Genomic DNA, 57,671 nt, shown 5'->3' on the forward strand with positions numbered 1-57,671 from the left:
TCAACCGAGATTCCCTTAGTAGTGGCGAGCGAACGGGGACTAGCCCTTAAGTGGCTTTGAGATTAGCGGAACGCTCTGGAAAGTGCGGCCATAGTGGGTGATAGCCCTGTACGCGAAAATCTCTTAGTCATGAAATCGAGTAGGACGGAGCACGAGAAACTTTGTCTGAATATGGGGGGACCATCCTCCAAGGCTAAATACTACTGACTGACCGATAGTGAACTAGTACCGTGAGGGAAAGGCGAAAAGAACCCCGGAGAGGGGAGTGAAATAGATCCTGAAACCGTATGCGTACAAGCAGTGGGAGCCCACTTTGTTGGGTGACTGCGTACCTTTTGTATAATGGGTCAGCGACTTATTTTCAGTGGCGAGCTTAACCGAATAGGGGAGGCGTAGCGAAAGCGAGTCTTAATAGGGCGTCTAGTCGCTGGGAATAGACCCGAAACCGGGCGATCTATCCATGGGCAGGTTGAAGGTTGGGTAACACTAACTGGAGGACCGAACCGACTACCGTTGAAAAGTTAGCGGATGACCTGTGGATCGGAGTGAAAGGCTAATCAAGCTCGGAGATAGCTGGTTCTCCTCGAAAGCTATTTAGGTAGCGCCTCATGTATCACTGTAGGGGGTAGAGCACTGTTTCGGCTAGGGGGTCATCCCGACTTACCAAACCGATGCAAACTCCGAATACCTACAAGTGCCGAGCATGGGAGACACACGGCGGGTGCTAACGTCCGTCGTGAAAAGGGAAACAACCCAGACCGTCAGCTAAGGTCCCAAAGTTATGGTTAAGTGGGAAACGATGTGGGAAGGCTTAGACAGCTAGGAGGTTGGCTTAGAAGCAGCCACCCTTTAAAGAAAGCGTAATAGCTCACTAGTCGAGTCGGCCTGCGCGGAAGATGTAACGGGGCTCAAACCATACACCGAAGCTACGGGTATCATCTTCGGATGATGCGGTAGAGGAGCGTTCTGTAAGCCTGTGAAGGTGAGTTGAGAAGCTTGCTGGAGGTATCAGAAGTGCGAATGCTGACATGAGTAACGACAATGGGTGTGAAAAACACCCACGCCGAAAGACCAAGGTTTCCTGCGCAACGTTAATCGACGCAGGGTTAGTCGGTCCCTAAGGCGAGGCTGAAAAGCGTAGTCGATGGAAAACAGGTTAATATTCCTGTACTTCTGGTTATTGCGATGGAGGGACGGAGAAGGCTAGGCCAGCTTGGCGTTGGTTGTCCAAGTTTAAGGTGGTAGGCTGGAATCTTAGGTAAATCCGGGATTCTAAGGCCGAGAGCTGATGACGAGTGTTCCTTTGGAACACGAAGTGGTTGATGCCATGCTTCCAAGAAAAGCTTCTAAGCTTCAGGTAACCAGGAACCGTACCCCAAACCGACACAGGTGGTTGGGTAGAGAATACCAAGGCGCTTGAGAGAACTCGGGTGAAGGAACTAGGCAAAATGGCACCGTAACTTCGGGAGAAGGTGCGCCGGTGAGGGTGAAGCATTTACTGCGTAAGCCCACGCCGGTCGAAGATACCAGGCCGCTGCGACTGTTTATTAAAAACACAGCACTCTGCAAACACGAAAGTGGACGTATAGGGTGTGACGCCTGCCCGGTGCCGGAAGGTTAATTGATGGGGTTAGCTAACGCGAAGCTCTTGATCGAAGCCCCGGTAAACGGCGGCCGTAACTATAACGGTCCTAAGGTAGCGAAATTCCTTGTCGGGTAAGTTCCGACCTGCACGAATGGCGTAACGATGGCGGCGCTGTCTCCACCCGAGACTCAGTGAAATTGAAATCGCTGTGAAGATGCAGTGTATCCGCGGCTAGACGGAAAGACCCCGTGAACCTTTACTATAGCTTTGCACTGGACTTTGAATTTGCTTGTGTAGGATAGGTGGGAGGCTTTGAAGCGTGGACGCCAGTTCGCGTGGAGCCAACCTTGAAATACCACCCTGGCAACTTTGAGGTTCTAACTCAGGTCCGTTATCCGGATCGAGGACAGTGTATGGTGGGTAGTTTGACTGGGGCGGTCTCCTCCTAAAGAGTAACGGAGGAGTACGAAGGTGCGCTCAGACCGGTCGGAAATCGGTCGTAGAGTATAAAGGCAAAAGCGCGCTTGACTGCGAGACAGACACGTCGAGCAGGTACGAAAGTAGGTCTTAGTGATCCGGTGGTTCTGTATGGAAGGGCCATCGCTCAACGGATAAAAGGTACTCCGGGGATAACAGGCTGATACCGCCCAAGAGTTCATATCGACGGCGGTGTTTGGCACCTCGATGTCGGCTCATCACATCCTGGGGCTGAAGCCGGTCCCAAGGGTATGGCTGTTCGCCATTTAAAGTGGTACGCGAGCTGGGTTTAGAACGTCGTGAGACAGTTCGGTCCCTATCTGCCGTGGACGTTTGAGATTTGAGAGGGGCTGCTCCTAGTACGAGAGGACCGGAGTGGACGAACCTCTGGTGTTCCGGTTGTCACGCCAGTGGCATTGCCGGGTAGCTATGTTCGGAATAGATAACCGCTGAAAGCATCTAAGCGGGAAACTAGCCTCAAGATGAGATCTCACTGGGACCTTGAGTCCCCTGAAGGGCCGTCGAAGACTACGACGTTGATAGGTTGGGTGTGTAAGCGCTGTGAGGCGTTGAGCTAACCAATACTAATTGCCCGTGAGGCTTGACCATATAACACCCAAGCAATTTGCTGCTCTTAGTTGAAAAGACGAAAGAGGCCAGATTGCGGTGTGTGAAGACGAAACGAACCGAAAGTTCGAGATACTCACAAAGCACCGAAGCTATCACATACCCAATTTGCTGAAGCGAGGCCAACTGGTCACGACTCAGTACCCGAATTTCTTGACGACCATAGAGCATTGGAACCACCTGATCCCATCCCGAACTCAGCAGTGAAACGATGCATCGCCGATGGTAGTGTGGGGTTTCCCCATGTGAGAGTAGGTCATCGTCAAGATTAAATTCCAAAACCCCTATCTGCGCATGCAGGTAGGGGTTTTGTCTTTAAGTAGAAGCATCAAAAATTCGCTGGCACGTCGTTACGGACGGACCGGCACACAGAATTTCTTGACGACCATAGAGCGTTGGAACCACCTGATCCCATCCCGAACTCAGAAGTGAAACGATGCATCGCCGATGGTAGTGTGGGGTTTCCCCATGTGAGAGTAGGTCATCGTCAAGATTGAATTCCGAAACCCCTGTCTGCTTGCGCAGACAGGGGTTTTGTCGTTTTGGGCCTGCCAAAAGCCGTTGACGTAAAAGAAGCTGTTCAGGCCTGCCGTTCCAGCGTTACCCACCAACGTGTGCGATAGCGCAGTTGCACCGGCAGGGTCTGTGGCAGTATGACCAGCAGCTTGTCGGTGTCCTCCAGGCGGTAAACCCCGGACAGTCGCAAGTCGGCTATGTCGGCTGCGCACTTCAGATACCCGTGGCGATATCGCCCGACTTCCTTGATGAAATCCCCCAGCCGCATGTTGCGGGTCACGATCAATCCATCCGCCCAGGCGCCGACATCCATGTCCAGCGGCGGCGTCGGCCGAGCCTGCTGGTGATCGACCAGGTAACTGTTCCCTGCCTGCACGAGAGTCGGCTGGCCATCGGCACCCATTGGAGAATGAATCACCACCAGGCCATTGGTGACACTTAGCCGCGTGCAGTCACCTTCATGTCGCAGGATGAAACGCGCGCCCACGCCTTCATACACGCCGTGGCGACTTTGAACCCGCAATGGCCGGTCGAATGAAGCACCTTCATCGATGCCGCCGCGGGTGACGATGATTTCACCGCGGGTCAATTTGATCAGGCGCTGTTGTGGCGTGTAATCCAGATCTACCGCGCTGTCGGTGTTGAGCTCAAGCCGGGTGCCATCCGGTAGCTGAAAGAAGCGGCGCTCACCCGTGGTGGTGGCGAAGTCGGCACTCCATTGCTGCCAGCCGATGACATCCTTGCCCAGCCACGCGACCGAGCCCATCAGCAATGCACCTGACAGCCACTTCATCGCCTGGCGTCGACCCAATCCCGGGGCGCTGTTTTGCAATGTATTGAAGGCCAGCTGTGCACCGGGTACCGCCCGCAAGTTGTTGCTCAGCTCAGAGTGCAGCGACAGCACCCGCTGCCAGGCCAGCTCGTGATCAGGCCGGGCAGCGCGCCAGATATCGCATTGCTGTCGGAGTTTGGCGTTGGTGGCGTTGTTGCGCAGGCGCAGCAACCAGTGAATGGCTTGTTTGACCACTTGCTGGTGCGGCTCACCGCGTCGGCTCGGCGGCGACAGGTTGTCCACAGGCACTGCAAACTCAGATAAGGGCATGAACGCAAGAGCGTCACAAATGATAATTGGTCGAATTGTTGTCAAGGGATGGGGAATTTGCAACTGGCGTACAACAATCTGGAAATTTATCCGACTTGCTCGCGATAGCGGTGGACCACTGAAGTCACCCTCAGGCCTGCCGCTACCTTTGCTACGAGGTTTTTCTGTTCCTGGCTTCCGGACTGTCGAGGTACCGGGTGATGACCTCAACCCCACGATTGAGATGGTTGACCAGCAACCTCACCGATCCTTCGACATCCCGCGCGTCGGCGGCCCGCCACATGGCCCGGTGATCTTCCTGGGACAACTTGCCCAGGCCCATGGCTTCGAGGTTGAAGCGCAGGAAGCGCTCCTCTTCGTTCAGCCCGTCCTCTACCAGTTTCAGCAACCGGCGATTGGGTGCCTTGCAATAGAGCGACATATGGAAGAGGCGATTGAGCCGGCCGATTTCGGTGTAGTCCTGTTCCGTCTCCAGCTGGTCGATATAACGCGCGGCCTGTTCGAGATCCGCCGCCTCAAGCAACGGGACCGACAGGCGCAGGGCTTCGGACTCCAGTAGAATCCGCAGGGCATAGGTTTCCACTGCATCGCCCTGGACCAGCGGCGCGACCACAGCGCCTTTATGGGCGATCACGTGGAGCAATGCCTGAGCTTCAAGTTGGCGCAACGCTTCGCGCACAGGCATGCGGCTGACACCGAAGAGATCGGCCAGGTCTTGCTGGCGCAGGGCGAAGCCACACGGCAGGCGACCGTCCAGGATTGCCGCGCGCAAGGTTTCTTCGATAACCCCGCGCGCCAAGTGGGCCGCGATGGGACCGTTGACCTTGATGCTGCTGAGAGGGTTGGGTTTTTGTGTCACTACGACGCACCCTGATTGACTGAGTTATTTTTGGATCCAACTGACACTAGTGACTGCCTGAAATCTTGTCAAACGATCAGCACAGTGCCCTGTTACAAGTTTAGCGCGCCATCGCTGATCTCACTGTGCCATTGTTTTTTGCCGTACTAACCTACACCATCACCCGACTTCCAACTGCCTACCCTGGATGCCTCGCATTGGCGGCACGTTTTTTCCCGATTCCACGGATGCTGCGCTGGCTGTCCTGCGCATTGCTGCTGGCCGGTGTGATGCTGGGCGGGCTGCACGCCGATTGGGATTTTTCCCTGATCAGTCGTCGGGCGCAGGCATTGTACGGACCTTTGGGCGCAGGTCAGCAGCGCATAGATGATTGGCAGCATTTGCTGGCCAGCCAGAAGCAGCTCGGCGAGCTGGAACAGTTGAACGCGGTCAACCGGTTCTTCAACAAGCAGGTGCGCTACGTCGAAGACGTCGATTTGTGGCAGCGGGTCGATTATTGGGAAACCCCAATCGAAGCGCTGTGGAAAGGTGCCGGCGACTGCGAAGATTACGCTATCGCCAAGTATTTCAGCCTGCGCCACCTTGGCGTTTCCAGTGACAAACTACGCATTACCTACGTCAAGGCCCTGCGTCTGAACCGGGCGCACATGGTGTTGACCTACTATTCGAGTCCAGAGGCGATGCCGCTGGTCCTCGACAGCCTGATCGACACCATCCAGCCCGCCAGCCAACGAACGGATTTGCTTCCGGTCTACTCCTTCAATGCAGAAGGTCTGTACTTGCCCGGTGCCAAGGGTAACAAGAAGGTCGGTGATACCAAGCGCCTGTCTCGTTGGCAGGATGTGCTGAAAAAAATGCAGGCCGAAGGTTTTCCGATCGAGACGACTAACTAGGAGCTCACGCTCAGATGTCTTTGTTCAAACAACTGTTGATCGCTATCTGTCTGTTCCTGGTGGTCGCCTTCACCGGCAGCTTCATGGTTAGCCTGGAAAGTTCGCGCACCCAGTATGTCAACCAGTTGCGTTCTCACGCCCAGGATGGCGCGACGGCACTGGCGGTGTCCCTGACGCCGAACATCGACGATCCGGCGATGGTCGAGTTGCTGGTCAGCTCGCTATTCGACAGCGGCTATTACGCGAGCATCCGCGTGGTCGACGTGAGCGACGACAAAGTCATCGTCGAGCGCAGCGGTATTCCTACGGCCAACAATGTACCGGACTGGTTCATCAAGCTGATCGGCCTGGAAGCGGCCGGTGGCGATGCGATCGTCAGCCGTGGTTGGGAACAGGCCGCGCGGGTCGAGGTGATCAGCCACCCGATGTTTGCCTTGGCCAAGCTTTGGCAGAGTGCGCTGGGCAGTCTCGGTTGGCTTCTGCTGTGTGGCGCGGTGAGCGCCGCATTGGGTGCGTTGCTGCTGCGCCGGCAACTGAAGCCGCTGGATTACATGGTCCAGCAGTCCCAAGCCATTGCCCGCCGGGAATTCCTCAGCCTGCCGGATTTGCCGCGTACGCCCGAATTGCGCCGTGTCGTTCAAGCGATGAACCAGATGGTCGAGAAGCTCAAGGCACTGTTTCAGGAACAGGCTGAGCGCAGTGAAAAACTGCGGGTCGAGTCTTATCAGGACAACCTGACAGGGCTGGCGAACCGTCGTTATTTTGAGATGCAGTTGAACGCACGGGTGAGCAACACCGAGCAGGCCAGCTCGGGTTATCTGCTGTTGCTGCGGATCAATGATCTGGCGGGTTTGAACCAGCGCCTGGGTAGTCAACGCACCGATGAGTTGTTGAAGGCGGTCGGGCTGCAGTTATCTCGTGAGTGCGCCAAGTACCCGGAAACGCAAAACCTCGTTACACGGATTCGGGGCGGTGAATTTGCCGTTCTGGCGCCAGGGCTAGTGCGTGAGGAAGCCATGCAACTGGCTCAGCACCTCCACATCGCCCTGGCCAGCCTGCATGCGACCGGCGCCACGGACGTAGCCTCGGTGGCGGCGATCGGGCTGGCGCCGTTCATTCATGGCGATGCCCCGCAAGCGGTGCTCGGATTGGCCGATCAGGCATTGGCGCAGGCCGAAGGGGAGACCGATACGCACTGGGTGTGCCTGGATCGCAGTGCCCTGGCCGATGTCGGCGACGACCATCATGCCTGGCACAAACTGCTGGACCAGGCGCTGAACCAGCGGCGATTCAAACTGTATTTTCAACCGGTGGTGGCCAGTCAGGACATGCAACTGGTACTGCACCACAAGGTGCTTTCCCGCCTGATCGACGACCAGGGCCAGAGCATCCCTGCCGGACGTTTCTTGCCGTGGCTGGAGCGGTTCGGCTGGGCGGCGCGACTGGACCGGCTGATGCTGGAGCTGGTACTGGAGCAGATGGGCGATCACGAGGAGTCACTGGCACTGAACCTGTCATCGGCGACCCTGGAAGACCCGAAAGCGTTGAATGCCCTCCTCGAGACACTGCGTTCGCACTCCAATCTGGGGCCGCGGCTGACCCTGGAAATCGGCGAAGAGCAATTGCCGGAGCAAGCCATGCTCGAAGACCTGACGCGACGTTTGCGCGAGCTCGGGTTCTCGTTGAGCCTGCAGCATTTCGGTGGGCGCTTCAGCATCATCGGTAATCTGGCGAGGCTGGGGTTGGCGTACCTGAAGATCGACGGCAGCTACATCCGCGCGATTGATCAGGAGAGCGACAAACGCCTGTTTATCGAAGCCGTCCAGCGTGCGGCTCATAGTATTGATCTGCCGTTGATTGCTGAGCGGGTCGAGACTGAAGGGGAGTTGGCGGTGATTCGCGAGATGGGGGTGTACGGCATTCAGGGGCGGTTAGTGGGTGAGCCCAAGCCTTGGGAATAGGGTAGTCGCAAGGGTTGCAGCCTTCGCACACCTGTAATTGCCGAAGGCTGGGATTTTTTTGCTATTTCCCGGACTTCAGATAAACCCTTCCTCCTCATCCTCAACCAGACTGCTCAACCCACCCAACGCCTCACGCGCCTGGAAGCGGTCCATGAGTTTGGTCTGCGCGGGCTCTGGCAAGTCAGTGACGAGGATCACGCCTTTGCTGATCAGCACGGCGATCAGGTCGTCGAGTACCCGGATCATTTCCAGGTCACTCTGGCGCAGTTGTTTGAGCTGTTTGATCTGCAGCAGCTGTTTATGGCTGGTGGCCATGACTTCATTGGCGAACCAGGCCTGCAGATCTGGGTGGTTGGCCGGCAGCGTTTCCGTGGATTCGGCGTAGGCATCGGCTTCGACGCGCATCAGTTGGCCGTCTGTACTGCGTTGCACGTAGAACATCAAGCATCCCTCAAAAGTGAACGGCGTCATGCTGTCTGCAGCATAGTCAACATCGCGCCAGTAAAGGGCTTTCGTCACATCTTTGGCGCCAACAGTTGTACTTGCCGTCGTCGAGGGCAGGTCATACCGGCCAGATCATCGACAAGTAAGAAATAAGATATTGATTTAGAACATATATGTTTGAGTTCGAAGCAAACATGCCTGTAACGATAGTCTATGGTCCGTGAATTGCTTTGCTTAGTTGGCAATTAGTTGCAGGTTGCCGTCCATCTACCGGGCTGCCATCTGGCGTAAATCATGTGCGCCACCGGCAGTGCTTGCTGGATAATCGCGCGCCGCCGTTCAAGGGCCCGTATTTAGTTGCTTGCGTTGCAATTCGGCTGTCGGGATTGCGCAGGATGCGCCAAATAAAGAAAGCATTCTTTCGTCAATTTTATGGCGATAAAAAAGGTTTTTTTAATTGCGTTCAACTATTACAATTACGCCGTTCAAAATATTGACGATGTCATTTTAATGGCTGCCTCGATGAACCCTCGAGCTACGTGCTCCCTTATGTGCCAGCGCCTCGGATAGTCTTTTATGAATCGTACAGACGATATATCGAACCTATTCAACAGGTTCGGGGCAAGTGCGGACAGTTATCTCGAGTTCGGCAGCCATTTCGACTACAAGGAAAAGCCTTTGACTTTGGTGCCGGCTGCGCCAGAGCCTGCGTCTGTAGTCGAAGTCGTTCAGCGGGTTGATCAAAGCGTTAGCGCTGCGGCCGATACCACGAATGGCGTCAAGGAGTCGTCGGTGCACGCTGAGGTCCCTGAGCTTGCTGCACCGCTTCGCCATTTGCTGGCCGAAGTCGCGTTGGCACGTCAGGCCGAAGCGCAAGCGCGTAATGAAGAGGCACTGCGCCAGACGCTGCCCCATGGTCGTCCGGCCAAGATCAAGGCGCAAGTCATTGCTGTGGTATCGGCCAAGGGTGGCGTTGGCAAAAGCACGCTCGCCTCTGCGCTGACCACCGCGTTGCGTCTGGAGGGCGGGCAGACACTGGCCATTGACCTCGATCCGCAAAACGCCCTGCAACATCACTTGGGTGCCGAGCCGGATGTGGCAGGAATGGCCTACGCCAGCCTCAAGGGTGAAAATTGGAAGTCACTGCTGTTGGCTGGCTCTGCGGGTTCGTTGATGCTGCCCTACGGCTCGGTGACCGAGGACGAGCGCCGTACGCTGGAGCGCTATCTGGAAAACGATCGTTATTGGCTGGCCAGCCAGTTGGCGAGCATGGACCTGTGCGAAAACGATGTGGTAATTCTCGACACGCCACCGGGTCGCACAGCCTACCTGACGCAGGCCTTGATGGTGGCGGACCAGGTGCTGGTCGTGGCGACCGCCGATGCGGCGTGTTTCGTCACGCTGGACCAGATGGAGCGTTTGCTGGCAGAACGCGGGGCTCGGGACCAGGCGCCGCTCTGTAATTATGTGATCAATCAGTTCGACAGCGATCGCCTGTTCTGCCTGGATATGCACGAAGTGCTCAAGCGCCGCCTCAGCTCGCGGCTACTAGGTGTCGTGGCGCTCGATCATGCCATTGGCGAAGCCTTGGCCTATGGTCAAAACCCGCTGTTGCAGGCCGAGTCGTCCCAGGCTTGCCGCGACATGCTGATGCTGAGTGACAGGCTCAAGACGCAGTTGAAAGCCATGATCGTTGCAGAGTCATACGCCTCGTGATCAACACCTCCGCTCCAGATACGACCGACCCAACCCGTTCGCAGCGCTGGACTCAATCGCTCTCCGAGCTCGTGGACAGCCTGCCAGCGGCGTTGCGTCGGGCGCTGACGGTCAGCGTGACGCTGTTCTGCGGCCTGTTGGCGCTGTTCATCATTACGGTACCGTTCGAATTATATTCGCAGTGCGCTTTCGCCCTCGGCTGCTTTATTGCGGCGATGGTGCTGCGCAAGATTCCCGGGCGCCTGACCGTGCTGATGCTCATCGGGCTGTCGTTGACCGCTTCCCTGCGCTACATGTACTGGCGACTCACCTCCACCCTCGGTTTCGAGGGCTGGGTCGACATGCTGTTCGGCTACGGCTTGGTCCTGGCCGAGTTGTACGCGATGATCGTGCTGGTGTTCGGATACCTGCAAACCGCCTGGCCCTTGCGCCGCAAACCGGTACTGATGAGCGGGCCGCCGAGCGAATGGCCAACGGTCGATGTCTTCATCCCGTCGTACAACGAAACCCTCGACATTGTGAAAGTCACCATTTTCGCGGCCCAAGCCATCGATTGGCCGCAGGATAAACTGCGCGTGCACGTACTGGACGACGGCCGCCGTGAAGACTTCCGCGAGTTCTGCGAACAGATCGGCGTGGGTTACATCGTTCGAGACAACAACCGTCACGCCAAGGCCGGCAACCTGAACGAAGCACTCAAGGTCACCAGTGGCGAGTTCGTGACGATTTTCGACGCTGACCACGTGCCGACCCGTTCATTCCTTCAGGTATGTGTCGGCTGGTTCATCAAGGACCCGAAGTTGGCGATGCTGCAAACGCCGCACTTTTTCTTCTCGCCCGACCCGTTTGAGAAAAACCTCAATACGTTCCGCTCCGTGCCGAACGAAGGCGAGTTGTTCTACGGCCTGGTGCAGGACGGCAACGACCTGTGGAACGCGACGTTTTTCTGCGGCTCCTGTGCCGTGATCCGTCGTGCACCGTTGCTGGAAATCGGTGGCGTTGCCGTCGAGACCGTGACCGAAGACGCCCACACCGCGCTCAAACTGAACCGCGCCGGCTACAACACTGCGTACCTGGCCATTCCCCAAGCGGCGGGCCTGGCGACCGAAAGCCTGTCGCGGCACATCAGCCAGCGGATTCGCTGGGCACGTGGCATGGCGCAGATATTCCGCACGGACAACCCCCTGTTCGGCAAAGGTCTGAACCTGGGTCAGCGCCTGTGCTACCTGAACGCGATGCTGCACTTTTTCTACGGATTGCCGCGCCTGGCCTTTCTCACCGCGCCGCTGGCGTTCCTGTTTTTCGATGCGCAGATTTTCCACGCCTCGGCGCTGATGATCACCGCTTACGTATTGCCGCACATTCTTCACGCCAGCCTGACCAACTCCAGCATCCAGGGGCGGTTCCGCCACTCGTTCTGGAACGAGGTCTACGAGACGGTATTGGCCTGGTACATCATGGGCCCGGTGCTGATGGCGCTGGTCAACCCCAAGTTCGGTGGCTTCAACGTGACCGACAAGGGTGGCGTGATCGACAAGAAATATTTTGAGTGGAAATTGGCACGCCCGTACATCGTGCTGCTGACCTTGAACGCTGCCGGTCTGATCTATGGCGTGGTGCGCCTGATGGAGGGTGCCGAGGGCGCCACCACCACGATCCTGATCAACCTGGCGTGGACCGTCTACAACCTCATCATCACCAGTGCCTCGGTGGCGGTGGCCAGTGAAACCCGCCAGGTGCGTTCCGAACCACGGGTGGCGGCGGCCTTGCCGATGCGCCTGACTCGTGCCGATGGCACCGTGATCGAAGGCGTGACCCAGGACTTCTCGCAAAAAGGCCTGGGGTTCTGTTTGCCGGAAGGCATCGAGATTCCCAAAGGCGAGCGGGTACAGATTTCGCTGTTCCGCAATCAACAGCTGAGTGTGTTCCCGGCCGTCATTGTGTTCAGTCGCGAGGGGTTGTTGGGTGCGCAGTTCGATCAGTTGACCTTGCGTCAGCAAAGCGAGCTGATTCGCCTGACATTCTCCCGCGCCGACACTTGGGCATCGACGTGGGGCAATGGCCAGGTCGATACACCGTTGACCGCCTTGCGTGATGTCAGCGGCATTGGTCTTCGCGGTATCTACGAACTCTTCAAAGCAACGGTCATGGAAGTGCGGAACCTTTTCCGTCGTCGCCACGTCTCCCCGTCCACCCTGGAAAACGTTTTGGACAAGTGATGAACTCGAAGTCTTTCGCTTTCGGTAGCCTGCGCGCGTCGCGCCGCGCCCTGGTACGCATGACGTGCGCCTTGCTGGCAATGGGTGGTGGCGCAGCGGCATTCGCCGAAACCGCGCCGGTGCCAGGCGCCAGCAGCTACAGCGTGACGCTCAAGCAACTGGGCCGCAATTATCCGATGAGCCTGCGCGGCGTGGAGTCCACCGATAGTGTCAACTTCGATGTGCGCGCCGATTCCATCGTGACCGGCGCCAAGCTGAAGTTGCAGTACACCTATTCGCCGGCTTTGCTGGCCGAACTGTCGCAGATCAACGTCATCGTCAACGATGAAGTGGCCGCGAGCTTGCCATTGCCCAAGGAAGACGCCGGGCAATTGCAAAACCGGGAAGTCAGCATTCCGCCGCAGCTGATCACCGAATTCAACCGCTTGAGCCTGCAATTCGTCGGTCACTACACCATGAGTTGCGAAGACCCGACGCACTCCAGCCTGTGGGCGAAGATCAGCAACGCCACCGAGCTGAGCATCGAAGTGTCGCCGCTGGTGCTGCCGAACGATTTGTCGATCATGCCGCTGCCGTTCTTCGATCGCCGCGATGCGCGCACGTTGGGCCTGCCGTTCGTGTTCGCCACCGCGCCTGACAACACCACCCTGGAAGCGGCCGGTGCCCTGTCATCGTGGTTCGGTGCCCAGGCCAGTTATCGCGGTGCCAAGTTCTCTACGCACATCAACCAGATCCCCGCCCAAGGCAACGCCGTGTTGCTGCTCAGCGGTCCCGAAGCGCTGCAAATCGGCGGTTTGAGCCTGCCGGCGGCCAAGGGCCCGACCCTGAGCGTGATGACCAATCCTAACGACGCCACTGGCAAGTTGCTGGTGATCAGCGGTCGCGACGCCGCCGAACTGAAGACGGCCACCACCGCATTGGTGCTGGGCAGTCAAGCCCTGTCGGGCAGCAGCGTGGTGATCGACCGACTCGACACCGTGCAACCGCGCAAGCCTTACGATGCCCCGAACTGGTTGCCGAGCGATCGTCCGGTCAAACTCGGCGAGCTGCTGCCGGCCAAACAATTCAACGTGTCGGGCTACAACCCGGGCGACATCACCGTGCCGCTGAACTTTCCGCCAGACTTGTTCACCTGGCGTGATCAAGGTGCGCCGCTGAATGTGAAATACCGCTACACACCCCAGGAGAAATCGAGCAACTCGTCGTTCATCGTCAGCTTCAACGATGGCCTGATCCAGTCGCAGAACCTGCTGCCTCAGGACAAGCTCGAAAACAGTGTGTTGAAAGCCCTGAAGGTCAACGACGACACACTGAACCGCGAAACCCGCGTGCGCCTGCCGTTGAACTCGGTGGCCCTGCAATCGCGCCTGCAACTGCGCTTCATGTTCGACTACATCAAGCAGGGCGAATGTGGTGACATCATCATCGACAACATGCGCGGCAGCGTCGATCCGGAATCGACCCTGGACCTGACCGGCTACGACCACTTCATGGCCATGCCGAACCTCGGCGTGTTCAAGGACGCGGGCTTCCCCTTCACTCGTCTGGCTGACCTTTCGCAGACCGCCGTGGTGCTGCCGGACAACGCCGGCGCTGCCGAGCTGGATGCGTACCTGACGGTGCTCGGCCGCTTCGGCCAGTCCACCGGATATCCGGCCACTGGTGTGCTGGTGATTCAGGCGGCGCAGGTCCAGACGGCGGCGGATAAAGACTTGCTGGTGTTTGCTGCTGGCAACAACCAGCCATTGCTGACCCAGTGGGCCGATCGCCTGCCGGCTGCCGATATCGGCGACCAGCAAAGCTTCCACCTGTCCGACCTGCCGATGCGCGTTCGTGACTGGTTCAGCCCCGATCCTGAGGCGAACCAGCGCAAGGCTCGCCTGGCCATGGCCTTCTCCGGTGGTGCGCGCAGCACGTACCTGACCGGTTTCGAATCGCCGCTCAAAAGTGGCCGCAGCGTAGTGGTGATCGCCAGCGGCCAGCCGCACGGCCTGGCTGATGCAACCAATGCCTTGATCGGTGGCGAGGATTACACCCAGTCGATCCAGGGCAGTCTGGTGGTGGTGCGCGGCAAAACCATCGAGCCTCTGGTGGCGGATGAGCAGTATTACGTCGGCGAACTCGGCCCGGTCAAACGCCTGGAATGGATGCTGTCGCGCCACGTCGGTCTGACGCTGCTGCTGACCGGCCTGGGTGTGGTGCTGCTCAGCTGCCTGGCCTATTTGTCGCTGCGTTCCCGCGCCAAACAGCGGTTGGGCAACTGAGATCGCCATGAAAAACCACGGGACACGCGGATGCAATTCTGCCCTAGAGCGCCGCTGGCGCCGGGCCGTACTTTGGCTGGCCGGCACACTGGCGACCTTGAGCCTGACACCGGCCATGGCTGACCAGGCGGCGTGCAAAAGCGTCGACTGGCCGCTGTGGCAAACCTACGCCACGCGTTTCGTGCAAAACGACGGTCGCATGCTGGAATCCAGCGTCGAAGCCAATCACAGCACCTCCGAAGGTCAGTCCTACGGCATGCTGTTTGCGCTGATCGGCAACGACCGTGAGCGTTTCGATGCGCTATGGAAATGGACCGCTGCCAACATGGCTGGTGCCGATGTCAGCAATCGTCTGCCGGGCTGGCTGTGGGGACAGGGCAAGGACGGTAAATGGCAATTGCAGGACGCCAACTCGGCGTCCGATTCGGACCTGTGGATCGCCTACTCGCTGCTCGAATCGGCGCGGCTGTGGCAGCGTCCGGACTACCGCGAAGATGCCCTGCGCCTGCTCAAGAACATCGAAACCCGGTTGGTGGTGAGCCTGCCGGGCCTGGGCAAAATGGTCCTGCCAGGGCCCGAAGGCTTCACTCAGCCCGATCACCTGTGGCGCCTGAACCCGAGTTATCTGCCACTGCCGTTGCTGCGTCGGCTGGCCAAGGAAGCGCCTACCGGGCCGTGGAAAGAGATCGCCGAAAACACCGTGAAAATGGTCAGCGCTTCCAGCCCGAAAGGTTATGTGGCGGACTGGATCGGTTATCGTGCGACCGCACCCAAGGCTGGCCTGTTTGTGGTCGATCCGGTCAAGGGTGAGCTGGGCAGTTATGACGCGATTCGCGTCTATCTGTGGGCTGGAATGACGCCCAAATCCGACCCTTTGGCTGCTCCGCTGCTGGCACGCCTGGACGGCATGTCGAACAGCACCGCGTCCACCGGTATTCCACCGGAAAAGGTTCAGGTCATCAGCGGTGCGCTCGAAGGGCAGGGCCCGTTCGGATACTCTGCGGCGCTGATTCCCTACTTCCTGGCCAAGGGGCAACCCTGGCTGGCCGAGCAGCAGCAGCGTCGGGCCGAAACGGCCTTGAACGTGGCGCTGGCCAAAGCGGATGGCGAACGTGCCGAACCGCTGTACTACAACGCCATGCTTAGTCTGTTCGCACTGGGCTGGGCTGAAAAACGCTATCAGTTTCGTGATGACGGAACGCTCAAACTGACTTGGGAGACGTCATGCACCCGCGCCGTCACACGCTAGCCATCGGTATGCTTGCCGCGCTTATCGGCACCGCTGCCCACGCCGAAACCAACGACGCACAAACGCGTCTGGTGGAGCAGGGCCAATACTGGCAGAGCCGGGATAATGCTGCGCGTGCGGCAGAAGCCTGGGAAAAGGTACTGCGTCTGGACCCCAACCAGATCGATGCGCTGTACGGCATGGGGCTGATCGGCGTCAAACAGAACAAACCGGAACAGGCGCAACAGTATCTGGTGCGCTTGCAGGCATTGTCGCCACGCCCCTGGCAGGCGGCGCAACTGGAGCAGGACATCGCCCTGAGCGACCCGCAGAACATTGCCCTGCTGGATGAGGCACGGCGCCTGGCCGACGGCGACCAGCGTGACCAAGCCACCGAAGTGTTCCGCCAGCTGTTTGCCGGGCGCACGCCTGAAGGCAAGATCGGTCGCGAGTTCTACACCAACCTGGCGTTCAATGACGCCGGCTGGCCCGAGGCGCGCAAAGGCCTTGAGCGCTTGCTGCGCGAAACGCCGAACGACTCGATTGTCGCGCTGTTCCTGGCCAAGCACCTGGTGCGCCACGAAGAAAGCCGCCCGGAAGGCATCAGGGCACTGGCCAAACTTTCGACCCGTGCCGACATTGCCGGTGACGCCGATCAGAGCTGGCGCCTGGCGCTGGTGTGGATGGGGCCGCCGAACGCTTCGCAAGTGTCATTGTTCGATGACTTCCTCAAAGTGCATCCCGACGATCAGGAAATCCGTGATCTGCTCAACAAAGGCAAGTCGCAGTCGACCACCGCCGGTGCACCGGCATGGCAGCAAGATCCGTTGGTGGCGCGTGGACTGCAAGCGCTGGAGAAGGGCGATCAATCTGGCGCCGAACAGGCATTTGCCGCCCGCCTGAAAACCAAACCCGACGATGCCGATGCCCTCGGGGGCCTCGGCGTGGTACGCCAGCAACAAAACCGTTTCGGCGAAGCCGAGCAACTGCTCAACCGCGCCATCGTCAATGGCGGCACACGCTGGAAGCCGGCGCTGGACAACGTGCGCTATTGGGCATTGCTGCAACAGGCCCGCGACCAGGCCAGGACGCAGCCGGCCAAGGCGCAAGAGAGCATTGCACAGGCCATGCGCTTAAACCCGAGAGGAATAGACGCGCGTCTGGCCCTGGCCGACATTCAGGCCCAGGCCGGGCAACTGGACGCCGCCCAGGCCAACTATCGCCAGGTGCTGAGCGTACAGCGCGGCAATCCGCAGGCCGTGCAGGGGCTGGTCAATGTGCTGGCGCAAACCGGTCAGGCCGATGAAGCGCTGCGCCTGCTCGACACCTTGACTGCGGCCCAGCAGGCCGAAATGGGTGGCGGCGCACGTCTGCGGGCCTTGCGCTCTACGCAAGCGGCCAAACTCGCCGAACAGCGCGGTGATAACCGCGCTGCACAGCAAGCCCTGGCGCAAGCGGTGCAAGACGACCCGGATAACGTCTGGACCCGTTTCGATCTGTCGCGCCTGTACCTCAAGGCCGGCGAACCGCAAAAGGCTCGGGACCTGATCGACAGCTATCTGAAAAACCATCCGACCAACATCGATGCGCTGTACACCAGCGCCTTGCTCTCGGTGGAGATGGAGCAGTGGAGCGCCGCGCAAGCGTCCATCGCCCGCATTCCGGCCGAACGTCGTACGGCGGACATGAATCAGTTGGCTGACCAGATCACCCTGACGGTGCAAATCAAACTGGCGGCGAGTATCGCCAAGCGTGGCCAGCGTCAGGAAGCCCTGGCCTTGCTCGACCGCTTGCAACCGGTGGCCAGCCGCAGCCCTGACGGCATGGCGACCCTGGCCGCAGCCTATGTGGATGCCGGTGATTCGGCACACGCGCAACAGATGATGCGAGACGTCATTGCGCAGACGCCGACGCCGTCCGCGGACCTGATGCTGCAATACGCCAACCTGCTGCTCAAGACCGGCGATGATGCACAGGTCAACTCGATCCTGCGCGGCTTGCAAAACCAGCCGATGAGCGTGGCCACGCGCAAACGCTTTGATGACGCGCTCTATCAGTACCGTATTCGCCAGGCCGATATCCTGCGCGAAAACGGCGACCTGGCCGCAGCCTATGACACCCTGGCGCCAGCCCTGGCTTCGCGCCCGGGGGATGCGGGTGCTGTCTCGGCACTGGCGCGCATGTACGCCAGCAATGGCGACAATGCCAAGGCGTTTGAACTGTACAAGCCGTTGTTGCAGCGTCAGCCCAACGATCCACAGATTTTGCTCAATGCCGCTGATGCGGCGGTTCAGGCCCACGACAACGGCTTCGCCGATCGGGCGCTGCAACAGTTCCTCAAACTGGAAACCTACGATCCGCAATCGCTTACCGAAGCCGCGCGGATCTACCGCAGCATGGGCAAGTCCAGCCAGGCCACCGAGCTGCTGCGCAAGGCGGTTGCCATTGAGCAGAACGAACAGAAACGCAGCCTGACGGCCCAGGCCAACAGCCTCAACGTCGCGCCGAATCCCTTTGTGGGCTTGCCGGGCCAGCGCAATCAAGTGAGCCGCGTACCGGTGGATACCATTCCGGCACCGGCCCAGGCGCAGCTTGAAGCCGCCGCGCCGGCCATGGTTGCCAACATTGACGCACTGCCGGCCGATGCCTATCCGGGGCAAGCCCAGCCACGCATGGCAGCGCCGAGTGCGGGGCGCCAGGCGTTGCCGGCGGAGCGTTTTGCCGCTGCCGGCGGTAACCCGTTCGCGCCACAGGGCACGGTCAACGTTGCGGTGGATCAAGCCAGTTCCGCCCAGCGTGCGCTCGACAATATCCTGCAGGAGCGCAGTGGTTATGTGACCCAGGGCGTGACCATTCGCAGCAACGACAGCGAGTCGGGTCTGAGCAAAATGACCGATGTTGAAACGCCGTTGGAGATCAACATCCCGGCTGGAGAGAACCGCTACGCCGTGCGTGTGACCCCGGTGTCGCTGAATGCCGGCAGTGTCGGTAGCGACTCCGCGACTCGCTTTGGCGGGGGAGGGGCGTCGCCGGATGGTGCCGGTTCCCAGCGTGATAAAGGTGTTGGCTTGAGCGTGGCCTATGCCCGTCCGGATGAAGGCATCAAGGCTGATCTCGGCACCACGCCAATCGGCTTCAAGTACAGCACCGCTGCCGGTGGCGTGAGTGTGGATCGGCCGTTTGCCGACAACTCCAACGTGCGTTATGGCGTCAACGTGTCGCGACGTCCGGTGACGGACAGCGTGACCTCATTCGCCGGTACCACTGACGAGCGCACCGGCCAATCGTGGGGCGGCGTGACGGCCAACGGCGCCCGCGCTCAGCTCAGCTACGACGATCAACAGGTCGGCTCCTACGGATACGGTTCGTGGCACAAGTTGCTCGGCCACAACGTCGAATCCAACAGTCGCACTGAACTGGGCGGCGGCGTGTATTGGTATCTGCACAACGCCGAAGACAGCAAGCTGACCCTCGGCCTGAGTGCCACCGGCCTGAGCTTCGAGAACAACCAGGACTTCTTCACCTACGGCCACGGCGGCTACTTCAGCCCGCAAAGCTACTTCGCCTTGGGCGTGCCTGTGACCTGGGCGCAGCGCGGCGACCGGTTCTCCTATCAGGTCAAAGGCTCGGTGGGCGTTCAGTACTTCGACCAGGACGCGGCGGATTACTTCCCGAACGATAAAGACCTGCAGGCCGCCAACAACCAGCGCTACAAAGGCCAGAGCAAGACCGGCGTGGGCTACAGCCTCAGTGGTGCTGGCGAATACAAATTTGGTTCGAACTTCTTCCTCGGCGGCAATCTCGGCCTGGACAACGCTCAGGACTACAAGCAATTCACGGGGGCAATGTACCTGCGTTACATGTTCGAAGACATGAACGGCGCGATGGAACTGCCGGTCAGCCCCTACCGTTCCCCTTATTCAAACTGATTCCTGGAGACTTAAATGCCTTCTTCCGTTCTCGCCGGTATGACCCTTCTCGTACTCGGGGAAAGCCACATGAGCCTTGCGGACCACTTGATGGAGCCGCTTCAAGCCAACCTGACCCAGCAGGGCGCGATCGTGCATTCGATCGGCGCATGCGGCGCCAGTGCCGGCGACTGGCTGATCACCAAGAAAGTCGATTGTGGCGCCGAACAGAAAGGCGACGGCAAGATCGTCATCAAAGGCCGCGAAGCCACCACCACGCCGATCAAGGATCTGATCGCCGCCGACAAGCCTGACCTGGTCGTGCTGGTGATCGGCGACACCATGGCGTCCTACGACAAACCGGTGTTCCCGAAAGCCTGGGCCTGGCAGAACGTGACCGCCCTGGCCAAGGAAATCACCGCCAACGGCGCAAAGTGCGCGTGGGTCGGCCCGGCGTGGGGCAAGGAAGGTGGCATGTACAAAAAGAACGACACGCGCACCAAGTTGATGTCGGCGTTCCTGGCGAGCAACGTGGCGCCTTGCACCTACATCGATTCGCTGACTTTCTCCAAACCGGGCGAGTGGGTGACCACCGACGGCCAGCACTTCACTGTGGCGGGTTACAAATCCTGGGCCAACGCCATCGGTGGCGCATTGGCGAAACTGCCGGCCGACGCGGTCAGCAACAAGGGAGCCAAGCAGTGATGCGTGCCCTGGCTGCGGTGTGCGCCGTGGCGGCGCTGTTTTCCAGCGTGAACGTCCTGGCGGCTGAGTTTGCCCTGTACCCCACCGGCCCCAGCGAAGACGCGGCGTTCATCCGTTTCGTCAACGCCAGCAGCGCGCCGCTGGACGTGATCGCCCAAGCCGGTCAACCACCGATGCGCCTGGAAGCGGCTAAACCGGTGTCGCTGTTTTTCCCGGTGCAATCGAGCAGCCCGGTCAAGGGCACCCTGGTCAGTGGCGCACAGAAACTGGTCATGGACATGAAGATCAAGCCCGGTGAATTCGCCACCGTGGTTGCGTTGCCGGACGGCAATGGCATCAAGCAAGTCGCCGTGCGCGAGCAGCCGGATGACTTCAACGGCCTGAAAGCCTCGCTGGCGTTCTTCAACGTCGATGCCGCTTGCTCCGATGCGAGCCTGCGTCCTGCCGGGCGTACCGCCGACCTGTTCAAGGCCGTGCCGGTTGACAGCGTCCAGCGTCGTTCGATCAACCCGGTGAGCCTGTCGGTGCAACTGGTGTGCGCGAACGCTAATGTCGGCGCGCCGCTGGACCTGGGCGAGCTGAAAGCGGGCGAGCGATACAGCGTGCTGCTGGTACCTTCGGCCACCGGGCCGCGTCTGCTGAACACCACAGACACTCTGTCCCACTGATCGGATTCTGCCGCTGCCATGGTCTTCGCCTCACTCGAGTTCCTGACGCTGTTTCTGCCAGCGTTTCTGCTGGTATATGTCCTGGCCAGACCGGCCTGGCGCAACGTCATCCTGCTGATCGGCAGCTGGCTTTTTTATGGCTGGCTGAGCCCGCTGTTCCTCAGCCTGCACGTGGTCTTGACCATCGTCGCCTGGGTCGGCGGACTGCTGGTAGATCGCGCCCGCGAGGGTTCGAAAGGGCGGGTGAGGTTGTTGATTGCGCTGATCGTGTTCAACACGGCAGTGCTGTGCTGGTACAAGTACGCCAACATCCTGGCCGGGACCTGGAGTGACCTGATCACTTACTACGGCGCCATGCCGCTGGAATGGCAGCGGGTGGCATTGCCGGCGGGGCTGTCGTTCATCGTGTTGCAGGCGATCTCTTACCTGGTGGATGTGCATCGCCACACGGTGCCGGTGGAGCGCAGCTTCATCAATTACGCGACCTACATTTCGATGTTCGGCCACTCGATTGCCGGGCCGATCATTCGTTATGACTGGGTGCGCCGTGAACTGACCCAGCGCTATTTCAATTGGCAGAATTTTTCTCTGGGCGCACGTCGTTTCATGATCGGCATGTGCATGAAAGTGCTGGTGGCGGACACCCTGTCGCCGCTGGTGGACGTCGCTTTCCATCTGGAAAACCCGTCCTTCGTCGACGCCTGGATCGGCTGCCTGGCCTACTCGCTGCAACTGTTTTTCGACTTCGCCGGTTACAGCGCCATGGCCATCGGCCTGGGCCTGATGCTGGGCTTTCACTTCCCGGAAAACTTCAACCGGCCGTACTTGGCCAGCAGCATCCAGGACTTCTGGCGGCGCTGGCATTTATCGCTGTCGAGCTGGTTGCGCGACTACCTGTACATCGCCCTTGGCGGCAACCGTAACGGCGCATGGAAGACCTATCGCAACCTGTTCCTGACCATGGCTATCGCCGGCCTGTGGCATGGCGGCGACAGCTGGAATTACCTGTTGTGGGGTTCGGCGCACGGCATCGCCTTGTGCGTCGATCGTTTGTGGTCGCGCTCTAACCTGCCGAGCGTTCCGCCACTGCTGTCACACACATTGACGCTGCTGTTTGTGTTCCTGGCGTGGACCTTGTTCCGTGCTCCGGATTTCCACAGCGCAATGACAATGTATGCCGGGCAGTTCGGCCTGCATGGGTTTGCATTGGGTGATGCGCTGGCGGTGACGCTGCGTCCGGCCCACGGCATCGCGGCGCTGCTCGGCGTGTTGTACATCCTTGCGCCAGTGCTGCAGAGCCGCTATGAGCAGCGGCTTGTCGGCCATGCATTGTTTGCACCGATGCTGGGTTTCCTGCTCGCGTTCGCCTTGGTCGCGAGTCGTGAATCGGTGCCCTTCCTGTACTTCCAGTTCTGATGACCGCGCCCATGACTTCCTTGTCCCACATACCGGCTCAATCCAGCGAAGTGACTGCCCCTGTCAGCAAAGCATCGGGTGTCTTTTTCGTGGCTTTTCTGGCGATCGGTTTCGTCTCCTGCGTCTGGCTGCTGTTGAGCGGCAAAGTCGAGATGCTGCCGTCCAAGCTGAGCATCGATGATGCGTTGCATGGCGAGGTAACCCACAAAATTGCCAAGCAGCTGTCGAAGGCCGCGGTGCCGGAACAGGCTGCAGATCTGGAACGTGGCGCCAGTTGGTTGCTGCTGCACGATACCGGGCCGCGGGTGCGTTCCGGCTGCACGGGCTGGCTGTTCCTGACCGACGAGCTGCGAATCAACCGTCACGCTCAAGGCAATGCCGAGACCAAGGCTGGCGTGGTGCGCAAGATTCAGCAGCGCCTGGCCAAGCGCGGGATTACGCTGCTGGTGGCGGTGGTGCCGGACAAGAGTCGCATCGCCAGTGCGCAGTTGTGCGACCTGCATCGTCCGTTGCAATTGCAACAGCGTGCGGTGGATTGGGTCGATGGCTTGAACGAGGCCGGTGTCGCCGCGATCGATCTTGCGCCGACCCTGCAACCCTTGGGCGCCGATGCCTATCTGCGCACCGATACCCACTGGAGCGAAACTGGTTCTGCGGTGGCAGCCAAGGCTGTGGCCAAACACGTACAAGCCATGGGCATCAGCGCGACGCCACATAAAGACTTCGATGTGAAGGTCCAGGACCCGGCCCGCCGTCCTGGCGACCTGGTGCGATTGGCAGGGCTGGAATGGTTGCCGGTGACCTGGCAACCGCAGCCGGAAACCATCGCCGCCACTCAGATCAGCGAGAAGGCTGCCGAGGCGCAAAGCGGCGACGATAACCTCGACGACCTGTTTGGCGATGACAACTTGCCGAACGTGGCGCTGATCGGCACTTCGTTTTCGCGCAATTCCAACTTTGCGGGTTTCCTGCAACAGGCGCTGGGCGCTCCGATTGGTAACTTCGCCAAGGACGGTGGTGAATTCTCCGGCGGTGCCAATGGTTACTTCGATAATCCAGCGTTCAAGCAGACGCCGCCGAAGCTGGTGATCTGGGAGATTCCCGAGCGGGATTTGCAGACGCCTTACAGTGAAGTCATCGACTGGGCCCGGTAAAAGCTGGCTTGTCGGGTCGCCGCATCGCAGCGAAAGCGGCCCCAAAACAGAGCACAGCAAAAGCCATATTCTTATTCGTTAACGGTATTTAAATTTAGTTTCTTATACCTATAAAGTCACACCCCTGCGTACCTGCCGACCAATCGGCGCGCCGCACGACACGAACCAACACGAGACCTCCGTGAGTTTCTGATCGACGCGCGCTCCCTTGAGCGTGCCGTGCGTGGGAGTGATTTATGTCTGCAGCTTCAGCATCGCCAAGCATTGCGCCACAATTTTTCGAAATCCGCCCGTTTAGCCGCGCGGTGGGCGCCGAAATCATCGGTCTCGATTTGTCCCGCCCGGTTAACGACCAGGACTTCGCCCGTATTCACCGTGCGCATCTGGATCATCACGTGGTGGTGTTCCGCGACCAACGCATTACCCCCGAGCAGCAAATCGATTTCAGCCGCCGTTTTGGCGTGTTGCAGATCCATGTGCTCAAGCAGTTCCTGCTGGCGGGGCACCCGCAAATCCTCATCGTTTCCAACATCATCGAAAACGGCCAATCCATCGGCCTGGGTGATGCCGGCAAGTTCTGGCACTCCGATCTTTCCTATAAAGAACTGCCAAGCCTGGGCTCGATGCTGCATGCCCAGGAACTGCCTTCCGAAGGCGGCGACACCCTGTTCGCCGACATGCACAAAGCCTGGGACAACCTGCCTGAGGCGTTGCGTAAAGCCGTCGAAGGTCGCTCGGCGGCGCACTCCTACACGGCGCGCTACAGCGAGACCAAATTCGAAGGCAACTGGCGCCCGACCCTGACCCCGGAACAACTGGCGCAAGTCGCCGAAGTCATTCACCCGGTCGTGCGTACCCACCCGGAAAACGGCCGCAAGGCGTTGTTCGTCAGCGAGGGTTTCACCACCCGCATCGTTGGCTTGCCGGAAGACGAGAGCAAGCAATTGCTCGACGAGCTCTATGCGCACAGCGTGCTGCCGCAAAACATCTACCGCCATCAGTGGCAGCCCCATGACCTGGTGTTCTGGGACAACCGTTCGCTGATCCACCTCGCCGCCGGATGCCCCAGCCATCTGCGCCGCAAGCTGTATCGCACCACCATCCAGGGCGACGCGCCTTTCTGATTTGTCGGAGATTTGACCATGTCCAAACGTCTTCCCTTTGCACCGCTGGCCGCGGCCATCGGCCTGGGTTTCAGCCTGATCGCCGGCAGCCTGGTCGCACCGACCGTGGCCCACGCCGAAGGTGAAATTCGCATCGCCGAACAGTTCGGCATCGTTTACCTGCTGCTCAACGTGGTGCGCGATCAGAACCTGATCGAGAAGTACGGCAAGCAGGAAGGCATCGACATCAAGGTCGACTGGACCCAGCTCTCCGGTGGTGCGGCGGTCAACGATGCGCTGCTCTCCGGCTCGATCGACATTGCCGGTGCCGGCGTCGGTCCACTGCTGACCATCTGGGACCGCACCCACGGCAAGCAGAACGTCAAGGCCGTGGCTTCCCTGGGTAACTTCCCGTACTACCTGGTGAGCAATAATCCCAAGGTCAAGACCATCGCCGACTTCACCGAGAAGGACCGCATTGCGGTGCCGGCCGTGGGCGTGTCGGTGCAGTCGCGCTTCCTGCAATACGCGGCCGCCAAGCAGTGGGGTGACAAGGAATTCAATCGCCTCGACAAGTACACCATCGCCGTGCCGCACCCGGATGCCACGGCAGCGTTGATCGCCGGCGGCACCGAGTTGAGCGGGCACTTCTCCAACCCGCCGTTCCAGGATCAGGCACTGGCCAATCCAAACGTGCATGTGGTGCTCAACACCTATGACCTGCTGGGCCCGAATTCGCCGACGGTGCTGTTTGCTACCGAGAAATTCCGTGACGAAAACCCGAAGACCTACAAAGCCTTCATCGATGCGCTGACCGAAGCTGCACAATTCGCACAGAACGATAAAGGTGCGGCGGCGGACACTTACATCCGCGTCACCAAGGCCAAGATCGACCGCGCCGAGCTGCTGAAAATCATCGACAACCCGCAGTTCGAATTCAGCGTCACGCCGAAAAATACCTACCCGCTGGCCGAGTTTCTCTACCGTGTGGGCGCGATCAAAAACAAACCGGATTCGTGGAAAGACTACTTCTTCCAGGACGCTAAACCGCTGCAAGGGAGCTGACCGACATGAACGCCCCTTTGCAAGGCCACACGGTCAGCAAACCGATCGCCGCAGCCCAAGCGCTGCTGTCGGTCGATAACGTCAGCCTGGAATACCGCACACCCCAGCGGGTGGTGCGGGCCACCCACCAGGTCAGCTTCGAGGTCGATCCGGCGGACCGCTTTGTCCTGCTCGGGCCGTCCGGGTGCGGCAAGTCGACCTTGCTCAAGGCTGCCGCCGGATTTATCCAGCCAGTCGAAGGCGAGATCCGTCTGCAAGGTCAGCGCGTCCATGCGCCAGGGCCTGACCGGATCGTGGTGTTCCAAGAGTTCGATCAACTGCCGCCGTGGAAAACCGTCAAGCAGAACGTGATGTTTCCGCTGCTGGCTTCGAAAACCCTCAAGCGTAAAGAGGCCGAAGAGCGGGCGTTGCACTACCTGGATAAGGTCGGTCTGGCGGCGTTTGCCGATGCCTATCCGCATACCCTGTCGGGCGGTATGAAGGCGCGGGTCGCCATCGCCAGGGCGTTGGCGATGCAGCCGAAAATCCTCCTGATGGATGAACCCTTCGCCGCGCTCGACGCCCTGACCCGACGCAAGATGCAGGAAGAATTGCTGCTGCTCTGGGAGGAGGTGCGCTTCACGCTGCTGTTCGTCACGCACTCCATCGAAGAGGCATTGGTGGTGGGCAATCGCATTCTGCTGTTGTCGCCGCACCCGGGGCGGGTGCGTGCCGAAGTCCATAGCCATCAGTACGACTTGCACAGCCTGGGCGGCGTGGCGTTCCAGGAGTCGGCGCGGCGCATCCATCGGTTGTTGTTCGATGAAGGCCAGTCGCCGGAAACCGAGCGTGAACTGGATTTCGCCGACATCCGCATCGCTTATTGAGCCAGTTTGAGAGGAGGGCCCGATGAGCCATTTATCATCCCCGCGTGAAGAATTCGAAACCGTTTTACAGCCACTGACCAGCGTTCCGCTTGAGCGTGAATTACCGCTTGGCCAGCGCCTGTGGCAACAGGGCTGGCTGCGCAAAAGCCTGATCCTGATTTTGCTCGCCGTACTCTGGGAAGCCGTTGCCCGTTATCAGAACAACGACCTGCTGCTGCCGAGTTTTGTGCAGACCACGCATGCGCTGTACGACGGCCTGCTCAGCGGCGAATTGCTGGGCAAGGTGTGGATTTCCCTGGTGGTGCTGCTGAAGGGCTATCTGATCGGCATTGTCCTGGCGTTTGCCTTGACCACCTTGGCGGTGTCGACGCAATTCGGTCGCGACCTGCTCAGCACCCTGACCTCGATGTTCAACCCATTGCCGGCGATCGCCCTGCTGCCGCTGGCGCTGCTGTGGTTCGGCCTGGGGCAGAACAGCCTGATCTTCGTGCTGGTGCATTCGGTGCTCTGGGCCTTGGCGCTCAATACTTACGCAGGCTTTCTCGGCGTCTCGGAAACCCTGCGCATGGCCGGACGCAACTACGGCCTCAAGGGCATGCGCTTCGTGCTGCTCATCCTGATCCCGGCGGCACTGCCGTCGATCCTCGCCGGATTGAAAATCGGCTGGGCGTTTGCCTGGCGTACGTTGATCGCTGCCGAGCTGGTGTTTGGTGCGACCAGTGGCAAGGGCGGGCTGGGGTGGTACATCTTCCAGAACCGCAATGAGCTGTACACGGACAAGGTGTTTGCCGGGTTGGCGGTGGTGATTCTGATTGGGTTGTTGGTTGAGAATCTGGTGTTTGATACGTTGGAGCGGGTGACGGTGAAGCGGTGGGGGATGCAGCGGTAATCCAAGGGGCGTCAAGAAGGGGCTTACCTCCTTCTGATTGCCGTAGATATAGTTAATCCATCCATTCGATCCAAGGAGCGACGACGAGCCCGATTGGCATCGCTAAGAGCTGATGTCCCGTTTATCTGAATTTGTTGCGAGAACGTCGAGAGATTGCCGCCTTCAGGCAATGGCGATAAGAACAAATCAGGGTGATGTTCTGAGTAAGCTAGAGGTCTATGACCTGCTGATGTGGGCATCATCGTTTCGCTGTTGATAGGGTAGACTGGTGGCGACGATGGCATCGTTCTCGAGATTTGAGGTAAGTCGGGAAGGTCGGAGTAAGCGGGGGGGTGACTTCTTGGCCGAATGATAGGACCTTCATACCACCCAGCATGTCTAGACATCCCGGATAGTGTAATGCCCAGATAATTGGAAGCTACGCTTGATATCACGCTTGTTGCGGAAAGTAATGCAGTGGTTTGGGGCGCATAGTTGCCAAGGGTGGCAAGCCCTGTAGCCCAACCCGTGTATCCCAAGAGTATTCCCAGAGCGTTTGCTGGTCTAGGGCCGGTTACTGCCATAGCGCCAAAATTCAAACCAGCGCCAGTACCGCCGAAGAAGCTGCTAATTCCTCCCAGTGTAGGGAATACCCAGTGTCCCGTCGGATCCGACCGATTCACCGGATCCCCAATGCAATACATATACGCATTCAACCCACCCCCTCCAAACGGACTCCAACTGTCCGGGCTATGGAAACGCATTATCCGCGGGTTGTAAGCACGGTAGCCGTTGCCCAGCAAATACCAGCCAATCTTCGCTTCGCGTAATTGGCCGTTGAAGCCCAGCCGGGCCTTGTCTTTCTGTGGCGCGGATTGCTCGCCGTAAGCGGTATAGGCGATGGGGTTATGCTTGCCATCGAGGATTTCGCCAATGACTGAATGGCTGTTGTCGGTTGCCAGCAGCGTAGTGCGATGCCAAGTGGAAGGCTTCTGATCAACAGGTTTGAATTGAGTCATGCCGATGGCTTCGCCGAAGTATGGTCGAGGGACTTTAGTTGTACACCTCAACTCCTCTGTCGGGAACTATCAGAACTGCTAGGGTCCTCGCATAAACTTGAGCTGCGTTCGGACGATTTTTGGATCTGCTAGCATTGCGCCTGAATCAATCCCGATCAGGTACGAGTGCTCGCCATGCAACTACCAGACATGAACCTGTTGGTCGCCCTCGACGCCCTGCTCGACGAGGGCAGTGTGGTGGGTGCGGCGCGGCGGATGAATCTCAGCCCGGCGGCCATGAGCCGAACGTTGACGCGCATCCGCGAGGCCATCGGCGATCCGATCCTGGTGCGAGCCGGCCGTGGCCTGGTGCCGACGCCCAAGGCACTGGAGTTGCGCGAGCAGGTGCGCGACGTGGTGGAGCAGGCCGCGCACTTGTTCCACTCGGCCCGCGTTGTGGATCTGGGCAGCCTGCGTCGGCGCTTCAGCATCCGGGCCAACGATTTTTTCATCGGTATCTACGGCGGCAAGCTGTTCGCCACCATGGAGCGTCAGGCCCCGCATTGCGAATTGCGCTTTGCGCCAGAGGGCGATGGTGATGATGAGGCCTTGCGCGAGGGCCGCATCGATCTGAGCGTCAGCAACAACCGGCCGATGATGCCGGAAGTAAAGGTGCAGAATCTGTTTTCCACCCAATTTGTTGGCCTGGTGCGCGAGGATCACCCCTTGCTCGATCAAGAGATCACCGCTGAACGCTTTGCAGGGTATTCCCATATCAGCATGTCCCGTCGCGGGATCGCCCGCGGGCCAATCGATGCGGCGCTCAACGCCTTGGGCCTGGAGCGGCGAGTAGCGGTGATCGCGCCGAGTTTCCACGCGGCAATGTTCGCCTTGCCCGATTCCGACCTGATTCTGCCGGTGCCCAGGGAGACGCTATTGAGCGTCCGTCGGCTGGGGTTGAAGTTGCGTTCGTTTACCCTGCCTATTCCGTTGCCGACCATCGTACTCAGCCAAGCCTGGCATCCCCGATTCGATAATGACCCCGCACACCGCTGGCTGCGTGAAACGCTGAAAACCTGTTGTGATGAGACATGGCTGGCGGCGCAACCGGTCTTGAATTGAACGAATGAACCTGTGGGAGCGGGCCTTGTGGCGAGGGGATTTAGCGAAACGTCGCACCGCCCCGTTGGGTCGCGAAGCGGCCCCAAAAATGGGACTGCTGCGCAGTCCAGCGGGGATAAATCCCCTCGCCACAAGGCTCGCTCCCACAGTGTTTTGCATCGTTGCGTATGACGCACTTATAACCTGTCGATAAGTCAGTTTTCGTAAGGTCCCACGCTTCATAGAATGCTTCGGTCCTCAAATCCCGGAGCTCGCAGCAATGACTTCCCTGACGGTCACGGCACCTCTCGCCGCGGCCAGCCCTACCGCCGCCGCCCCACCGGTCTTCGGCCCGCGGATCATCATCGGCCTGGTGGGCGTATTGCTCGCAGTGCTGGTGTCGGGCCTGAACGAGATGGTGACCAAGGTGGCCCTGGCCGATATCCGTGGCGGGTTGGCCATCGGTTACGACGAAGGCACCTGGCTGGTCGCCAGTTATGCCGCGACCTCGGTGGCTGCCATGGCTTTTGCGCCCTGGTGTGCGGTGACGTTCTCGTTGCGGCGCTTCACCCTTTGCGCCATCAGTGCCTTCACGCTGCTGGGGGCGTTGTGCCCGTTGGCGCCGAACTACGAAAGCCTGCTGATACTGCGCACATTGCAAGGCCTGGCCGGTGGCGCGCTGCCCCCGATGTTGATGACCGTTGCCCTGCGTTTTCTACCGGCTAACGTAAAACTCTATGGCCTGGCCGGTTATGCCCTGACGGCCACTTTCGGCCCGGGACTGGGTACGCCGCTGGCCGGGCTCTGGACTGAGTATGTCGGCTGGCAGTGGACCTTCTGGCAGATCGTCGTGCCGTGCCTGATGGCCATGGTCGCGGTGAGCTACGGCATTCCTCAGGACCCGCTGCGGCTGGAGCGTTTCAAACAGTTCAACTGGCGTGGTTTGCTGTTGGGTTTTCCGGCGATCTGCATGCTGGTGATCGGCATCCTGCAGGGCAATCGGCTGGACTGGTTCGAGTCGAGCCTGATCTGTGGATTGCTGGTGGGCGGTACGCTGTTGCTGGTGCTGTTTCTGATCAACGAGTGGTCGCAGCCGATTCCGTTTTTCAAGATGCAGATGCTCGGCATCCGCAACCTGTCGTTCGCACTGATCACCCTGGCCGGCGTGCTGGTGGTGTTGCTGGCGGTGGTGATTATTCCGTCCAGCTATCTGGCGCAGGTCCAGGGTTATCGCCCGGTGCAGACCGCACCCATCACCCTGTTGGCGGCGCTCCCGCAGTTGATCGCGCTGCCGTTGGTGGCGGCGCTGTGCAACCTGCGCTGGGTCGATTGCCGCTGGGTGTTGGGGATCGGCCTGAGCATGCTGGTGTTGTCCTGCATCGGCGGTTCGCAGCTGACCTCGGTGTGGATTCGCGATGAATTCTATGCCCTGCAACTGCTGCAGATCTTCGGTCAACCCATGTCTGTCTTGCCGTTGCTGATGCTCTCGACCGGCAGCATCAACCCCATGGACGGACCGTTCGCGTCGTCCTGGTTCAACACCGTGAAAGGCCTGGCGGCGGTGATCGCCACCGGCGTGCTGGAAGCCATGACCACGCAGCGCCTGCACTTTCACTCGACCATGCTGGTGGACCGCCTCGGCAATTCACCCCTGGTCGACAGCGATACCCCGGGCCTTGCCCACCGATTGCATGAGCAGGCCGTGGTGCTGGCCGCCTCGGACCTTTACCTGTGCATGGCCGGCGTCGCATTGGCGCTGATCCTGCTGATTTTCTGGCTGCCGACGCGGATCTATCCGCCACGTGCACCGACTTGAATGCATCACTGAAACAGAAGGTTTTCATGACGACTCAATCCAAGCAAAAAGTAGCCGTTGGCGTCTGCGTCGTGATCGCGACGGGCGTACTGATTTATCTGCTGGCGCCCGGCCTGTTCGGCCAGCGCACGCAGCAGAGCACCAATGATGCCTATGTCTCGGCCGACTACACGCTGGTGGTGCCGCGCGTTGCCGGGTTCATCAAGCAGGTACTGGTGGAAGACAACCAACAGGTCAAGGCCGGGCAACTGCTGGCCCTGATCGATGACCGCGACCTGCGCGCCGCCGCCGAAGCGGCAGCCGCCGAAGCCGAGGTGGCCCAGGCGCAACTGCAAAATGCCCGGGCGACGCTTGAACGTCAGGCCTCGGTGATCGCGCAGGCACAGGCACAGGTGGTATCCGCCAAGGCTGAAATGGCCTTCGCTCAACATGAACTGAACCGCTACGACCACCTGGCCGGGGTTGGTGCCGGTACGGTGCAGAACGCTCAGCAAGCCCGCACGCGCATCGACCAGGCCAGTGCACGGTTGACCAATGTGACGGCGGTGCTGGCGGCGGAGCGCAAGCAGGTGGACATCCTCACGGCCCAGAGTGACGGGGCCGAAGGTGGGCTGAAACGGGCGCAGGCGAAGTTGGAAATCGCCAGTTACGAGCTGTCTTACACGCGGATCACAGCGCCGCAGGATGGCATGGTCGGTGAGCGCGCGGTGCGTGTTGGGGCCTATGTCACGCCGGGCAGCAAACTGCTCGCTGTGGTACCGCTGGCGCAGGCCTATGTGGTGGCCAACTTCCAGGAAACCCAACTGACGAATGTGCAACCGGGGCAGGACGTGCAGGTGCGTGTGGACACCTTTGGCGGCGCCGCGTTGAACGGCCGGGTCGAGAGCATCGCACCGGCCACCGGCGTGACCTTTGCTTCAATCAAACCGGATAACGCGACTGGCAACTTCACCAAGGTGGTGCAGCGGATTCCGGTGAAGATCGTGCTGGAACCGGGTCAGCCGTTGGCGGAGCGGTTGCGGGTGGGGATGTCGGTGGAGGCGAGTATCGATACGGCCAGCGCCAAGGCCAATGAGGTTGTTCAGCGATGAAGATTTTTGTTGATCGTGCCGACGTCTTCGCGAGCAGGCTCGCTCCCACAAGGGAATTGAGGTCTTTGCAAAGTTTCAGTTTCAGCAAAAATCCCCTGTGGGAGCGAGCCTGCTCGCGAAGGGGGCGCTTGCCTCAACTTACTTTTTGCGCCTTGCTTGTCATGGGCCTGTCAGCCTGCACCGTCGGCCCCGACTTCCGAAAACCTGATGCACAGCCAATCGCCGAATGGTCGAAACCATCAAAAGCCGCCGCCAGCCAAGCCAGCACCGAGACGATGAACGAACGCTGGTGGCAAGTATTCAACGACCCGAAACTCTCGGCCCTCACTCAACGAGCCCTAAGCGACAACCTCGACCTGAAACTCGCCAGCAGCCGCTTGCAACAAAGCCGTGCGGTGCGCCAGGTGATCACCGCCGACCGCTATCCGAATTCCGCCGCCACGGGGAGTTACGCCCGCAAACGCAACAGCGGCGAAGGCCTGAGCGACCCGTCGGGGCACAACGGCAATTCCGCATTCAATCTCTGGGATGCCGGCTTCTCCGCCTCCTGGGAGCTGGATTTCTGGGGCCGCGTACGCCGCGAAACCGAAGCCGCCGATGCCACTCTGGAAGTCGCGGAAAACGACCGTCGCGGTGTGCTGTTGTCGGTACTGGCCGAAACCGCCCAGGACTACATTCAACTGCGCGGTGTGCAGAACACCCGCGCTGTCACCGAGCAGAACCTCGACGTCGCCCGGCACAGCCTGAAGCTTTCGCAGCTGCGCCTGGCTGACGGTGTCGCAACGGACCTTGATGTCGCCGAAGCTGCCGCCCAGGTCGCGGCCATCGAGTCGCGCCTGCCAGCACTGGAGCAACGCCAGGCCCAACTGATCAATGCCTTGAGCCTGTTGATGGGTGAACCGCCACAAGCGCTGACGGCCGAGTTATCCACCGACGCGCCGGTGCCGCAAACACCGCGCCAGGTCGCCATCGGCCTGCCGTCGCAACTGGCCGAGCGCCGTCCGGACATCCGCCAGGCCGAAGCCCGCCTGCACGCCGCGACCGCAAGCATCGGCGTGGCCAAGGGTGATTTTTATCCACGGATTACCCTGTCAGGCAGCGTTGGTTCGCAAGCCATGCAATTGAGCGATTTCGGTTCCTGGGGTTCACGCACGTTCGGCATCGGTCCGCAGTTCAGCCTGCCGCTGTTCGACGGCGGCCGCCTGCGTGGTGTGCTGAACCTGCGCGAAGCCCAGCAACAGGAAGCGGCCATCGCCTACCAGCAAACCGTGTTGCGCGCCTGGCATGAAATCGACGACCAGTTGAGCGCCTACAACGCCAGCCAACTGCGCCGCGACAGCCTCGCCGAAGCGGTGCGCCAGAACCGCATCGCCCTGCAAACCGCGCAACAGCAATACGTCGAGGGCGTGGTGGACTTCGTCAACGTACTCACCGTGCAAGGCGCATTACTGGCGACCCAGGAGCAATGGGTGGAGAGTTCCACCGGCGTGTCGCTGGCAGCGGTCGGGTTGTACAAGGCGTTGGGTGGCGGATGGGAGTCGGTGTATCCGCTGACGGCGAAACATTGAGTGAAATCGTGAAGCTGGATGTAGGACACGTCCTGATTTATTTGTGTGGGCACTCACGATGTCCATCAGGGGTTAGCATTTTGGTCCACTTCATGACCCTGGTTATGCATCGCTATGAATGCCAATCCCTATGAGCCTCCAATGGCCGAACTTGATCGCACTGAACCACCCCGCGCGGTCTTTTTTGTTGTGGGTACAAGCAAGTTCGCGCTGATGATCGTTTCGACCCTTGGTTTGTACGTTACCTATTGGCTGTATAAAAACTGGAAGCTTTACAGCGCCGCTACGGGCAACAAAGTGTTACCCATAGCCCGTGCAATTTTGGGCATGTTTTTTGTGTACTCGCTGTTCACCAGCATTGATCGGCGAATACGCGCTTCAGGTCAGGACTATCGTTGGTACCCACGCTTGCTGGCGTTGAGCGTGATCGTGACTTGGCTAGCGGGCACTGGGCTGATGTGGTTGCCGGATGTGCACATCAGCTTTGCGCTAAGTCTTCTGGTTCTACTCTTGCAAGTCTGCTCCTTGCTGCGTGTACAAGAGGCAATCAATTATCTGGAAAACGATGTGGACGGGACGGCGAACTCGACACTGACTTTTGCCAATGGTGTCTGGTTTACATTTGGCTTGTGTTGTTGGGGCGTGGCGATTCTGGTTTTCTACGCCCTGTTGTAGTGTCGCCCCGACTCACGGCTTGGCCGATAGATCCGCCATGCCCTTGAGCAGTTCGATCGGCAACGGAAAGACAATGGTCGAACTCTTGTCCCCGGCGATCGAACTCAGCGTCTGCATATAGCGCAGCTGCATGGCGCCGGGCTGGCGGCCGAGCATTTCGGCGGCCTGCATGAGTTTTTCCGAGGCCTGCAATTCGCCTTCCGCGTGGATCACTTTGGCCCGGCGTTCGCGTTCCGCTTCTGCCTGTTTGGCAATGGCGCGGACCATCGATTCGTTGAGGTCGACGTGCTTGATTTCGACATTGGCGACTTTGATGCCCCAGGCGTCGGTCTGGGCGTCGAGGACTTGCTGGATGTCGATGTTCAGCCGTTCGCGCTCGGCCAGCAGTTCATCAAGTTCGTGTTTACCGAGCACCGCGCGCAAGGTGGTTTGCGCCAGTTGGCTGGTGGCCATGAGAAAATCTTCGACCTGAATGATTGCCTTCTGCGGATCGAGCACGCGGAAGTACAGCACTGCGTTGACCTTGACCGAGACGTTGTCGCGGGTGATCACATCTTGCGGCGGGACGTCGAGGACGATGGTGCGCAAGTCGACGCGGACCATTTGCTGGACCACCGGAATCAGCAGGATCAGGCCGGGGCCCTTGACCTGCCAGAAGCGTCCGAGCTGGAACACCACCCCACGCTCGTACTCGCGCAGGATGCGGAACGTCGCCCCCGCCAGTGCGATCAGCAGTAGCAGCAGCGCGACAAAACCGATTTGCAGACCCATGACTAATCTCCAACCGTTACCGCGTCAGCCGCGGCCACTTCCAGCAACAATCCCTTGCGCGCCACCACCCGGACCTGTTGCCCGATCTGCAATGGCTTGGTGCTCGATACCTGCCAGCGTTCGCCCTGCAAATGCACCCAGCCCAGGGACGCGTCGCCGGCCTGCAATGCCAGCACCGGGGTCACGCTGCCCAGCAGGCCAGCATCACCGCTGACAGTCTGGCGCGGCCGGGTCTTCAGGGCGTGTATCAGCAGGAATATCAGGAGCAGCGCGCTGATCAGTCCCAGGCCGATCATCAACGGCACGGGCAATTCGGCATTGGTCAGGATCACCGCGCCGATCACGAACATCACGATCCCGCCCAAACCGATCACGCCGTAGTTGGGCAGGGCAGCCTCGGCAATCAGGAACGCGATACCGAAGGTGATCAGCCAGATCCCCGCGGAGTTGGAAACCGGTAGGCCGGCGGTGTCCGCAGCGAGGGCGGAACCGCTCAATACCAACAGCAACGCAACTGCACAACAGCGAGTGTTCACGTGACCCTCCGGGAGAGTCGCAGGTGGTTCTGTATACAGTCTAGTTGAGGCGCTGATTGTATGAATTTTGCTCAGTTGTCGACCTGTCCGATGGGCGGATTTCCCGCTGGATTGCCCCGGCGGGCCTAGACTTTTACTACGTACAAAAGTGTTAACCATCGTCCGTCAGGCGTTCTTGCGGACACCGAGGTGCATCATGCGTATGGCAAGAACCGTGCAGACAAGCCTGGACAAGGCTCAATGCGAATATGACATCGTCACCCATCCCCACTCGGCCAGCAGCCTCGAAACCGCCCGGTTGGCGGGTATTCCCGCGGAACGAGTGGCCAAGTCGGTCATCCTCGATGACCACCACGGGCATTACCTGATGGCCGTGCTGCCCGCCAGCCGTCACCTGGACTTGAGCAAAGTGCGCAGCACCGGTGAATGGCAAGTGTCCCGGGAAAGCAATCTGCCGCATCTGTTTGAAGACTGCGAACGCGGCGCCGTGCCTGCCCTGGGCGAAGCCTATGGGCTGGATGTGGTCATCGACCCGCTGCTGACCCGGCAAAAAGATATCTATCTGGAAGCCGGCAACCACACCAACCTGGTGCACATGGAAATGCCGCAATTCCTGAAAATGGTGCCGCATGCGCAAGTGCGGGAGTTGAGTCAGTGAGGATTGTTTCGTCAATGCTGCCGTCTTCGCGAGCAGGCTCGCTCCCACAGGGTCACCGCATTTTACTGTGGGAGCGACGGTGCGACGATTCGACTTGCTCGCGATTGACCGCGCAGCGGTCACCTAAGCCACCAAGGAGCCAGACATGGAAAACCCAACCCACAGCCTTCCCTCCCTGTTCAAACAACTCGGCCTTCCTGACGACGCCGAGAACATCGACAAATTCATCGCCACCCACTCACCGCTCAAACCGGACTTGCACCTGGCGGATGCTTTTTTCTGGAACCCGAGCCAGGCGGATCTGTTGCGCAATGAAATTCTGGATGACGCCGATTGGGCGGAGGTGGTGGATCAGTTGGATGTGATGTTGAGGAAAGGGCGGGGGGTGTAAAAAGCCGGAAATTTGTTTCAAAACTTGACGAGAAATCCCTCTCAATGCGATATTGATAGTTAGCAAACTAACAGTGTGTATTTTCCTCCGTGCCGAATTCCCTCGACGCTCTGCAAATGAACATCAGTAGCACCATGGTGGTGGCCGCCCGGCACTGGCGCAAAATCTGCCAGACCACCCTGGCCAACTATGGAATCTCCGAAGCCTGTGCCGTTCCGCTGCTGATGATCGGGCGCTTGGGTGAGGGCGTGCGGCAGGTGACGGTGGCGCAGGCGGCGGGGATGGAAAGCCCGTCTCTGGTGCGATTGCTCGATCAGTTGTGCCATGGCGGCTACGTCTGCCGCACCGAAGATGCCCAGGACCGTCGCGCCAAATGCCTGAGCCTGACCGATACCGGTCGGACCCTGGTGCAAGCCGTTGAGGTCGAATTGGTGCGTTTGCGTCATGAAGTACTCGAAGGAATCGGTCAGGAAGATCTTGAAGCGACGCTGCGCGTGTTGAAGGCCTTCGAGTCAGCCAGTCATTTGCCGGTAGCCAACCCTTGATCGGTTTTTTTTCCGGTATGCCCACGGCACGGGACTGGTTCTACGGTGTACGCACCTTCGCGGCCTCGATGATCGCGCTGTACATCGCCCTGCTCATGCAAATGCCGCGTCCTTATTGGGCGATGGCCACGGTGTATATCGTTTCCAGCCCGTTTGTCGGGCCGACCAGTTCCAAGGCGTTGTACCGTGCGGTCGGCACTTTTCTTGGCGCCGCTGCTGCTGTCCTGTTCGTGCCGATGTTTGTCCAGAGTCCTTATGTGCTGGTGGTGGTCGTGGCGCTATGGACCGGGATCCTGTTGTTTCTGTCCATGCATTTGCGCACCGCCAACAATTACGCCTTGATGCTGGCGGGCTACACCTTGCCGTTGATCGCCCTGCCGGTGGTGAATAACCCGTTGGCTGTGTGGGACGTGGCCGAAGCGCGCACCGAAGAAATCTTCCTCGGCATTGCCGTCGCTGCGGTGGTGGGTGCAATGTTCTGGCCGCGACGGCTGGCCCCGGTGTTCAACGATTCGGTGAGCAAATGGTTTGCCGACGCGTCGACTTACAGCGCACGTTTTCTCGGCCGCAATGTGCAGCCCGAGGAAGTCAGCGCCTTTCGCGCCTCGATGGTTGCCACGTTCAATACCCTGGAACTGATGATCGGTCAGTTGCCCCATGAAGGCGCGCGTCCACAAACGGTGCGCAACACCAAAGAGTTGCGCGGGCGGATGATTCACCTGTTGCCGGTGATCGATGCCCTGGAGGATGCGCTCTACGCTTTGGAAAGGCGCACCCCTGAGCTTGTGGACAAGTTCGCGCCATTGCTGGCCGCCGCCACTGAATGGCTCGACCACAAGAACGCTGACCTCGAGCGCTGGCAAGCGCTCAAAGAACAACTCGAAGCGCTGCAACCCAATGCCGAAGTGTTGGATGATCGCAAGCAACTGCTGTTCTCCAACGCGATTTATCGCCTCGGCGAGTGGGTCGATTTGTGGCAGGACTGCCGCAGCCTGCAACACGCGATCCAGTGCGAAAGCCAGGACAGTTGGCGCGCGGTCTATCGGCATTGGCGCCTAGGGCGTCTGACCCCCTTTCTGGATCGTGGCCTGATGCTCTATTCCGCCGCCTCCACCGTCGCAGCGATCATTGTCGCCTCGGTGCTGTGGATTCTGCTGGGCTGGACCGATGGCGGCAGTGCAGTGATTCTGGCGGCAGTGGCGTGCAGCTTCTTTGCCTCGATGGACGACCCGGCACCGCAGATCTACCGGTTCTTTTTCTGGACGGCGATGTCGGTGGTGTTCGCCAGCCTGTACCTGTTTCTCGTCCTGCCCAACCTGCATGACTTCCCGATGCTGGTGCTGGCCTTCGCCGTGCCGTTCATCTGCATCGGCACACTGACGGTGAAGCCGCAGTTTTACCTGGGCATGTTGCTGACCCTGGTCAACACCTCGTCGTTCATCAGTATTCAGGGCGCCTACGACGCGGATTTCCTCAGCTTCGTCAACTCCAACCTGGCCGGTCCGATCGGTTTGTTGTTCGCGTTCGTCTGGACCCTGATCGCCCGGCCGTTCGGTGCCGAGCTGGCGGCCAAGCGCCTGACCCGTTTCGCCTGGCGTGACATTGTCAGCCTCACCGAGCCGGCCTCGTTGGCCGATCACCGGCGCTTGGGCGTTCAGGTACTGGATCGACTGATGCAGCATTTGCCGCGCCTGGCCGTGACCGGGCAGGACACCGGCATCGCCTTGCGCGAAGTTCGTGTGGCGCTGAACCTGCTCGACCTGCTGGCCTATACGCCGCGGGTTCACGGCGCACCGCAGGCGTTGCTGCGCCAGGTGGTGGCCGAGGTCGGCGAATACTTCAAGGCCTGCCTCAAGGCTGGCGAACGCCTGCCGGCACCGAGCCCGTTGCTGATGACCCTCGATCGCACCCGCCGAGCATTGGGCGGCGCGGGTGATGAAGAAACCCGCCTGCACCTGCTGCACGGCTTGAGCGGATTGCGCCTGGCGTTGTTGCCCGGCGTCGAATTCGTCGGTTCTGCCGAGCCCGAAGAACCGCTTCCCCATGGCATCGATGGAGCGCCTTTATGATCGGTGATCTGGATATCAGCGGGGTGTTCCTGCCCACGCTGCTGGTGCTGATGGGCATTACCTATGTGTTGTACCTGTTGGTGCACGGGGTGCTGACGCGCCTGCACTTTTACCGTCTGGTCTGGCACCGGGCATTGTTTAACGTGGCTCTCTACGCCTTGCTACTTGGCGCCGTGGACTCACTCAGTCGATACCTGATGACATGAAAAAACCGTTTTTGACCCTCGGTCGCGTGGTCTTGACCCTGTTGATCGTGACCTTCGCCGTTGTCGTGGTCTGGCGCATGGTGATGTATTACATGTTCGCGCCCTGGACCCGTGACGGGCACATCCGGGCCGACATCGTGCAGATCGCGCCGGATGTGTCCGGGCTGATCCAGCAAGTGCAAGTGCGCGACAACCAGTTGGTCAAGCGCGGCCAGGTGCTGTTCAGCATCGACCAGGACCGTTTCAAACTGGCCCTGCGCCAGGCGAAAGCGGCGGTCGCAGACCGCGAGGAAACCCTGGCCCAGGCCCAGCGCGAAGCCAAGCGTAACAAGGGCCTTGGCAATCTGGTGCCGGGCGAGCAACTGGAAGAAAGCCAGTCACGGGTGGCCCGCGCACAAGTGGCGTTGATGGAAGCCCAGGTCGCGGTAGACAGCGCGCAACTGAACCTCGATCGCTCGGTCGTCCGCAGTCCGGTAGATGGTTACGTCAACGACCGCGCGCCGCGAACCCAGGAATTCGTCAGTGCCGGGCGGCCGGTGTTGTCCGTCGTGGACAGCAATTCTTTCCATATCGACGGCTATTTCGAAGAAACCAAACTCAACGGCATCCATATCGGCCAAAGCGTCGACATCCGGGTGATCGGCGACAACGCGCGCCTGCGCGGCCATGTGGAAAGTATTGTTGCCGGTATTGAAGACCGCGACCGCACCAGTGGCAACAACCTGTTGCCCAATGTCAATCCGGCCTTCAGTTGGGTGCGGTTGGCCCAGCGGATTCCGGTGCGTATCGCCTTCGATGAGGTCCCTGAGGATTTCCGCATGATCGCCGGGCGTACCGCCACGGTATCGATCATCGACGACCAGAACCGGGAGCCGGTGCAATGAGCAAGGCCTCGGGTTTGGCGATCGCCGGATTAGGCTTGCTGCTGTCGGCGTGTCAGGTGGTCGGTCCGGATTATCACTTGCCGGACGAAGCCGCCATCCACCGTGAAGACCTGCAGGGCGAACTGGCGGTGAGCGGCAAGCCGGTGGTCTCGGCGCCGGTGCCTGCCGATTGGTGGCGCCTGTATCAGGACCCGCGGCTCGACCAGTTGGTGCCGCAGGCGATGGCATCCAACACGGATTTGCGCGTAGCGGCCGCCAGCCTGCTGCGGGCTCGCGCTCAGGTCGACGCGGCCGAGGCAGCGGGTGGCTGGAGCGGTGGGGTGAAGATGGGCGCCCAGCGCTTGCAGGAATCCGGTGAAGCGTTCTTGCAGCCGGAAAAGGTGCCGGTCGCCAACATCGGCGATATCGGCATCAGCGCGTCCTACCAATTCGACCTGTTCGGCACCCTGCAGCGCGGCATCGAAGCGGCCAAGGCCAATGCCGACGCGACCCAGGCGGCTGCCGATACGGCGCGCATCACCTTGGTGGCCGATGTGGTCCGGGCCTACACCCAGGTGTGCGCGGCCAACGAGGAGCGGGAAATCGCCCAGCATTCCCTCGACCTGCAAGCCCAGAGCACCACGCTCATCCAGCGTTTGCGCGATGCCGGGCGTGGCGACGAAACCCAGGTCACCCGTTCGCAAACTCAATTCAAATCCTTGCGCGCCGATATGCCACGCTATGAGGCGGCGCGTCAGGCCGGGCTGTTCCGCTTGTCGATGCTGCTGGCCAAGCCGCTGGATCAACTACCGGCCGGCACCGACAGCTGTGCCGAACTGCCAAAAATCACGCAATTGGTACCGGTGGGTGACGGTGCATCGCTGCTCAAGCGCCGCCCCGACATCCGCCAGGCCGAACGGCGACTGGCGGCCGCGACTGCAGGTATCGGCATCGCCACCGGTGAGTTGTACCCGGACATCCGCATCGGTGCGACCATCGGCACGGTCGGTATCCTGGAAAACCTGGGCGAACCTGCTACCAATCGTTGGGGCTTCGGCCCGTCCCTGACCTGGAACGTGCCGACCAACGGCGCCCGGGCACGAATTCGCGAGGCTGAAGCAGTGACCCAGGCCACGCTGGCGCATTTCGATGGCGTGGTACTCAACGCTATTCGTGAAACCCAGACCGGCCTGGCCCAGTACTCCGCCTTGCTGCAACGCCGTGAGGCCCTGGCGGACGCCGAGCAGTCGGCGAAGCTGGCCGCGGACCAGACCCATCGCTTCTTCCAGGCCGGCCGCGCATCGTTCCTGGCGGACCTGCAGGCGACCCGCACCTACATCGACGTCACCGCGCAATTGGCCGCTGCCAACACTCAGGTTGCCGTCAGCCAGATCGATTTGTTCCTCGCCCTGGGCGGTGGTTGGGAAAGCGGACGAACGCAAGCGTCGAACTCCGGCAAACCCTGAGGCCGTTGCTATGCTTTGAAGTGTTGAAAGGGCGTTCGTGCAAAAGCGCCCTGGATTCGCACAAGGCATGCGCAGGTCATGGGGAAACCAATAATGAAAAACCCTTATGCTCTCGGCTTCTGGTGCGCCGTTGTGGCGTTGGTGCTGCTTACGGCGACCTATTTCTACGGCATCATGCTGGCTCACCAGATCGACAAGGCGCTGACGTTCCTCGACAGCGTCGCACTGTTGATTGCCGTGATGTCCATTGCGGTGGTGGCCTGGGCTTCGGTCCAGGGGCAGCGAATCAAAAAAAGACAGCTTGAACAAGGCAAGACCCTGGTGATGATCTGGGACACCAAGGTGGCGCTACGGCGTGTTGAATCGGTGTTCGACCGGTATTTCTGGGGCAGCTACTGGCAACCGGGCAGGACCTTTCAGGAAGTCATGGGCGAGCTCACGGGCACGCCGCTGGAAAAAAGCCTCGAAACCTTGAAAAAACAGTGCCTTGAGCTGGACAAACAAGTGGCCGACGACGGTCGGCACTGGCTCAACAATGCCCGCGAGCTGGCTGACGTCGCCAACGCCATGGCCCGCGAGCGCTATCAACTGGACTTCTGCGACCCGCGCGAGGAAGTGACGGGTGGGGCGGTGATCAACCGGGATTTCGAAGTGCTGATCTACACCTGGACGGCGCGGCTGAAAACCTTTGATCATCAGCTTGATGAGATTGAAGTGCAGTATTCCTGATTTTGTCTGGCAGGACTGACGCCTTCGCGAGCAGGCTCGCTCCCACATTGGAATGCATTTGTCCTGTGGGAGCGAGCCTGCTCGCGAAGGCGATCGATTGAGCTCTAAAACTCTCACCTCTGAATTCCCATAGACACTTTTTCACCGTTAACCATTGGGCCGCCCATCGCGCCTGATGCTAATCTGCACCCCACTTTCAGCGCAGTCGTGACCGCAACCCGTCATGGGTTCAGGGAAGACGACCACACCTTCAACAACGGACATTGAACGGGTCATTCATGAATAAATCAGCAGGCGTGCTCCTGGGAATTGTTGTCGCCATTGGTGCAATCAGCGCCGGCGGAGCCTGGTTCACCGGCACCAAAATCGAAGGTGTGCTCAACACCTCCCTGGCGGATGCCAACAAGCAACTGCAGGCCGCGATGGTGGGTTACAAAGGCACGGCTTCGCTGGAGCTGGTGTCCCTGGAACGCCATGTATTCAGCAGCACTGCGCATTACCGCCTCAAGGGTGAAGGCGAAATGTTCGGCGAGGCACCGGTCGAGTTGCTGTTTACCGACCACATCGAACACGGTCCGCTGCCGTTCTCGCGCCTGGTATCGCTGAAGTGGTTGCCGGTCATGGCCACCAGTCACTATGAACTGGAAAAGACCCCGCTTACGGAAAAATGGTTCGCCGCCACCAAGGACGCTTCGCCGCTCAAGGGCGTGGTCAATATTGGCTACGACAACTCCACCACCGGCACGCTTGAATTGCTGCCGCTGGAAACTGCACTGGATGACAAGTCCAGCCTGAAATTTTCCGGTCTGAAGGTTGATGTCGCGGCCAGCGCCCAGGCGCAGAAGGTCAAGGCCGACGGCTACATGGACAGCCTGAAGCTGACCACCGTTTCCGAAGACCAGGCACCGGTGCAGGTCGAGTTGAGTGGCCTTACCCTGGCCAGCAACCTGACAAAAAGCACCTACGGTTACTACACCGGCGATAACACCGTCGAGCTGACCAACAGCAAAACCACCTTTGGCCCCAAGCAGTCAGTGCTGGGCTTGAAGAACTTCGAAATGAAGAACCACACCGAGGAATCAGGCACCAGTGCTTCCGGGCGCGCCGATTACAAGATTGCTGAAGTGTCCCTGAACGGCAAGGCCGTGGGTTCTGCCCAGCTTGCCATGAGCCTGAAGAACCTCGACATCCCGGCGACGTTGTCGCTGATGCAGATTTACCAGACTAAATTACAGCCCTATGAGCAGGCCGCCGCCGAGGCTGTCGAGGCCGGTCAACCGGCCCCCGAGCTGAAATTGACCGAAGCAGAAGAAGCGCAGCTTAAAACCGGCCTGGAACAATTACTGGCGGCCGGCCCGCAGGTGGCTCTGGAGAACCTGTCGTTCAACACCGCCAATGGCGAAAGCCGCGCCAACCTGGTGCTTGACCTGACCAAGCCGCAATCGATCGACCTGCCGGCCGACCAGTTGGTCCGCCAGATGATCGCGCTGCTGGACGTCAACCTGAAAGTGTCCAAGCCCATGCTCGTCGACATACTCACCGTGCAGTCGCAAATTGACGGCCAGACCGACGCCAAGCTCATCGCCGATCAGGCCACCGCTACCGCCGATATGTTCAGCAGCATGGCAGTCGGCTCGCAATTGGCGAAACTGGACAGCAACAACGTCGTCACCCAACTGCACTACGCCAATAACCAAGTGCAATTCAACGGCCAGAAAATGACCGTTGAGGAGTTTGTCGACTTCGTGATGAGCAAGTTCAGTGGTCCTGGCGTAGTCCAGGAGCCCTAAACACAACCCCTCTGTAGGAGCCAGGCTTGCCGGCGAAGAACGATAACGCGGTGCAGCAGGCATTCCGCGTCGTCTGGTTCGCCGGCAAGCCTGGCTCCTACAGGTGCACTTCAACCGCGGATCAACCTCCACGCCTCGTCCACGGGCAACGGCTGCTTCATGCGTTCGGCGAGCATCGCCATCGTACGCTCTTCATCACAGGCCACGGCCGCCGTCACCACGCCGTTTTTGCCGAACAGACCGATAAAGGGCGGGTTGCAGGGGTCACCCTTGAACTCGACTTCGTCCCAGGCTTGCGCGTGGCCAAGGTAGTCGTAGTTTTTGCCAAAGTGCCAGGTCCAGAAATACGGTACGTCGAGATAATGTTCATCGCCACCGAGCATGTTCGCCGCCGCGATCCGCGCCTGTTGTTGCGCCAGGCGCCAGTGTTCGATGCGCTGGGGCTGGCCGTTAAGTGCAAACGTCGCGATATCGCCAGCCGCCCAGAGTCCATCGGCTACGCGCATCCCTCCGTCGACCAGCAGCGACTGATCCTGTTCCTTCGGCAGATCGGCAAACGCTGCGGTTGCCGGGGTGACGCCAATCCCGACCAGCACCAGGTCCGCCGGTAGACGCTGATCATTATCCAGGCGCACCGCTTCGACTCGCGTCGTTCCTTCGATCTGCGCGGCCTGCCCCTCCGTTCGGTACACCACGCCGTTGGCCTCGTGCAGGGCCAGAATCGCCTTGCCGACGCTGTCGCCGAACTGTTTGGCGAAAGGCACCGGATGGCGGGCCAGAACGGTGACCTCCAGGCCGTATTGGCGCAGGGACGAGGCGGACTCCATGGCGATGAAGCTGTCGCCGATGATCACCGCGCGCTGACCAGCCTTGGCGGTGTGCAGAATCTGTTGCGCATCCGCTTTGGAGCGCAAGACGAACACCTGCGGCAGGTCCGCACCGGGCAGTTGCAGTGAATCGGGGATGCCGCCTGTCGCCAGCAAAGCGGCGTCGTATTTCAGCGATTGGCCGTCGACCAGTTGCAGCGTTTGGTTGGCGACATCCAGGCTCGCCACTTCAGCGTTCATTCGCTCGATTCTTTGCTCGCGGTAAAAGTCTTCGTCGCGCAGGGGCGGGACTTCTTCCGGCGGCATCTCTCCGGCAATCACGAATTTGCTCAATACCGTGCGGTCGTACCCGGCGCCGGCTTCGCGGTCGATCAGCAGCACCCGACCACCAAAACCTTTCTCGCGCAGGGCCGAGGCCGCCGCCGTGCCCGCGGCACCCGCACCGACAATCACAAAGGTGCGCTCGTCATCGGCCGGTGGGGTGTGGGCGTCCTGCAGCGGCTGATCGCCAACCCAGACTTCGTCGTCACGCACTTCAAGCGGGTAGCGCTTGAGGCTGTCCAGGGCGGGAGGCTCACACAACCCACCGTCCTCGATCCGAAACTGCGCCTTGTGCCATGGACACGTCAGCCGCCCATGACAGAGCGCGCCTTCGGCCAGAGGCGCTCCGGCATGCGGGCATTCGCCTTGATAGGCGCGCACTTGATCGCCGACTTTCAGCAGGACGATCTTGCTGTCCTGGACGCTGACTTCCAGACCACGGTCTTCGGGGATATCGGCGAGACGGGCAACGCGATGCAGGGTCATGATTGCTCTCCAGACCGGCGTTTCAATTAAGAGTCTGGTCCTTATCTCGAGGTTCATCCAATTCCCACTGCCACCGCGCGAACGGTCCGGCTATAGTTTGCTCGCCGACCTCGGCCCCAACCGCACAAGGTGCTCCCGGTATGACCCGATTGACCTCTCTGACCCCTTGGCTAGCGGCCGTAGCAGTCGCCCTTTGCGTGCAATTTCCGGCACAGGCGGCTCAGGAGCGTTTCACCCTGAACATCCCAGGCGTATCGGATGACCGACTGTTCACATCGGCCGCCGCCAGCGATGCCCAGGGTTGCGGTGGGCACAATGTGTCGCCTGCGCTGAACTGGAACGCCGGTCCTGCGGGCACGCTCAGCTACGCCATCGTCATGCACGACCCGGATGGCCAGAAAGGGCAGGGCGTCGATCATTGGGTTCATTACGGTATCAAGGCAACCACCCATCAGATTGCGGCCGGTGTCGGTGCCAAATCCGCACTGGAAGGCGTGGGCGGCACTAACAGCAAAGGCACCACCGGTTATGTCGGTCCTTGCCCGCCGGTGGGCGACAGCGCGCACCATTACATCATCCAGCTCTACGCCCTGGATTTGGCACCAGATGCCCTGCCCGCCGGCCTGACCCGTGCGCAGTTCCTGGAAAAAATAAAAGGCCATGTGCTGAAAAACAGCAGCGTGGTGCGGCGTTATCACCGCTGAATATTTTTCGCACGGTTAACCCGAACCGTTGGGGCTGTCCGTCTCACAGGATGAATGGATCAATTTCCTCCTGAGGTCAGCCCCATGCTCCTTCCTCTGCAACCCCTTCCTCTGCATTTTTTGCGCCCCGCTGCCCAGGGTTTTGCTGCCGGGCTGTTGCTAGCGATTGCCGGTTGCGGCGTTTCTTCGAAACCTGAGTCCGCAGCGATACCGCCACCGGCCCAGGCTGAGCTGAAATCCGAAGCCTTGGTGCAACATGAAATCGTTATGGCTGATGCTGCGGTGGCCAAGCGCAGCGTACGCGCGGCGCCCATGACCAGTTTTGCACCGATGCCCGCAGGCGAAGCTTATCCACAGGGCTATCGCGACGAGCAGCGTGAGCAATACCAGGCTCTGGCAGACAACCCGATCCACAGCGTCGCCCAAGTGCCGGTCTCGACCTTCAGCGCCGACGTCGACACCGGCGCCTACGCCAACGTCCGCCGTTTGCTCAACCAAGGAAGACTGCCACCGGAAGGGGCGGTGCGGCTGGAGGAGATGGTCAACTACTTCCCTTACGACTACGCCTTGCCCACCGATGGCTCGCCCTTCGGTGTAACCACGGAACTGGCAGCGTCCCCATGGAATCCGCATACGCGCTTGTTGCGCATCGGCATCAAGGCCTCGGACCGCGCGGTCGCGGAACTGGCTCCGGCGAACCTGGTGTTCCTGGTAGACGTATCCGGCTCGATGGATCGCCGCGAGGGCCTGCCGCTGGTAAAAAGCACGCTGAAATTGCTGGTCGATCAACTGCGTGAACAGGATCGGGTTTCGTTGGTGGTCTATGCCGGGGAATCACGCGTGGTACTAGAATCCACTTCCGGACGGGAAAAAGCGAAGATTCGTACAGCCATCGACCAATTGACCGCGGGCGGCTCCACCGCCGGAGCGTCGGGCATCGAACTGGCTTATCAACAGGCGCAACAGGCGTTTATCCCCAAGGGCATCAACCGCGTTCTGTTGGCCACTGACGGTGACTTCAATGTCGGTGTCAGCGACTTCGACAGCCTCAAGCAAATGGCTGTGGATAAACGCAAGACTGGCGTATCCCTGACCACCCTGGGTTTCGGTGTGGATAACTACAATGAACACCTGATGGAACAACTGGCCGATGCCGGCGACGGCAATTACGCCTACATCGACAACCTGCGTGAGGCGCGCAAGGTGCTGGTGGATCAACTCGGCTCAACCCTTGCCGTCGTGGCGAAAAACGTCAAGCTGCAAGTGGAGTTCAACCCCGCGCAGGTCAGCGAGTATCGCCTGCTGGGTTATGAAAACCGTGCGTTGAAACGTGAGGATTTCAGCAATGACAAGGTCGATGCCGGTGAAATCGGTGCAGGACATACTGTGACGGCGTTGTACGAAATTGTCCCCAAGGGTGAGAAGGGCTGGCTTGAGCCACTGCGCTACGGTCAAACGGGCGCCGCTGATTCCGAAAAGCATGGCGAATTGGCGATGCTGCGTGTGCGTTATCAATTGCCGGAAGGTGGGAACAGTCGCTTGATCGAGCGTCCAATCGTTGACTCCCCGACTGGCAAAGCCAGCGATGACCTACGCTTTGCAGCGGCAGTGGCAGCGTTTTCCCAACAGCTCAAGGACGGACGCTACACCGGCGAGTTCAGCCTCAAAGACACCGAAGCGCTGGCTCGTGGCGCCCGGGGCGATGACCGCTTCGGCCTGCGCAGCGAGTTCATACAATTGGTGGAACTGGCGCAGAGCTTGCGTACCACCACGGCGTCGAATCCAACTGCCACTGAACGACGGATTGAATAGTGAGCCGATTGAAAGGGTTCATCAGCCAGCTGTTTGCACCCGCAAGCAGCACCGAGGCCAGCAGCGACGAATCGCTGCTGGCCCGTTATCGCGAGGGCGACGGCGCGGCGTTCGAGATTCTGTACGCGCGCCACCGACAGGGCTTGTACCGATTCCTGCTAGGGTTGAGTGGCAGAGCTGAACTCGCCGAGGAGGTCTATCAGGAAACCTGGTTGAGCTTGATCCGCAGCGGCAGTCAGCCACAAGGTCGGGCGACTTTTCGTACCTGGCTCTACCAGATTGCCCGCAACCGCTTGATCGATTACTGGCGCAAACACGGCGTCCATCAACCGCTGCACGACAGCTACGACGAACAGACCCATGCCCTGGCCGACGAGGCGGCCGATCCTGAGCAGCTGCTGAGCCTGAGCCGCGACACACAGCGACTTGAAGCCGCCCTGCAAGCCTTGCCCGCCGACCAGCGCGAAGTGTTCCTGCTGCGCGCCTACAGCGATCTCGATTTACCGCAGATCGCCACCCTCACCGAAACACCGCTGGAAACCGTCAAGAGCCGCTTGCGTTACGCCCAGCAAAAACTGCGTCGGCTGCTGGCCGAGGAGGTACTGACATGACTGACGCCAAGCACACAACGGATCACCAAGCGCTCGAACATTACCGCGAGCAAGCCATCGGCGAACCACCGGCGCATCTCGACGCCTTGATCCTGTCCGCCGCGCGCAGCGCAGTGCCCGCGCCGAAGCCAGGCCTGTGGCAACGCTGGATTCGCGCCTGCCAGCAACCCCGCTGGCAAGTGGCATTCGCCAGCCTCGTCGGCATCGCGCTGATGCTCTCGCTGGTACAGCGCACACCTGAGCAAGTGCCGAGCTACGACTTCGCGCCTGCTGCACCGGTCGCCAAACAGGAAGCCGAAGCAGCGCCGCCAGCGCTGGCCCGTTCCCTGAAAGCCCCGGCTGGTGCGCCAATGGCGGAATCGGTGGCCCCAGCGCAAGAACAATCCTTCAGTGCCGACAGGATGGACGAAGCCAAAGCCAGCAAGCGTGCCGCGGCCACGGTGAAATCCCTGGACGAGCAATTGCGCGAAGTGCTTCGCCTGCAAAAAACCGGGCACAGGCAAGCCGCCGATAAACTGCTGGCTGACCTGCACAAACGCTTTCCCGACGAAAACCTCAACGCCCGACTCAAGGACCTGCAGAAAAACTGACCGGCACAACGCTCGACGATTTGGCATCAAGGCCCGAAAGCGCGCACTATCAGGCCATAAGTCGATGCGTTGGAGGATGCCGTGACAAAAAAAATCGACCGCATCGCCCAAATGCTCAACTGCCCGGAAAAGGGTGAGGAATTACGGCGGGCAATAACCGAGAGTCGTAAGGATTTTCTGCTGAATCAGCAGGAAGAGGGTAATGCTGAGGAAGAAGACGTTCTTGAAGAGAAAGAATTCGAGGACGACGAGGATGATGAATACGACGAGTTTGACTGGACGACAGAATGAAAAAACCGCTTCGGCGGTTTTTTCGTTTGGGGCGCTACCCGCGCCCCTAATAGTGTCATGACGCAGTACCTTGCATGATTGATTTAGTGTGCATACAGTAAATCCATGCAAATAGCCTCGCTCGCCGCATCATCTCCATGAGGAAAGCCAATGAGCGCGAACAAACCCAATACCGAAGCCGTCTGGGTTGATCCAGACGATGCACCGGAACTCACCGATACCTTCTTTAAGCACGCCGACGAATTCAAAGGCAATCGACGTGTTCGTCGCGGCAGGCCCAAGGCGGACGTAGTGCGCGAGCGGATAACGATCCGGCTTGAGGCTGACGTGCTGGCGCAATTCAAGGCCTCGGGGCCCGGCTGGCAAACACGTATGAATGCCGCCCTAGCCGACTGGCTCAAGACGCACACGCCTAGCGAATTGGAGGCGTAACCACGTACAGATGCGCTCACGTGACCAACTGCGCGGCACTGCCTCAGTTTGAAGCGGTGGCAGTCGAGTAATTGCCAAAGTCGCGTTCGAAACGCAGTAGTAGATCCACTTAGGGTTTCCCGATTTTAAATCGGGGAGCGCGAAGCGCTCCAGATCGGGTGTAGTGAGTGCGTCCAGCGGCGATCTGTTCCGAACTGGTGTCAGGCTAGCGTCACTCGACGAGGGCAAATCGCTGGCGCTGTACTTTGTCACACTCTCGCATTCATTCCGCTATGCCCGTACTCCGATGAACAGGTCTAGCTCCGTCGGCAATTGCTCATTGATTGCTTCAGCTATTTGCTGCACTTGCTCGCTCGTTAGTGGAAGCTCCCCATCAGCCTCCGCCGCTAAGCTTTCCCAACCCAATACATCCATAACTGCTTGCTCATACTCCTGAGCGATGTCCAGCTCAAACTTAATCGAGCTTTCTTCGCTCCCGCTTGCAAGGAATCCTGTGATTTCTAAGAACATGACTTTTCTCTGTTTATTTTGGTGTTGTACGGCCTGGTTTCGGCGGTTTTCTCATATCGCCAGTTTCAGCGTCGAATTCACCTAAGTGCTTACCCTGTTTATCGTATATCTCAACCGCTCCGTGCTGGCTGTCCCACTCATAAATTCGGCCTTTTCGATCCTTCCAGCGACTGCGTTTTTTTCCTCCCCCCTGGACGCTAGATTTTGGACTGTCACGCACCGCGTCAGGGAAAGCCGTTAGCCCTTTGGGGGCAGGGTGATACTTGATATCGCCACCGCCAGCAGGTTTTGAAAATACCAGGTACAGCGAGCTAAGCCCGGTGTCTGCCGGGAACACCAGAATACAGTCGTCGGTTTCAACGTCCTCGCCACCTGGATAAACCTCGATCACCGAGTCTGTGTTTTCCGGTATGGGGTGAACCAGGATGATGGGATCGCTGCTGCGCTGCTCAGGGTGGACCAAAGGCGGGATGGCCAGCGGTCCGCTGGGTGTCCACAAAATAGTGATGCCGTTCAAATCCGCTTCGAGCACGGTTTTGGTGGCATTCCATTTGACCTGCACCGTGCGCACGGAATCGTCCCCGGACGGGCCGGTATGAATGCCATAGACCTGTATCACGCCTTCGGCATCACGGCGGAACTGAAAGCGGACACGGGTAGGTGCGTGGCTTACCTGGCGCAGATCGTCGTCATTGTAGAGCGTCCCGTCGCCCATCTGGGTCGGGAGCATCCCCGCAATGAACACCCCGGTAGGATTGCCGCGCATGGCCCACCTGAATCCGTGTTGCAGGATGCCGCTACCGGCTGTGCGCCCCAGCACCGCGTCGAAGCCTACCGCAAGTTTAATCGCGTCGATTGAAGAGAGGGCAAGCATAGGCGCCACCAGCATGACCTTGCCAAAGTCTGAGACGGGGACGCTGGCTGTACCGGGTTTGGTGCTGCACCAGTTTCCAGAGGCGCAGGACTTGGCAAACACCCGGTCGGTGCGGGGCTTTGGCTCCGGCCAGGGCTCTTTGGGGCGGATGTAGACCAGTTCAGGCTCGGGCGCTGGACTGGGCCTGTAACCGCCGCCGGAGCGGATGGGGATGTCTGACACCAGCAGCCAATCCCCTCTCCTGACCGCCTCGATAATCTCGCTGTCCTGGGTGATGCAGGTAGTTCGCTGAAGCTCAACCAGCCCTTGCAGGGAATGCCTCCCGCACATCAGGGCGCTACTAACTTTTCGGGCGGCCACATACGGGTCTTCGACACGTAGCAAGCCCCTGTCAGACCTCCTTATCAAGCGCATTGCATTCCCTCGGATCAAGTCAGGCGGGACATTCTGAGAAGGGCACGTCGTATCCAGCAACAAAAAGACTTTTGCGACATTTGTCCGAGTAGGGGGTGGGATGTACCGAGGAGGCGGCATGAACTTACCTCTCCCCACCTGATGATCCCTGCACTGCTGGTGATGCAGGTGGTGGGCGGTGCCTGTCTGGCGATGATTCCGAGATAGATCGCACTGCGCGTGACGTGGCTTCAGGCAGGACGCAGCCAAGGTAGATTGCTGGCTGCAGAACCGCCCCCTTAACTGCGCGGACCGTTACGCGCGGCCTCTCGACCAACACTGTTCTGGGGGCCCCGAAAATTCGAGGCCCATTTCATGGGTGAGCCGCTACTGTTTTGCAGCTTGTTGCTAACGCGTCTGTGTCGATCGCGTCAGCACTTTCACCACATCATCAATAACAGCCTTGCTCATCGCAGTCAGATAGTGCGCCGCCCACGCGTGGCGGTCAGTGTCTTTTGCGTAGGCCGCATCCTCGGCGAACGACTTGGCCAGGAACAGCAGGTCGGATGCCTGTGCGAGTGCTTTGCTAATAGGCACACCACCGCTGACATGGAACAGCGGTTCGTCCGGGCAATAGATGCAGGGAGTCAAACCGATGGTCTTTGCTTCTTGTTGTTCAGTCATTTGCCACCTCCATTGACAGAGATGCATAGAGGGCGCGAGTTGAAATCGCGTTGAGGGACAAGCGGAATTTCGCACGGATTTGTATTGCGCATGGTCTAGCTCCTTGACGAGGAACTGCCACTTTTTCGTTACCAAGCGAATGGGTGGCAGCTGTGCGCAGGTTGGTAAACCGGGAGTCAAGGAATCCGGCACGCCCGAAGACGTCCCACGCACAGCCGCCATAAAGCAAAATTACGGACGTAAAAAACGCCTGCAATTCTCAATGGGGGCGCTGTTGCGCTTAACTCTCGGGTTACCAAGCCCGGTCGCTGAATTGGCAGCGACGGCGGAAGGGTATCGTGCAGGTTGATCTCCTGCAACCTCGGAAGTCGAGGGGGAGGGATAACATCTGTTAAGAGGGCACCAGCTACCGCTGAATACCCAAGTAACTGACACAACCCCGTGCAGTCACTAGCATAGGATCTTTTGGATTGATGTTCTGCGGTAATGGTGGGGCTAAGTGGGGATTGTCAGGACTCCTCCCCGTACAACTCGGCGACTGCTGGAGTAGTCAACTTAAAGTTGACAACTGACCCTTCAGCCCACGTTCTATCAGCTACGCCTTGAAACTCACGCCGACTCCAATTGAGTCACTTTTAAAGTGATCACCCACAAAAAAGCCCCAGACCCAACGGCCTGAGGCTTTCTCGTTTTTACGTATGGTGCACCAGGCGGGATTCGAACCCACGACCCCTGCCTTCGGAGGGCAGTACTCTATCCAGCTGAGCTACTGGTGCAGCGGGCGCCATGATACGCATATGCAATGCGGGCGTCCATGCTGCTGAATCGCCTGCGTTTTTTCAAAGCGTAACCTGCGGTTGCTACGTTGATCAGAAAATAGCAGCAAATGCGGCGTTTTCGTTCTTTTTTTCGAACAGGCTATTGTCCTTTACCCCCTTTGATCCTAGGATTCGTTTGAGATTTCAAACGCTCTTGTCTGGGTGCTGAACCGCACGATTTGAATCAGTGCGCTATTTATGTGCTTCAGCCCGGTGAATGATTTCCCTGACGGCAGCCTACTGAGGCGCCTTTCTACAATCATAATTTGCTCCGCGCTTGCCGCGGTGCTGTTAAGGAAAGCCGACATGCAGCTTAAAGACACCCAGTTGTTCCGCCAGCAAGCCTTCATCGATGGCGCTTGGGTAGACGCGGACAATGGTCAGACGATCAAGGTCAACAACCCGGCAACGGGCGAAATTCTGGGCACCGTGCCGAAAATGGGCGCTGCCGAAACCCGCCGTGCAATCGAAGCCGCTGACAAAGCGCTGCCGGCCTGGCGTGCACTGACCGCCAAAGAACGTGCGAACAAACTGCGTCGCTGGTACGAACTGATCATCGAGAACCAGGACGACCTGGCTCGCCTGATGACCCTGGAGCAGGGCAAGCCATTGGCCGAAGCCAAGGGCGAAATCGTTTACGCCGCTTCCTTCATCGAGTGGTTCGCCGAAGAAGCCAAGCGCATCTACGGTGATGTGATTCCGGGCCACCAGCCAGACAAGCGCCTGATCGTGATCAAGCAGCCAATCGGTGTGACCGCGGCAATCACCCCGTGGAACTTCCCGGCTGCCATGATCACCCGTAAAGCCGGCCCTGCCCTGGCCGCTGGTTGCACCATGGTGCTCAAGCCTGCTTCGCAAACTCCGTTCTCCGCTTTCGCCCTGGCTGAGCTGGCCCAGCGTGCCGGCATCCCGGCTGGCGTGTTCAGCGTTGTTTCCGGCAGCGCCGGCGACATCGGCAGCGAGCTGACCAGCAACCCGATCGTGCGCAAACTGTCCTTCACCGGTTCGACTGAAATCGGTCGTCAACTGATGTCGGAATGCGCCAAGGACATCAAGAAAGTGTCCCTGGAACTGGGCGGCAACGCGCCGTTCATCGTGTTCGACGACGCGGACCTGGATAAGGCCGTCGAAGGCGCGATCATTTCCAAGTACCGCAACAACGGCCAGACCTGCGTCTGCGCCAACCGTCTGTACATTCAGGATTCGGTCTACGACGCGTTCGCCGAGAAGCTCAAAGTGGCAGTCGCCAAGCTCAAGATCGGTAACGGTCTGGAAGACGGCACCACCACTGGCCCGCTGATCGACGAAAAAGCCGTGGCCAAGGTGCAAGAGCACATTGCTGATGCCGTTTCCAAAGGCGCGACCGTTCTGTCTGGTGGCAAATCGATGGAAGGCAACTTCTTCGAGCCGACCATCCTGACCAACGTGCCAAACAACGCTGCCGTGGCCAAGGAAGAAACCTTCGGTCCTTTGGCGCCGCTGTTCCGCTTCAAAGACGAAGACGATGTGATCGCGATGTCCAACGACACCGAGTTCGGTCTGGCCTCGTACTTCTATGCTCGCGACCTGGGTCGCGTGTTCCGTGTGGCAGAAGCCCTGGAATACGGCATGGTCGGCGTCAACACCGGTCTGATCTCCAACGAAGTCGCGCCATTCGGTGGCATCAAGGCCTCGGGCCTGGGCCGTGAAGGCTCCAAGTACGGCATCGAAGATTACCTGGAAATCAAATACCTCTGCCTGGGCATCTAAGCTCGAAGGCATAGGCAAGGCTGGGTATTGCTTTAAACGCAAAGGGCACGAGAGCGCTGACCCTTTGCGTGCAACAAACGGAATTTTCTCTGTGGCCCGGAACGCTGCGGCAGTCGATCATCGCATGCTGCCGTCGTTACCTCCCCGCCGCTTAATCCTTGAACCACGCCGACCGATGAGCGGCGAATGAGGAATGTAATGAGCAAGACTAACGCTTCTTTGATGGCCCGCCGTACCGCTGCTGTTCCACGTGGTGTTGGCCAGATTCACCCGATTTTCGCCGAGTCCGCGAAGAACGCTACCGTGACCGACGTTGAAGGTCGTGAGTTCATCGACTTCGCCGGTGGTATCGCCGTGCTGAACACCGGCCACGTGCACCCGAAAATCATCGCCGCCGTGACCGAGCAACTGAACAAGCTGACTCACACCTGCTTCCAGGTACTGGCTTACGAGCCGTACGTTGAAGTGTGCGAAAAAATCAACGCCAAGGTGCCAGGTGATTTCGAGAAGAAAACCCTGCTGGTTACCACCGGATCCGAAGCTGTAGAAAACGCCGTGAAAATCGCCCGTGCCGCCACTGGCCGTGCCGGCGTGATCGCGTTCACCGGCGCTTACCACGGCCGCACCATGATGACCTTGGGCCTGACCGGTAAAGTCGTGCCTTACTCGGCCGGCATGGGCCTGATGCCAGGCGGCGTGTTCCGCGCGCTGTACCCGAATGAACTGCACGGTGTGAGCATCGACGATTCGATCGCCAGCATCGAACGCATCTTCAAGAACGACGCCGAGCCGCGTGACATCGCCGCGATCATCATCGAGCCGGTTCAGGGCGAAGGTGGTTTCTACGTCGCTCCGAAAGAGTTCATGAAGCGTCTGCGTGCCCTGTGCGACCAGCACGGCATCCTGCTGATCGCTGACGAAGTACAGACCGGCGCTGGCCGTACCGGTACTTTCTTCGCCATGGAACAGATGGGCGTTGCTGCCGACCTGACCACCTTCGCCAAATCCATCGCTGGCGGCTTCCCGTTGGCCGGTGTGTGCGGCAAGGCTGAATACATGGACGCTATCGCTCCAGGCGGCCTGGGCGGCACCTACGCCGGTAGCCCGATCGCTTGCGCCGCGGCCCTGGCCGTGATGGAAGTGTTCGAAGAAGAGCACCTGCTGGACCGCTGCAAGGCTGTTGGCGAGCGTTTGGTGACTGGCCTGAAAGCTATCCAGGCCAAGTACCCGGTGATCGGTGAAGTGCGTGCACTGGGCGCGATGATCGCGGTCGAGCTGTTCGAAAACGGCGACAGCCACAAGCCGAACGCTGCAGCAGTAGCGTCCGTGGTGGCCAAGGCTCGCGACAAGGGTCTGATCCTGCTGTCCTGCGGCACCTACGGCAACGTTCTGCGCGTCCTGGTACCGCTGACTTCGCCGGACGAGCAACTGGACAAGGGTCTGGCGATCATCGAAGAGTGCTTCTCCGAGCTCTGATCACCGAGTGTGACCTGCTCCACAAAAAACCCGCTTCGGCGGGTTTTTTCATGCCCGCTAAAACCCAACCCGCGTATTAGCGCTGTATCCAATGGCCGGCTTTGGCTAAGGTTCACGCATTGCCAGGGAGAGCTGTATGACAGTCGTCATTTTACCCGCGATTCCGAGAGTATTGA

The 57,671-nt window shown here is 59.7% G+C and carries 48 protein-coding genes, 1 tRNA gene and 3 rRNA genes (2 of these 52 cut by a window edge); 41 read left to right on the forward strand and 11 right to left on the reverse strand.

Annotated features, from left to right (window positions below; genetic code table 11):
* The 3 genes from ACA054_RS00575 to rrf (ACA054_RS00585) form a co-directional block, all read left to right on the forward strand.
* Window positions 1-2,671 (forward strand): 23S ribosomal RNA (locus ACA054_RS00575) (it extends 223 nt beyond the left edge of the window).
* 170 nt (window positions 2,672-2,841) lie between these two features.
* A 5S ribosomal RNA gene (gene rrf, locus ACA054_RS00580) occupies window positions 2,842-2,957 on the forward strand.
* Between the two features lie 109 nt (window positions 2,958-3,066).
* Window positions 3,067-3,182 (forward strand): 5S ribosomal RNA (gene rrf, locus ACA054_RS00585).
* Window positions 3,183-3,269: 87 nt separating this feature from the next.
* On the opposite strand, the gene ACA054_RS00590 is transcribed toward rrf (ACA054_RS00585), so the two are convergent.
* On the reverse strand, window positions 3,270-4,286 hold the full coding sequence (locus tag ACA054_RS00590; protein WP_497690220.1) for a FecR domain-containing protein: 1,017 nt from the start codon (window positions 4,284-4,286) through the stop codon (window positions 3,270-3,272).
* Between the two features lie 172 nt (window positions 4,287-4,458).
* Window positions 4,459-5,166, reverse strand: coding sequence for a GntR family transcriptional regulator (locus ACA054_RS00595; RefSeq protein ID WP_497687739.1), 708 nt, complete (start codon window positions 5,164-5,166; stop codon window positions 4,459-4,461).
* A gap of 197 nt (window positions 5,167-5,363) precedes the next feature.
* On the opposite strand from ACA054_RS00595, the gene lapG reads away from it, so the two are divergent.
* Both lapG and lapD read left to right on the forward strand, forming a co-directional pair.
* Complete coding sequence (lapG, locus tag ACA054_RS00600; protein WP_497687740.1) at window positions 5,364-6,059, forward strand: cysteine protease LapG; 696 nt, start codon at window positions 5,364-5,366, stop codon at window positions 6,057-6,059.
* Between the two features lie 14 nt (window positions 6,060-6,073).
* Window positions 6,074-8,020, forward strand: a complete 1,947-nt coding sequence (lapD, locus tag ACA054_RS00605) for a cyclic di-GMP receptor LapD (RefSeq protein WP_497687741.1) — start codon at window positions 6,074-6,076, stop codon at window positions 8,018-8,020.
* A gap of 75 nt (window positions 8,021-8,095) precedes the next feature.
* On the opposite strand, the gene ACA054_RS00610 is transcribed toward lapD, so the two are convergent.
* Complete coding sequence (locus ACA054_RS00610; protein ID WP_497687742.1) at window positions 8,096-8,461, reverse strand: tryptophan synthase subunit beta; 366 nt, start codon at window positions 8,459-8,461, stop codon at window positions 8,096-8,098.
* Window positions 8,462-9,040: 579 nt separating this feature from the next.
* Here ACA054_RS00610 and bcsQ point away from each other — a divergent pair.
* The 13 genes from bcsQ (at window position 9,041) to ACA054_RS00675 (ending at window position 27,665) form a co-directional block, all read left to right on the forward strand.
* Window positions 9,041-10,180: a cellulose biosynthesis protein BcsQ gene (bcsQ, locus tag ACA054_RS00615; protein ID WP_497687743.1), complete on the forward strand. Its 1,140-nt coding sequence runs from the start codon at window positions 9,041-9,043 to the stop codon at window positions 10,178-10,180.
* Window positions 10,177-12,399, forward strand: a complete 2,223-nt coding sequence (gene bcsA / locus ACA054_RS00620) for a UDP-forming cellulose synthase catalytic subunit (protein WP_497687744.1) — start codon at window positions 10,177-10,179, stop codon at window positions 12,397-12,399. The genes bcsQ and bcsA overlap by 4 nt, the downstream gene beginning before the upstream one ends.
* The gene (gene bcsB, locus ACA054_RS00625) at window positions 12,399-14,663 is read left to right on the forward strand and encodes a cellulose biosynthesis cyclic di-GMP-binding regulatory protein BcsB (RefSeq protein ID WP_497687745.1); all 2,265 of its coding nucleotides are present in this window, start codon (window positions 12,399-12,401) and stop codon (window positions 14,661-14,663) included. Before bcsA ends, bcsB begins: the two co-directional genes overlap by 1 nt.
* A gap of 7 nt (window positions 14,664-14,670) precedes the next feature.
* Window positions 14,671-15,912: a cellulose synthase complex periplasmic endoglucanase BcsZ gene (gene bcsZ, locus ACA054_RS00630; protein ID WP_497687746.1), complete on the forward strand. Its 1,242-nt coding sequence runs from the start codon at window positions 14,671-14,673 to the stop codon at window positions 15,910-15,912.
* Window positions 15,888-19,820, forward strand: coding sequence for a cellulose synthase subunit BcsC-related outer membrane protein (locus tag ACA054_RS00635; RefSeq protein WP_497687747.1), 3,933 nt, complete (start codon window positions 15,888-15,890; stop codon window positions 19,818-19,820). Before bcsZ ends, ACA054_RS00635 begins: the two co-directional genes overlap by 25 nt.
* Before the next feature lie 15 nt (window positions 19,821-19,835).
* On the forward strand, window positions 19,836-20,504 hold the full coding sequence (locus ACA054_RS00640) for an SGNH/GDSL hydrolase family protein (RefSeq protein ID WP_077186205.1): 669 nt from the start codon (window positions 19,836-19,838) through the stop codon (window positions 20,502-20,504).
* Window positions 20,504-21,172 carry a cell division protein FtsQ gene (locus ACA054_RS00645; RefSeq protein WP_497687748.1) on the forward strand — a complete coding sequence of 223 codons (669 nt, stop codon included), beginning with the start codon at window positions 20,504-20,506 and terminating at the stop codon, window positions 21,170-21,172. Before ACA054_RS00640 ends, ACA054_RS00645 begins: the two co-directional genes overlap by 1 nt.
* 18 nt (window positions 21,173-21,190) lie before the next feature.
* Window positions 21,191-22,588, forward strand: a complete 1,398-nt coding sequence (locus ACA054_RS00650) for an MBOAT family O-acyltransferase (RefSeq protein WP_497687749.1) — start codon at window positions 21,191-21,193, stop codon at window positions 22,586-22,588.
* Between the two features lie 11 nt (window positions 22,589-22,599).
* Complete coding sequence (locus ACA054_RS00655) at window positions 22,600-23,742, forward strand: alginate O-acetyltransferase AlgX-related protein (protein WP_497687750.1); 1,143 nt, start codon at window positions 22,600-22,602, stop codon at window positions 23,740-23,742.
* Window positions 23,743-23,978: 236 nt separating this feature from the next.
* On the forward strand, window positions 23,979-24,866 hold the full coding sequence (locus ACA054_RS00660; protein ID WP_497687751.1) for a TauD/TfdA dioxygenase family protein: 888 nt from the start codon (window positions 23,979-23,981) through the stop codon (window positions 24,864-24,866).
* A gap of 18 nt (window positions 24,867-24,884) precedes the next feature.
* A complete protein-coding gene (locus ACA054_RS00665) occupies window positions 24,885-25,910 on the forward strand; it encodes an ABC transporter substrate-binding protein (protein ID WP_497687752.1) in 1,026 nt (341 codons plus the stop codon).
* A gap of 5 nt (window positions 25,911-25,915) precedes the next feature.
* Complete coding sequence (locus ACA054_RS00670) at window positions 25,916-26,776, forward strand: ABC transporter ATP-binding protein (protein ID WP_497687753.1); 861 nt, start codon at window positions 25,916-25,918, stop codon at window positions 26,774-26,776.
* 22 nt (window positions 26,777-26,798) lie between these two features.
* A complete protein-coding gene (locus tag ACA054_RS00675; protein WP_497687754.1) occupies window positions 26,799-27,665 on the forward strand; it encodes an ABC transporter permease in 867 nt (288 codons plus the stop codon).
* Between the two features lie 23 nt (window positions 27,666-27,688).
* Here ACA054_RS00675 and ACA054_RS00680 read toward each other — a convergent pair whose 3' ends face one another.
* Window positions 27,689-28,663, reverse strand: coding sequence for an RHS repeat-associated core domain-containing protein (locus ACA054_RS00680; protein WP_497687755.1), 975 nt, complete (start codon window positions 28,661-28,663; stop codon window positions 27,689-27,691).
* Window positions 28,664-28,837: 174 nt separating this feature from the next.
* On the opposite strand from ACA054_RS00680, the gene ACA054_RS00685 reads away from it, so the two are divergent.
* The 5 genes from ACA054_RS00685 to ACA054_RS00705 all read left to right on the forward strand — a co-directional run bounded on the left by ACA054_RS00685 (window position 28,838) and on the right by ACA054_RS00705 (window position 34,893).
* On the forward strand, window positions 28,838-29,764 hold the full coding sequence (locus ACA054_RS00685; RefSeq protein ID WP_497687756.1) for a LysR family transcriptional regulator: 927 nt from the start codon (window positions 28,838-28,840) through the stop codon (window positions 29,762-29,764).
* A gap of 259 nt (window positions 29,765-30,023) precedes the next feature.
* Window positions 30,024-31,559, forward strand: a complete 1,536-nt coding sequence (locus ACA054_RS00690) for an MFS transporter (RefSeq protein ID WP_497687757.1) — start codon at window positions 30,024-30,026, stop codon at window positions 31,557-31,559.
* 26 nt (window positions 31,560-31,585) lie between these two features.
* Window positions 31,586-32,650: an HlyD family secretion protein gene (locus ACA054_RS00695; RefSeq protein WP_497687758.1), complete on the forward strand. Its 1,065-nt coding sequence runs from the start codon at window positions 31,586-31,588 to the stop codon at window positions 32,648-32,650.
* A complete protein-coding gene (locus ACA054_RS00700; protein WP_497687759.1) occupies window positions 32,647-34,218 on the forward strand; it encodes an efflux transporter outer membrane subunit in 1,572 nt (523 codons plus the stop codon). Before ACA054_RS00695 ends, ACA054_RS00700 begins: the two co-directional genes overlap by 4 nt.
* 141 nt (window positions 34,219-34,359) lie before the next feature.
* Window positions 34,360-34,893: a hypothetical protein gene (locus ACA054_RS00705; RefSeq protein WP_497687760.1), complete on the forward strand. Its 534-nt coding sequence runs from the start codon at window positions 34,360-34,362 to the stop codon at window positions 34,891-34,893.
* 12 nt (window positions 34,894-34,905) lie between these two features.
* Here ACA054_RS00705 and ACA054_RS00710 read toward each other — a convergent pair whose 3' ends face one another.
* A complete protein-coding gene (locus tag ACA054_RS00710) occupies window positions 34,906-35,664 on the reverse strand; it encodes a slipin family protein (RefSeq protein ID WP_497637394.1) in 759 nt (252 codons plus the stop codon).
* A gap of 2 nt (window positions 35,665-35,666) precedes the next feature.
* Entirely contained in the window at window positions 35,667-36,200 is a 534-nt protein-coding gene (locus tag ACA054_RS00715; protein ID WP_497687761.1) for an NfeD family protein, read from the reverse strand.
* A gap of 196 nt (window positions 36,201-36,396) precedes the next feature.
* On the opposite strand from ACA054_RS00715, the gene ACA054_RS00720 reads away from it, so the two are divergent.
* The 9 genes from ACA054_RS00720 (at window position 36,397) to ACA054_RS00760 (ending at window position 44,917) form a co-directional block, all read left to right on the forward strand.
* The gene (locus ACA054_RS00720; RefSeq protein ID WP_497687762.1) at window positions 36,397-36,858 is read left to right on the forward strand and encodes an aminoacyl-tRNA deacylase; all 462 of its coding nucleotides are present in this window, start codon (window positions 36,397-36,399) and stop codon (window positions 36,856-36,858) included.
* Window positions 36,859-37,003: 145 nt separating this feature from the next.
* Window positions 37,004-37,249 carry a DUF2789 domain-containing protein gene (locus ACA054_RS00725; RefSeq protein ID WP_497687763.1) on the forward strand — a complete coding sequence of 82 codons (246 nt, stop codon included), beginning with the start codon at window positions 37,004-37,006 and terminating at the stop codon, window positions 37,247-37,249.
* 116 nt (window positions 37,250-37,365) lie between these two features.
* Window positions 37,366-37,794, forward strand: a complete 429-nt coding sequence (locus tag ACA054_RS00730; RefSeq protein ID WP_497687764.1) for a MarR family winged helix-turn-helix transcriptional regulator — start codon at window positions 37,366-37,368, stop codon at window positions 37,792-37,794.
* Window positions 37,791-39,863, forward strand: coding sequence for an FUSC family protein (locus ACA054_RS00735; RefSeq protein WP_497687765.1), 2,073 nt, complete (start codon window positions 37,791-37,793; stop codon window positions 39,861-39,863). The genes ACA054_RS00730 and ACA054_RS00735 overlap by 4 nt, the downstream gene beginning before the upstream one ends.
* Window positions 39,860-40,069: a DUF1656 domain-containing protein gene (locus tag ACA054_RS00740; RefSeq protein WP_008059581.1), complete on the forward strand. Its 210-nt coding sequence runs from the start codon at window positions 39,860-39,862 to the stop codon at window positions 40,067-40,069. Before ACA054_RS00735 ends, ACA054_RS00740 begins: the two co-directional genes overlap by 4 nt.
* Window positions 40,066-40,953 carry an efflux RND transporter periplasmic adaptor subunit gene (locus tag ACA054_RS00745; protein ID WP_083349976.1) on the forward strand — a complete coding sequence of 296 codons (888 nt, stop codon included), beginning with the start codon at window positions 40,066-40,068 and terminating at the stop codon, window positions 40,951-40,953. The genes ACA054_RS00740 and ACA054_RS00745 overlap by 4 nt, the downstream gene beginning before the upstream one ends.
* A complete protein-coding gene (locus ACA054_RS00750; protein ID WP_497687766.1) occupies window positions 40,950-42,398 on the forward strand; it encodes an efflux transporter outer membrane subunit in 1,449 nt (482 codons plus the stop codon). Before ACA054_RS00745 ends, ACA054_RS00750 begins: the two co-directional genes overlap by 4 nt.
* Before the next feature lie 93 nt (window positions 42,399-42,491).
* Window positions 42,492-43,127 carry an NADH:ubiquinone oxidoreductase subunit N gene (locus tag ACA054_RS00755; RefSeq protein ID WP_497687767.1) on the forward strand — a complete coding sequence of 212 codons (636 nt, stop codon included), beginning with the start codon at window positions 42,492-42,494 and terminating at the stop codon, window positions 43,125-43,127.
* A 278-nt stretch (window positions 43,128-43,405) separates the two neighbouring features.
* A complete protein-coding gene (locus tag ACA054_RS00760; RefSeq protein ID WP_497687768.1) occupies window positions 43,406-44,917 on the forward strand; it encodes a YdgA family protein in 1,512 nt (503 codons plus the stop codon).
* Between the two features lie 110 nt (window positions 44,918-45,027).
* On the opposite strand, the gene ACA054_RS00765 is transcribed toward ACA054_RS00760, so the two are convergent.
* Entirely contained in the window at window positions 45,028-46,551 is a 1,524-nt protein-coding gene (locus ACA054_RS00765) for an FAD-dependent oxidoreductase (protein WP_497687769.1), read from the reverse strand.
* A gap of 140 nt (window positions 46,552-46,691) precedes the next feature.
* Here ACA054_RS00765 and ACA054_RS00770 point away from each other — a divergent pair, with 140 nt between their 5' ends.
* The 6 genes from ACA054_RS00770 (at window position 46,692) to ACA054_RS00795 (ending at window position 50,991) form a co-directional block, all read left to right on the forward strand.
* Window positions 46,692-47,255, forward strand: coding sequence for a YbhB/YbcL family Raf kinase inhibitor-like protein (locus tag ACA054_RS00770; protein WP_497687770.1), 564 nt, complete (start codon window positions 46,692-46,694; stop codon window positions 47,253-47,255).
* An 84-nt stretch (window positions 47,256-47,339) separates the two neighbouring features.
* Window positions 47,340-49,067 (forward strand): vWA domain-containing protein, encoded by a 1,728-nt coding sequence (locus ACA054_RS00775; protein ID WP_497687771.1) that lies wholly within the window; start codon window positions 47,340-47,342, stop codon window positions 49,065-49,067.
* A 29-nt stretch (window positions 49,068-49,096) separates the two neighbouring features.
* A complete protein-coding gene (locus ACA054_RS00780) occupies window positions 49,097-49,678 on the forward strand; it encodes an RNA polymerase sigma factor (protein ID WP_497690221.1) in 582 nt (193 codons plus the stop codon).
* Window positions 49,675-50,268 carry a hypothetical protein gene (locus ACA054_RS00785; RefSeq protein ID WP_497687772.1) on the forward strand — a complete coding sequence of 198 codons (594 nt, stop codon included), beginning with the start codon at window positions 49,675-49,677 and terminating at the stop codon, window positions 50,266-50,268. Before ACA054_RS00780 ends, ACA054_RS00785 begins: the two co-directional genes overlap by 4 nt.
* Before the next feature lie 81 nt (window positions 50,269-50,349).
* Window positions 50,350-50,559, forward strand: a complete 210-nt coding sequence (locus tag ACA054_RS00790; protein ID WP_497687773.1) for a hypothetical protein — start codon at window positions 50,350-50,352, stop codon at window positions 50,557-50,559.
* 150 nt (window positions 50,560-50,709) lie between these two features.
* The gene (locus ACA054_RS00795; protein WP_497687774.1) at window positions 50,710-50,991 is read left to right on the forward strand and encodes a BrnA antitoxin family protein; all 282 of its coding nucleotides are present in this window, start codon (window positions 50,710-50,712) and stop codon (window positions 50,989-50,991) included.
* Between the two features lie 270 nt (window positions 50,992-51,261).
* Here the strand turns inward: ACA054_RS00795 and ACA054_RS00800 are convergent, their stop codons facing one another.
* The 4 genes from ACA054_RS00800 to ACA054_RS00815 form a co-directional block, all read right to left on the reverse strand.
* Complete coding sequence (locus tag ACA054_RS00800; RefSeq protein WP_497687775.1) at window positions 51,262-51,501, reverse strand: pyocin S6 family toxin immunity protein; 240 nt, start codon at window positions 51,499-51,501, stop codon at window positions 51,262-51,264.
* Between the two features lie 13 nt (window positions 51,502-51,514).
* Entirely contained in the window at window positions 51,515-52,759 is a 1,245-nt protein-coding gene (locus tag ACA054_RS00805; RefSeq protein ID WP_497687776.1) for an S-type pyocin domain-containing protein, read from the reverse strand.
* Between the two features lie 417 nt (window positions 52,760-53,176).
* Window positions 53,177-53,452 carry a DUF3077 domain-containing protein gene (locus tag ACA054_RS00810; protein ID WP_497687777.1) on the reverse strand — a complete coding sequence of 92 codons (276 nt, stop codon included), beginning with the start codon at window positions 53,450-53,452 and terminating at the stop codon, window positions 53,177-53,179.
* Between the two features lie 699 nt (window positions 53,453-54,151).
* Window positions 54,152-54,228 (reverse strand) — tRNA-Arg (locus tag ACA054_RS00815).
* 348 nt (window positions 54,229-54,576) lie between these two features.
* Between ACA054_RS00815 and gabD the strand changes: the two genes are divergently transcribed.
* From gabD to ACA054_RS00830, 3 genes are all read left to right on the forward strand, one after another.
* On the forward strand, window positions 54,577-56,019 hold the full coding sequence (gabD, locus tag ACA054_RS00820) for an NADP-dependent succinate-semialdehyde dehydrogenase (protein WP_497687778.1): 1,443 nt from the start codon (window positions 54,577-54,579) through the stop codon (window positions 56,017-56,019).
* Between the two features lie 198 nt (window positions 56,020-56,217).
* Window positions 56,218-57,495 carry a 4-aminobutyrate--2-oxoglutarate transaminase gene (gene gabT, locus ACA054_RS00825; RefSeq protein WP_157709902.1) on the forward strand — a complete coding sequence of 426 codons (1,278 nt, stop codon included), beginning with the start codon at window positions 56,218-56,220 and terminating at the stop codon, window positions 57,493-57,495.
* Window positions 57,496-57,631: 136 nt separating this feature from the next.
* Window positions 57,632-57,671, forward strand: the start of a protein-coding gene (locus tag ACA054_RS00830) for an HDOD domain-containing protein (protein WP_497687779.1). It continues 1,175 nt past the right edge of the window; the window shows 40 of its 1,215 coding nt (coding positions 1-40); the start codon lies at window positions 57,632-57,634; its stop codon lies off the right edge, out of view.

Source organism: Pseudomonas sp. LBUM1653 (assembly GCF_059716115.1).

Bases quoted from the DNA above. Each gene is read 5' to 3' on its own strand.
- lapD (WP_497687741.1), top strand. From the start codon at position 6,074: ATGTCTTTGTTCAAACAACTGTTGATCGCTATCTGTCTGTTCCTGGTG.
- ACA054_RS00610 (WP_497687742.1), bottom strand. From the start codon at position 8,461: ATGTTCTACGTGCAACGCAGTACAGACGGCCAACTGATGCGCGTCGAA.
- bcsQ (WP_497687743.1), top strand. From the start codon at position 9,041: ATGAATCGTACAGACGATATATCGAACCTATTCAACAGGTTCGGGGCA.
- bcsB (WP_497687745.1), top strand. From the start codon at position 12,399: ATGAACTCGAAGTCTTTCGCTTTCGGTAGCCTGCGCGCGTCGCGCCGC.
- bcsZ (WP_497687746.1), top strand. From the start codon at position 14,671: ATGAAAAACCACGGGACACGCGGATGCAATTCTGCCCTAGAGCGCCGC.
- ACA054_RS00635 (WP_497687747.1), top strand. From the start codon at position 15,888: ATGCACCCGCGCCGTCACACGCTAGCCATCGGTATGCTTGCCGCGCTT.
- ACA054_RS00640 (WP_077186205.1), top strand. From the start codon at position 19,836: ATGCCTTCTTCCGTTCTCGCCGGTATGACCCTTCTCGTACTCGGGGAA.
- ACA054_RS00645 (WP_497687748.1), top strand. From the start codon at position 20,504: ATGCGTGCCCTGGCTGCGGTGTGCGCCGTGGCGGCGCTGTTTTCCAGC.
- ACA054_RS00650 (WP_497687749.1), top strand. From the start codon at position 21,191: ATGGTCTTCGCCTCACTCGAGTTCCTGACGCTGTTTCTGCCAGCGTTT.
- ACA054_RS00655 (WP_497687750.1), top strand. From the start codon at position 22,600: ATGACTTCCTTGTCCCACATACCGGCTCAATCCAGCGAAGTGACTGCC.
- ACA054_RS00660 (WP_497687751.1), top strand. From the start codon at position 23,979: ATGTCTGCAGCTTCAGCATCGCCAAGCATTGCGCCACAATTTTTCGAA.
- ACA054_RS00665 (WP_497687752.1), top strand. From the start codon at position 24,885: ATGTCCAAACGTCTTCCCTTTGCACCGCTGGCCGCGGCCATCGGCCTG.
- ACA054_RS00670 (WP_497687753.1), top strand. From the start codon at position 25,916: ATGAACGCCCCTTTGCAAGGCCACACGGTCAGCAAACCGATCGCCGCA.
- ACA054_RS00675 (WP_497687754.1), top strand. From the start codon at position 26,799: ATGAGCCATTTATCATCCCCGCGTGAAGAATTCGAAACCGTTTTACAG.
- ACA054_RS00680 (WP_497687755.1), bottom strand. From the start codon at position 28,663: ATGACTCAATTCAAACCTGTTGATCAGAAGCCTTCCACTTGGCATCGC.
- ACA054_RS00685 (WP_497687756.1), top strand. From the start codon at position 28,838: ATGCAACTACCAGACATGAACCTGTTGGTCGCCCTCGACGCCCTGCTC.
- ACA054_RS00690 (WP_497687757.1), top strand. From the start codon at position 30,024: ATGACTTCCCTGACGGTCACGGCACCTCTCGCCGCGGCCAGCCCTACC.
- ACA054_RS00695 (WP_497687758.1), top strand. From the start codon at position 31,586: ATGACGACTCAATCCAAGCAAAAAGTAGCCGTTGGCGTCTGCGTCGTG.
- ACA054_RS00700 (WP_497687759.1), top strand. From the start codon at position 32,647: ATGAAGATTTTTGTTGATCGTGCCGACGTCTTCGCGAGCAGGCTCGCT.
- ACA054_RS00705 (WP_497687760.1), top strand. From the start codon at position 34,360: ATGGCCGAACTTGATCGCACTGAACCACCCCGCGCGGTCTTTTTTGTT.
- ACA054_RS00710 (WP_497637394.1), bottom strand. From the start codon at position 35,664: ATGGGTCTGCAAATCGGTTTTGTCGCGCTGCTGCTACTGCTGATCGCA.
- ACA054_RS00720 (WP_497687762.1), top strand. From the start codon at position 36,397: ATGCGTATGGCAAGAACCGTGCAGACAAGCCTGGACAAGGCTCAATGC.
- ACA054_RS00725 (WP_497687763.1), top strand. From the start codon at position 37,004: ATGGAAAACCCAACCCACAGCCTTCCCTCCCTGTTCAAACAACTCGGC.
- ACA054_RS00730 (WP_497687764.1), top strand. From the start codon at position 37,366: ATGAACATCAGTAGCACCATGGTGGTGGCCGCCCGGCACTGGCGCAAA.
- ACA054_RS00740 (WP_008059581.1), top strand. From the start codon at position 39,860: ATGATCGGTGATCTGGATATCAGCGGGGTGTTCCTGCCCACGCTGCTG.
- ACA054_RS00745 (WP_083349976.1), top strand. From the start codon at position 40,066: ATGAAAAAACCGTTTTTGACCCTCGGTCGCGTGGTCTTGACCCTGTTG.
- ACA054_RS00750 (WP_497687766.1), top strand. From the start codon at position 40,950: ATGAGCAAGGCCTCGGGTTTGGCGATCGCCGGATTAGGCTTGCTGCTG.
- ACA054_RS00755 (WP_497687767.1), top strand. From the start codon at position 42,492: ATGAAAAACCCTTATGCTCTCGGCTTCTGGTGCGCCGTTGTGGCGTTG.
- ACA054_RS00760 (WP_497687768.1), top strand. From the start codon at position 43,406: ATGAATAAATCAGCAGGCGTGCTCCTGGGAATTGTTGTCGCCATTGGT.
- ACA054_RS00765 (WP_497687769.1), bottom strand. From the start codon at position 46,551: ATGACCCTGCATCGCGTTGCCCGTCTCGCCGATATCCCCGAAGACCGT.
- ACA054_RS00770 (WP_497687770.1), top strand. From the start codon at position 46,692: ATGACCCGATTGACCTCTCTGACCCCTTGGCTAGCGGCCGTAGCAGTC.
- ACA054_RS00775 (WP_497687771.1), top strand. From the start codon at position 47,340: ATGCTCCTTCCTCTGCAACCCCTTCCTCTGCATTTTTTGCGCCCCGCT.
- ACA054_RS00785 (WP_497687772.1), top strand. From the start codon at position 49,675: ATGACTGACGCCAAGCACACAACGGATCACCAAGCGCTCGAACATTAC.
- ACA054_RS00795 (WP_497687774.1), top strand. From the start codon at position 50,710: ATGAGCGCGAACAAACCCAATACCGAAGCCGTCTGGGTTGATCCAGAC.
- ACA054_RS00800 (WP_497687775.1), bottom strand. From the start codon at position 51,501: ATGTTCTTAGAAATCACAGGATTCCTTGCAAGCGGGAGCGAAGAAAGC.
- ACA054_RS00810 (WP_497687777.1), bottom strand. From the start codon at position 53,452: ATGACTGAACAACAAGAAGCAAAGACCATCGGTTTGACTCCCTGCATC.
- gabD (WP_497687778.1), top strand. From the start codon at position 54,577: ATGCAGCTTAAAGACACCCAGTTGTTCCGCCAGCAAGCCTTCATCGAT.
- gabT (WP_157709902.1), top strand. From the start codon at position 56,218: ATGAGCAAGACTAACGCTTCTTTGATGGCCCGCCGTACCGCTGCTGTT.